A 57,437-nucleotide genomic window follows, 5' to 3' on the forward strand; every position below is an offset into this window, starting at 1 on the left:
GGCGAGGCAGCGGCCTGCAAAGCCGTATACACGGGTTCGAATCCCGTACCCACCTCGGTGAAAACCATGGTTTCCGGATTTTCGGATTCAATGGGCGATTGGCGCAGCGGTAGCGCGCTTCCCTGACACGGAAGAGGTCACTGGTTCGATCCCAGTATCGCCCACTGGCAAGGCAACTTGCCCGCAGTACCACCGGTTTACCGGTTCATCCTGCACACGCGGACGTAGCTCAGCTGGTAGAGCACCACCTTGCCAAGGTGGATGTCGCGAGTTCGAATCTCGTCGTCCGCTCTCTTACATCCCACAGCCGGTCTTCCGGTTCGGGGCGATTGGCGCAGCGGTAGCGCGCTTCCCTGACACGGAAGAGGTCACTGGTTCGATCCCAGTATCGCCCACCATCCACAGCAGCTCCCCGGAGCTGCTTTTTTCGTCTCCCCTTATCCGCTGCGGGCGAATTCCCTTGGCACACCTCCAGGCCACCGCTAGGATCGAAGGCGCGAGGAGCGACCTGGCTCCGCGATCGAAGGGAGGTGCTCGTGGGTTTGATTGACGATCTAAAGGGCAAGGCTCAGGGTCTCATCCGCGGCAACGAGCAGGCCATCAAGGACGGCATCACCAAGGCCGGCGATTTCGTCGACACCAGGACCGGCGGCAAGTACGCAGGCCACGTCGACAAGATCCAGGATGGCGCTTCCAAGCTCATTGACAAGAACGGAACCCCGGGACAGGCACCCGCCGCCGGACAGGTTCCGCCTGCAGCTCCTGAAAATCCGGTTCCGCCGGTAGACAGGGCTCCGTAAAGGATTTGGCCAGGGCCTTGCCCGGCACGTCAACGGGGCGCGGGTCCCGCCGTGAGGCGGCACCCGCGCCTTTGGCGTTTAACCAGCGTCTTGGCAGCCGCGATTGCGGGTTCCCCAAGCCCCGCCGGTAACCTGCCGGTATGCCCAAGTCACCAGCGCCCGACCAGACAACACAGGCCGGACGGACCCGGATCGATTCCAGGCCCGTGGTGGCCGGAATCGTCACCGCACTGGTTGGGTTCACTTCTTCCTTTGCCGTCGTCCTGGCCGGGCTCAAAGCAGTAGGAGCCAACCCCGCCCAGGCCGCGTCCGGGCTGCTGGCCTTGACGCTCGCCGTCGGGCTCGGCGTCCTGGTGCTCTCGTGGCGCTCCAGGGTACCGGTGACACTGGCGTGGTCCACCCCGGGTGCGGCGCTGCTGGCTGCCTCGGTGGTGCCCGACGGCGGCTGGCCGGCCGCCGTCGGCGCCTTCATTGCCGCCGGGCTGCTGCTGGCCCTGACCGGGATGGTGCCGGCGCTCGGCCGGCTGATGGCCCGCATTCCGTCGTCCCTGGCCCAGGCGATGCTGGCCGGGGTCCTGCTGCAGCTGTGCCTTGCGCCGTTCAAGGCCCTCGGCACGGTGCCCGTTTTCGTGGCACCGGTGATTATCTGCTGGCTGGCGATGATGAAGTTTGCTCCCCGGTGGTCGGTGCCCGCCGCCCTGCTCGTGGCGCTGGGGGTCATTGGCGTCGCGCTGGCTTTGGTTGGCACAGCCGTTGAGCCGGCCGCGATGGTGCCCGCTCTGTCCTGGACCACTCCCGCGTTCAGCCCGCAGGCACTGGCAGGCATTGCCATCCCGTTGTTCGTGGTGACCATGGCGTCGCAGAACGTCCCGGGAGTGGCCGTCCTCCGGTCGTTTGGCTACAGCACGCCATGGCGCCCGGCGATGCTCGTGACCGGAGCGGGAACTGTGGCGGGTGCCCCTTTCGGCGGACATGCGATCAACCTCGCGGCCCTGAGTGCGGCCTTGGCGGCAGGCGAGGAGGCAGGCAGCGACCGGGACAGGCGCTGGCTGGCCGGGTTCGTGTCGGGCCTGGCCTACCTGGTGCTGGCGGCGTTTTCCGCAGGGCTGGTGGCCGTGGTGAACCAGGCGCCGCCCGGGATGCTGGAGGCCGTGGCAGGCCTGGCCCTGCTGGGAACGCTCGCCTCGGCCGTTTCCGCTGCCCTGGCCGATCCCGAAGACAGGATTGCCCCGGCGGTCACGTTCCTGATGGCCGCCTCGGGGCTGGCCTTCGCCGGAATCGGCTCCGCCTTCTGGGCACTCCTGGCCGGGCTTGTGGTGCGGTGGGCACTGCAGCCCCGGCCCGGCGTCCGGCCCGGGAAGCCGTCCGCCTAGGAGGGTTCGTGGTTCTGGCCCTCGCGGGCCAGGGCGGTGAGGCGGGACACGGCACGGAAGTACTTCTTCATGTACCCGCCGGTCATCATTTCCTCGGTGAACAGCTGGTCGAAGGGGACGCCGCTGGCAAGGATGGGTACGTCCTTGTCGTAGAGCCTGTCCGCCAGGACCACGAAACGCAGGGCCACGGCCTGTTCCCTGATGGTTTCCACGTTGCGCCAGACCACGCCGTCGATGCCGTCGATCAGCTGCCGGTAGCGGCTGGGGTGCACGCCGGCGAGGTGGTGGATGAGGGTGGAGAACTCGTCCTGCGCCACCGTCTTGCCGTCAAACTCGGCCTTCATGTGGGCGTTGAGTTCACTGTTCCGCAGCGGGGCCGGGGCCGCCGGGAGGCCGCGGTGCCGGTAGTCCTCGCCGTCGATGCGGATGACGTCGAACTGGTCCGCCAGCACCTGGATCTCGCGCTGGAAGTCGACGGCGGCGAACCGCCCCTCCCCCAGCGACCCCGGCAGGGTGTTGGAGGTGGCGGCCAGCTTGACGCCGGCGTCGGACAGTTCGCGCATGAGCCGCGACATCAGGACCGTGTCGCCCGGGTCGTCCAGTTCGAATTCGTCAATGCACACCAGCTTGTAGCTGCTCAGGGCCTCCACCGTCTTACGGAAGGACAGGGCGCCGACCAGGTTGGTGTATTCCACGAAGGTGCCGAAGGCCTTGGGGCCCGGCGATGCGTGCCACAGGGACGCCAGCAGGTGCGTCTTGCCCACGCCGAAGCCGCCGTCCAGGTAAATGCCGGCCCGGGACTCGTCCTTCTTGCCGAACAGCTTCTTGAAGAGGCCGCCCCCGTTGCCGGAGTTCACGCCGTCGGCAAATCCCTCCAGTGCCCGCACCGCCGCGGCCTGGCTGGGCTGCCGGGGGTCCGGCCGGTAGCTCGAAAAGGAGACCTCCCCGAACCGGGGCGACGGGTAGAAGCCCTTGAGGAGCTCGTCCACCGAAACTGCCGGGGTGCGGGCGGCAAGCTGTTCGATCTGTACCAAGGTGGTCCGTTCTGCTGGTGGTTGGTCCCCAGAAAGGATACCGGCAATGCCGGCCGCGCCCGGGCTTGCCGGCTGCCACGCACCGCGCGGCGTGAGCAAGGCAACATTTCTCCCTGTTAACGGAATACGGACAACGCCACAGGCGCTGGCTAGGGTGGGAACAGGTTCCAATGCCGGTTCCACGGTTTCCCGTGCTCTTACTGAAAGGCCAAACCATGCCCTACCCGGTTGAACAGAATGAGAAGTTCGCAGCCTATGCCCACCCGGAGCGGCTCGTGTCCACCGAATGGCTCGCGGCTGCCATTGAAAACGGGGCCGCGGCAGACGGCAGGCTCGTCGTGGTCGAATCCGACGAGGACGTCCTCCTGTACGAAACGGGCCACATTCCCGGCGCCGTCAAGATCGACTGGCACACAGACCTTAACGACGAAGTGTCGCGCGACTACATCGACGGTGCGGCCTTCGCGAAGCTCGCGGCCGCCAAGGGCATTTCCCGCGACAGCACCGTGGTGATCTACGGCGACAAGTCCAACTGGTGGGCTGCGTACGCCCTGTGGGTCTTCACGCTCTTCGGCCACGAGGATGTCCGGCTGCTCGACGGCGGCCGGGACAAGTGGGTTGCCGAAGGCCGGGACCTGACCAAGGACAGGCCGTCCCCCGCTCCGGGCACCTACCCGGTGGTGGAGCGCGAGGATGCCCCGGTCCGCGCCTTCAAGGAGGACGTCCTGGCGCACCTGGGAAACGGCCCGCTCATCGATGTCCGCTCCCCGGAGGAATACACCGGACAGCGCACCCACATGCCGGCCTATCCGGAAGAAGGTGCCCTGCGCGGCGGCCATATCCCCACCGCCGCATCCATTCCCTGGGCCCGTGCCGCCGCCGCAGACGGGACCTTCAAGAGCCGCGCTGAGCTTGAGGCGATCTACCTCGGCGAGGCCGGACTGTCCGAGGGCGACGACGTGGTGGCCTACTGCCGCATCGGCGAGCGTTCCAGCCACACCTGGTTCGCCCTCAAATTCCTGCTGGGCTTCGAATCCGTGCGCAACTATGACGGATCCTGGACGGAGTGGGGCAACGCCGTGCGCGTGCCCATCGTGAAGGGCGCTGAGCGCGGCTCCGTTCCGGTCGCCGTCGGAGCCTGAGGCACACCCGCCCGCGTAGACTGGGAATGATGACTACTCAAGCTCTGCCCTCCGCCCTGGCGGCCATTGTGGACGATTTCCAGGCCGTGTCCGAACCCGAAAGGCTCCAGTTGCTGCTGGAGTTCTCCGAAGGGCTGCCGGAACTTCCCGAACGGCTCAAGGACCACCCCGAGCTCCTGGAGCAGGTGGTTGAGTGCCAGTCGCCGCTGTTCCTCACCATCGAGACAGGGAACGACGACGGCGCGGTGCACCTGTTCTTCAAGGCACCTGCCGAGGCACCCACCACGCGCGGTTTCGCCGGCGTACTCCACGAGGGCCTGGACGGCCTGTCCGCCGAGGAAATCCTGGCCGTACCGGACGACATGCCGGAACTGCTGGGGCTCACCCGTGCCATTACCCCGCTGCGCATGCGCGGCATGACCGCCATGCTGGGCAGGATCAAGCGCAAGGTGGCTGCGGCCTCCCGCACCCAGGCCTGACCGGGCTTCATGGGGCGAAAAAACAGCACGCAGGGAACCCCGGCCACAGCGGCACTGACCGCGGCCGGGGTTTCCTTTGTGCTTCACCCGTATACACACGATCCCGCGGCTGCCAGCTACGGCGCGGAGGCTGCCGAAGTCCTGGGGATCGATCCCTCCCGTGTCTTCAAGACCCTGATGGTGGAAGTGGAGGGCAGGCTGGCAGTCGGCATTGTCCCGGTCAGCGGAAGCCTCGACCTGAAGGCGATGGCCGCCGCACTCGGCGCCAAGAAAGCCGCCATGGCCGATCCCGGAGCGGCCCAGCGGCGGACCGGCTATGTCCTGGGCGGCATCTCCCCGCTCGGCCAGCGGCAGCCCTCCCCCACGGTGCTGGACTCCAGTGCGCTGGCCTTCGGCACCATACTGGTTTCGGGAGGCCGGCGCGGCCTGGACATCGAACTCGCGCCGGCGGACCTGGCCAGGCTGACGGACGCTGTCACCGCACCCATCAGCTCCCTGGCAGCCGGCTCGTCCCGGCCCGGGCAGCGACCCGTCCGGGAGCCCCCTGCTACGTGATCATGTAGCGCTGCATCATGTCGTTGTCCTCGTGCTCCAGGATGTGGCAGTGCCACACGTATTCGCCCTTGAAGGATGAGCCGATCGCCAGCGGGGCTCCGCCTGCCGCCCCCGCACCGAAGGGAACCCGGATCCGGGTGACCTCCCCCGGCAGCGCCACCACAGTGTCCTTCCACCCCTGCTCGGTATCCGGCGCCTCCTTGGGACGGCCGATCAGGAAGCGCCCGGCTTCAACGGTGCTTCCCCGCCCCGGCGTAACAAGGCCGGTGGCCGGATCAATGTAGCCGGTGGCCTCCAGGTAGGAGTCGGCGTCGAACTTCTGCCGGTTGAGCACCTGGAACTGGGTGAAGTGCAGGTGGATCGGGTGGGCGTCCACGGTGGTGTTGATGAGCTCCCACTCTTCCAGCGTGTCACTCTGCACGACCGTAACGTCCGGGCTGTCGAACATCCTGTTGTTCAGCAGGGCCATCACCGGGACGTCGTCGGCGTTGGCTACTTCCACCAGGGCCATCTGCCGGGTGCGGGCTGGTTCAGCCTCCCGAAGACTGGTGATGTCCTGTTCCCTGAGCCGGGCAGGCAGGGGCACGGTGTAGCCGGTCCGGGACTGCACGTTGAACTGCATGATCTGCGGGAGGGGCAGGCCGCCGCGCACGATGGATTCGGGCCCGTCGGGGTACGGTACGCGGGCGCTGTTGCGCAGGACCACCCGCGTTCCGGCCCGGAGCCCGGCAAAGTCCACCACCAGGTCCGCCCGTTCGCCGGGGCCGATGACCAGCCGGTTCAGCCGGACGGGGGCATTGAGGAGTCCGCCGTCGGACCCGATCTGGTGGAAGGCCAGCGCGGAGCCGCCGGCATCAAACTTAAGATCGTAGAACCTGGCGTTCGAGCCGTTGAAGACGCGGAAGCGGTACTTGCCGCGGGCGACGTCGAGGTTTGGCCAGCACTTGCCGTTGACCGTGGCGACGTCGCCGAAGAATTCGGGTGCCCAGGGCCGCGGTCCCCCGTCGGGTCCCTTGAGGTCCGGGTTCGGCGGGTAGGCAAACGAACCGTCCGGGTTGAACATGCGGTCCTGGATGATCAGGGGAACCTCGTAGGGCGGCGGGGGCAGGTGGGTGCCGTCGCCGGTGTCGATCCCGGATCCGCCGCGGCCGGGGGTGTCCCGGAGCAGGTATCCGCCGGCCAGTCCGGCGTAGACGCTCAGGCGGGTCAGCCCGAGGGCATGGTCGTGATACCAGAGTCCGGAAGCGTCCTGGTTGTTCCCGTAGTGGTAGGTGTAGGAATGGCCGGGACCGAACGCCTGGTCCGGGCCGCCGTCGGACTGCGGGCTGGTGTTGCCGCCGTGAAGGTGGACGGACGCGCGCGGCCGCCGCGCGTCATCGGTTCCGGCCGGAACCAGTTCCTTGTCAATCGCGAAGGCCAGCGGGTGCCGTTCGGCACCGTTGTGGACGGTCAGCTCAAAGGGCGTCCCCTTCCGGGCGATGATGACAGGACCGAGGTAGGTCCGGGACGACCCCGCTTCCTGGTAAGCCAGGGTGTCCGTCAGTCCCATCTGCGCGTGGAACCTGTGGCAGGCGTTGCGGACCCAGAGGGCGGTACTGCCTCCCTTCTGCATGTCCAGCACACCCAGCTCATCCAGGGTGGGAAGCTGCTCGGTGAACAGGTCCTGCTGCCGGGAGGCAGGTCCGCGTGCCGCCGCGGCCGGCGAACCGGGTGAAGCCAGCAGTCCCGCGCCGGCCACCGCACCGGCTTGTAGCAACTGTCGTCGTGTTATTCGCATGTGGGGCCCCATTTCATTGCAGGTGTCCCCCCTTGAGCAGCAAGGATAAACCCACGCGGTGGCCCGGTATAGGGGCCTGGATCCCCCTGTTGACGCAGGCTGGGACCAGCCTGGATCCCTGCCGGTCCTATCCTTCCCGGCCGGTGAAGTGGTCCATGGTGCGGTTGACGCCCAGCACGTCCATCAGCCGGTCGAAAACGCTGACGGGCAGGATCCGCAGGACCGGGAGAAGGTTCACGATGGGCGGCAGGACCACCTTGTGCCGCCCGGCTTCGACCGCGTCCAGGACGGCGCCCGCCACCTGCTCTTCCTTCAGGATGGGCAGGAGGCGGGGCCATCGGGTGCGTACGCCGTCGAACATCCCGGTGTCGATGTAGTAGGGGCAGACCACCAGGGTGTTGACGCCGCTGTGTCCGGCGCGGAGCTCCGCCCGGAGCGACTCATTGAACCCGAAGGCGGCGAACTTGCTGGCGGAATAGTCGGTCTGCCGGGCCACGCCCACCAGCCCGGCAGCGCTCGCAATTGTTACGACCGTCCCCCGGCCGCGGTCCACCATCCCGCCAAGGAAGGCGCGGGTAACCCAATACAGGGCCATGACGTTGACGTTCATGGTCCTTTCGATGTCCTGGTCCGTGGCGTCGAGGAGTTTACGGCCGCTCACCACCCCCGCATTGTTGACCAGGACGTCCACCGTTCCGGCGCCAGCGGCGGCCTCCTGGACAGCCCTGCGGTCGGTCACGTCGACCGCCTGTGCCTCGGCACGTCCGCCGGCCGCCCTGATCTCATCGCGCACTGCGATGCCGGCGCGGGCATCAAGGTCCCAGACCAGTACCCGGCCGCCGCGCCGGGCAGCTTCGAGGGCCATCCGGCGGCCCAGCCCGCTGCCACCTCCGGTGATAAGGACGGTTGCGCCGGACAGCCGGGTTCCTCTGGCCATGGGGGTTCTCCTGGTTGTCGGCGGGCGCATGGGGCCTACCGGTTGCGGGGGAAGCGGCCCATCAGGGTGATGGCCGCTTTCATGAGGCGTGCGTAGGCCCGGTTGGACATGCCCGGGGCGGGTGCCACCCGGAGCAGCCGCTGCACGGCGATGGTCTGCGGCTCGGTGTACTTCAGGATGCCTTCCCGGCCGTGCCGCCGGCCGGCGCCGGAGTCCTTCATGCCGCCGATCGGCGCGTCGTGGGATGCCCAGGTGGCGGCATATCCTTCGTTGACGTTCACGGTGCCGGTCAGGAGCCTGCGGCCCACCGATTCGCCGTGCCGGGCAGACCAGACGCTGGCATTCAGGCCGAAGTCGGAGTCGTTGGCCATGGCAACGGCGGCGTCGTCGTCCGGCGCCCGGTACACGGCGACCACCGGTCCGAACGTTTCCTCCCTGGCAAGGAGCATGTCGTCGGTGACACCGGCCAGGACCGTCGGTTCGTAGAAGAGCGGCCCGAGGTCCGGCCTCCGGCGCCCGCCCGTGAGGACGTGGGCGCCTTTGGCGATCGCGTCCTGGACGTGGCGGTCAACCCGCTCAACCTGCGCCGCGCTGGTGAGCGATCCCATGCCGATGGTCCAGTCCGGTCCCGGACCCAGGCGGATATGCTTCACCGCATCGACGAAGGCCGCCAGGAACGTGTCGTACACGTCGGCGTGCACGTAGATCCGCTCAATGCTGACGCAGAGCTGGCCGGAGTTGGAAAAGCATGCCTGCACGGCCCCGGCGGCGGCTTTGCCGATGTCGGCGTCGGCAAGCACGAGCATGGGGTTCTTGCCGCCCAGCTCGGCCGAGAAGCCGATCAGCCGTTCACCGCACTGGCGTGCCACGGCCTTGCCGGTCCTGGACGATCCGGTGAACATCAGGAAGTCGACCAGGCCGATCAGCACCGGCCCAATGACCGGCCCCGGCCCCGTGACGATCTGGAACAGGTCGCCGGGAAGGCCTGCCTGCCGGAGCAGGTCGAGCATCAGCAGGGCCGTGAAGGGTGTTTGTGCGTCTGGTTTCAGGACGACGCCGTTTCCGGCCAGCAGGGCGGGGATGGCGTCGGAGACCGCCAGGGTCAGGGGATAGTTCCACGGGCTGATGACGCCCACCACGCCCTTGGGGACGCGGTATTCGGTGGTGCGGGTCAGGAGCGGCGCGGCGCCCTTCCGGCGCCGCGGGCCCAGGTACCCTTCCGCCGTCCGCGCGTAATAGTCCGCCGTAAGGATCACGTCTGCGAGTTCCTCGAACGCACTCAGCCGTGATTTGCCGCTCTCGGCCTGCACCAGGTCGAGGATGTCCTGCTCCCGGTCCAGCAGGAGCGCGCGGAAACGCCTGATCACGGCGGACCGGTGTGCGACGGACGCACCTGCCCAGGGCCGCTGCGCCAGGCGGGCAGTGTCGACGGCGGCCTGCACGTCGGTCCCGCTGCAGACCGGAACCTCCCCCAGCAGTGAGCCGTCAAAGGGGGCGTGCGAGGCCTGCATGTGGCCGCCCGGGGCTGCCGTCACCAGGCCGGAGAGGCCCGCGGCCAGCTTCCGGCCGCGGGCCATTACCGTTCCGGGAGCGGTCCGTGCCACGTCACTCCCCTGCGGGGGACTGCCGGGTGGCCAGCCCTGGCCCCGCAGTCGAACCGGGATTGAGGCGCGGAGCGAGCTGCTGCCGCAGCCAGGCCTTCACCACCCGTTCCCAGCGCTCCGGATCGACATTCCACTCCTTGGTGTGCCGGGCGTGGTTGAACTTTTCGAAGGTCACCATTTCCGGGTTCCGTTCCGCGAGCAGGGCGGAGGGTCCGTACGGCACGTACTCGTCGTCGACGCTGTGGATGATCAGTGTGGGCGTCCGCAGTTCGACAGCGCGCGACACCCAGTCCATGACTTTCAGGTCCACCGGCGCCGACAGGCCGGTGAGCCTGCGCCCCAGGGGGTGCCCCAGCATCAGCTGCCCGTACCGGCCCACCAGCGAGGGGATCCGATTGAGCTGTGCATGGTGGGCCAGCACGGTGACCCAGTCGATCACGGGTGCGTCCAGCACCATGGCCCGGATCAGGTGCCGGTACCGCGACAGGTCGGCCGTCTGCAGGCAGATCGCTCCGCCCATCGACCAGCCAAACAGCACAATCTCCTCGGCACCGTTGGCCAGCGCGTATTCGATGGCGGCTTCGATGTCCTGCCACTCCGTTGAGCCCAGTCCGTACCGTCCGTCGTCGGCCGACGGCGCCAGTCCATCGTTGCGGTAGGACACAAGCAGGCTGGTCAGGCCAAGTTCCAGCGCCGGGCCTACCGCCCGGAGCGCTTCCTGCCGCGTGGCCCCGCGGCCATGCACCATGATGGCCCAGGTGCGGGCGGTCCCTTTTGCGCGCACCAGCCACGCGGGCGCTTCGCCGCGCTCCACCGGAATCAGCACGTCCTCCGCGGGAATTCCGACGGCGGCCGGGTCGGGATAGGTGGCCCCGCTCCACCAGCCCCAGCGGGCCGTGGAGAGATCGCCGCTGTAGACGGCCTCCACCTCCCGCAGGACGGTCCGCTCCGCGGGGGAATAGGAAACGATGCGGCCGATGCGCGCGTGGCCCTTGCCGCCGTCGAAAAAGAACCCGTAGACCCCGTCCACAGTGGTGTCGTCATTGGCAGCCAGGATCACCTGCTGCTGGTGTCCGTCCCGGATCACGGCGAGCACTTCCTTGTCGGCAGCACGCTGCCGTGCCGGCGTGATCACGCGGCGGGCGAAATAGACGGCGAGCGCCGAGGAGCCGGCTCCCAGCAGGCTTGCCACCGATCCTCCCGCGATGGCCCCCGCAAGAGCCCACTTCGCCCCCGGCGACACTCCCCCGGAATCAGTCGGGGGTGCAGTCATTGCAGGGCGCGCTCGCCGGAAAGGTGCCATGGGTCTATTCTTACCGGCGCCGCCGCAGATACCGGCATTTTCGGACCGGCCCGGCATTTTCGGACCGGCCCGGCATGCCGTTGCAGTCGTTCCCGCGGCTGTTGCGAACCCACGGTGCAGGCGTGCCGGGGCGGCGCTAGGCTAAGGCCATGAGTGATCCCATCGTCATCCTGACCGAAGAACCCCTGGGCGCGGACGACCGCGTGAACATTGAACGGCTGGTGGATGGATCGGACAGCCGCCTGCTGGTCCTGGTGCCGGCCAACACCGAGCGGCACCTGCTGGTGGACTTCCTGGAGAACCTTTCCATGCTGGACGTGGCGAAGGCGTTCCGGGACCTGGCCGACCGCAACCCGGACGCCGCCGCCGAACGCGCGCACGCTGATGAAACCCTTGCGGCGTCGCTCGCTGCCCTTGCCGGGCTGGGCGCCGGAGTCACTGGCCAGGTAGTGGAGGGCAAAGCCGTGGATGGCCTGGTTGCCGCGGTCCGGGAAACCGGCGCCGCGCAGGCGGTAGTGATCACCAGGCCGCATGCCGTGGCTGACACTTTCCATACTGACTGGGCCAACAAGGCCCAGGACCAGCTCGGCGTCCCGGTGCTCCACCTGTACGCGGGCTCGGGATTTATCGGCGACTCCTGAGCGTTGGGAAGGCTATGAGCATCTTTGGAAACAGCATCTTCGGCAACAAGGGACCAGGCGTTGCGGGCGGAACATCCCGGGACAGCCGGGAGGATACGACGGCGGCAGGCAGCGCCGGCGCGGCAGGCACCGTCCAGAAGAGCGACGCCCAGTGGCGGGAGGAACTGACCCCGGAGGAATACCGTGTCCTGCGCCAGGCGGGAACCGAACGGCCCTACACCGGTGAATACTGGGACACCCACACCGAGGGCGTGTACCAGTGCCGGGCGTGCGGCGCTGAACTCTTCACCAGCAACGAGAAGTTTGATTCGCACTGCGGCTGGCCGTCATTTTGGGCGCCGCTCGCCGAAGGCAAGGTGCGCTACATCCACGACCGGACGCTGGGGATGGACAGAATCGAAGTGCGCTGCGGCACCTGCGACTCCCATCTGGGCCATGTGTTCGAGGGCGAGGGCTACGGGACGCCCACCGACCAGCGTTACTGCATCAACTCGGTCTCCCTGCGTCTGGTTGCCAAGGACGATGCCGCAGGAAAGGCCGGGTCCTGAGGTCGCGGCTTCCCGTGCCGCGGATTCACGGGGGCTGGACCCCCAGTAACGGACGTGCCTCGGACCTGCGACTACGCCATGGAGGATAAGGCTTACTTACGATAGACCCTTCTTGGCATAAGTGCTGCTGGTTGCTTGTTACGCTCGCCAGAGAAGCAAGCAACCAGAAAGGCAGCCGACGATGACAGAGACCCTGACCACCGCCGTTACCGGTATTTCCGCCGAAAACCAGGACTGGCTCCGGCTCAAGGGCGCGGCAACCGCCCTGCAGGCCCTCCAGGTCCAGGACGGCTCCGTGCCCCACGCCGCCGACCATGCGGAAGCCAACCGGTACGCAGCGACCATCGTGAGCGCCATCCGCGCCCTGGCCCCTGCGTTTCCGCACGATGCCGCCTACCTCGATGCCGCCTGTGCCGATTTCGAGGCTTGGGCGGCCGGCGGCTTCAAGGTCCCGGACTTCCTGTCCTCGCTGCTGGCCTTCCAGCCGCAGGAGCAGCGCCATGACGGCCTGCAGCATCTGGTGGTCTTCCCCATGTACACCCAGAACGGCAGCAGCAACCGGTTGGTGGAGGCGGTGCTGATCGAGGTCATCTGGCCGGAGTTCATCGCCGGCCTGGAGGCCGGCGCCTACTCGAACAAGCTGTTCGTGCCCATCCGGTTCGTTGACTTCACGCCCGGCTACGACACCAACTCCGCCGTCCTCTTCCCGGAGACCGTAGCCGTCAGCACGACCCCCACCTTCACCTGGGGCGCCATCTTTGCCGACCGGGAAGCTGCGCGCTTCCGGCGGGTCCTGAAAGCCGCCGCGGACATCACCTCGCTGGAACTGCCCGAAGGTGCTGCGGAACTGCTCGCCGACCAGGACCTCACCGAAGCAACGTTTGTCATGTGGGACCTGATCCATGACCGGACACACATGCGCGGCGACCTGCCGTTCGACCCCTTCATGATCAAGCAGCGCATGCCATACTTCCTGTACTCGCTGGAGGAACTGCGCTGCGACCTCACCGCGTTCCGCGAATCGGTCCGGATCGAAAGGGACGAAGACGCCGATCCCGAGGCCCGGCGGCACGCAAAACTCGTGCAGTACGCCATCATCTTCGACCGCATCTTCCGCTTCGCCATCACCGGCAGCCGCGTCCGCAACTACGACGGCCTGGGCGGCCAGCTCCTGTTCGCCTGGCTGCACCAGCAGCACGTCCTGCACTGGACGGACACCAGGCTTACCATCGACTGGGACGAGGTGGCGGATGCCGTCATCGCCCTGGGAGCCAGCATCGACGACCTGTACTGGCGTTCCATTGACCGGCCGAAGACCGCGCACTGGCTCGCGGCCTACCAGCTGGTGTCGGCAACGGTCACCCCCAACCCGGCGTCCGTTTGGGCAAAGGGACCCGATGCGCTGCCGCTGGCTGGAACGCCGCGGGGCCTGACGGACCAGGTCCTGGACGACGAGTTCCCGCTGTCCATGTTCTACGAAGCACTGGAAAAGAAGATGCGCCCGGTCATCGAGTCCACCGCCGGCATCACCGGCCGCTCAGCGCTGTGAGCACGGCTGCCCGGGAACCGGGAGCCGACGGACCACTTAACGTCCTGCTGGCCGGCGGCAGCGGGGCGTCCGGTGTCGCCGTGGCGCGCGCCCTTGCCCTGGCGGGACACCGGGTGGCCACGGTGGGCTCGGACCGGACGCGGATTGCTGCGGCAGCCCGCCAGGCGGGCGACGGCGTCACGCCCTTCACGTGCGACCTCGCGGTTCTGGCGGACGTCCGGAGGCTGCGCGACGACGTCGGCGGGGCTTTGGGCAGGGTGGACGGCGTGATCCACCTGGTGGGCGGCTGGCGCGGCGCCAAGGGCATCACCGACCAGTCCGACGACGACTGGGACTTCCTGGAACGCGGCGCCGTCACTACGCTCCGCAACGCCTCACGCGTCTTCTTCGACGACGTCGCCGCTTCCCGCTCCGGCAGGTTCGCCATCGTCTCCTCCACCGCGGTGGAGAAGCCGGCCGCCGCGGTGGCCAGCTACGTGGCGGCCAAGGCCGCCGCGGAAGCGTGGACCATGGCCCTGGCTGACGGCTTCCGCCGGATCCCGGAAGCGGGCGGCGGCCAGCCCGCGGCCACGATCCTCGTGGTCAAGGCCCTGGTGGACGATGCACTGCGCCGGGCCCACCCGGAGCGGAAGTTCCCCGGGGCGACGGACGTCGCCGACCTGGCCGCCGCCGTCGTACGCCTCTTCGACGCGCCGGCCGCCGAACTCAATGGCGCCCGGCTCCGGCTGGCAGACTGACCGCGGCCGTGACTGAACCTAGACTGAAAGCGTGACCAATCCCATGACGACAACAGCAGAAACCGGTGCCGGACTGCGGCTGCACGATCCCAATGTCCGCGGCTTCGCCTCCGACAACTACTCCGGCGTCCACCCCGAAGTCCTGGCAGCACTGGCCGCCGCCAATGAAGGGCACCAGGTCTCATACGGCGAGGACGACTACACCGCGCGCCTGCAGGAGCTGATGGTCGACCACTTCGGCCCCGGCATTGAATGCTTCCCGGTGTTCAACGGCACCGGTGCCAACGTCCTGTCGCTGCAGTCCCTGCTCCCCCGGTGGGGCGCGGTGGTATGCGCGTCCACCGCGCATATCAACATGGACGAGAACGGCGCACCGGAGCGCGTCGGCGGGCTTAAGCTCCTGCACGTGCCCACCCCCGACGGCAAGCTGACGCCCGGACTGATCGACAGGGAAGCCTGGGGCTGGGGCGACGAGCACCGCGCCCAGCCGCTGGCAGTCTCCATTACCCAGACCACGGAACTGGGCACCTGCTATACGCCGGAGGAAGTGCGCGCCATTGCCGACCACGTGCACGCCAAGGGGATGAAGCTGCACATGGATGGTGCCCGGCTGGCCAACGCCGCAGCGCACCTGGGCGTGCCCCTGCGGGCGTTCACCAGGGACGCCGGCGTGGACATCCTGTCCTTCGGCGGCACCAAGAACGGGCTGCTGTTCGGCGAAGTGGTGGTGGCCCTGAACCCCGAGGCGGCCCACGGCCTGGTCTACCTGCGCAAGATGGACATGCAGCTGGCCTCCAAGATGCGGTTCCTGTCCGCCCAGTTCATCGCCCTGCTGGAAGGCGACCTGTGGCTGCGCTCGGCCGCCCGCGCCAATGCCATGGCCGCCCGCCTGCGTGCCGCCGTCGACACCATCCCCGGCGTCCGGCCCACCCAGAAAACGGAATCAAACGGAGTCTTCGCCGTCCTTCCCCCCGGCGCGGCGGACAGGCTGCGCGGCTCCTTCCGGTTCTACGACTGGGACGAGGCGGCAGGGGAAGTCCGGTGGATGTGCTCCTTCGACACCACTGAGGAGGATGTTGATGCCTTTGCCGCCGCAATCCGGCATGAATTGCGGGACTACCAGGACGGCCGGGCCGGGTGACCGGCTGCTGACGGCGAGCCTTCCCACTCCACCCCCTCCTGCCCCGTAATCTGCCAAGGTGAACGCACTTGACCAGGTTCCCCCGGATTTTCTCCACGCCTTGGGAACCCTCAGGAAAGCCCAGTGCCGCAAGGAGCTGCGCCTGGCGGAGATCCCCGCCCCCGCCCGGCTGGCGCCCTTCGCCGTCGCGCTGGGCGCCGAAGTCCTGGCGCCCGGCGCCGGCGTGCCATCCACGCCCGTGCACGGTCCCGCGGCCATGGCCTTCGCCGCCGCATCCGGCACAGCCGCTTCGGGGCCGGCCGACGAGGACGAGACGGAACTCGCCACCGGACGCTTCATCCTGCTGCATGACCCGGACGGCTCAGCGGTGTGGGACGGCGAGTTCCGGATCGTCACCTATATCCGCGCCGAGCTTGAACCCGAAATGGGCAACGACCAGCTGCTCGGCACCGTGGCGTGGACCTGGCTGGTGGAGGCACTGGAAAACCACAAGGCGGCCTACCGGGCAGCCGGGGGTACGGCCACACGGGTCCTGTCCGAAAGCTTCGGCACCCTGGCCGGGCGGCCGGGGTCCATCGACATCGAACTGCGGGCCTCCTGGACACCCGCGTCTGCCGACGTCCAGGCCCACCTCGAGGCGTGGTCGGACATGGTATGCACCTTCGCCGGGCTGCCGCCCCTGCCGGACGGCGTCACCGCCCTCCCGCCCCGCCGGCGCAGCCAGCAGAACGGTCATGGGGCAGCCCGGTAAACTGGGGGCATCATGACCCCAAACATTCCGGAAAACACCACAGCCGGCGTCCCGGCTGCTGATACCGCGCCCCACATCACGGTGGAGGGCTTTGACAGCCCCATCCCCGAAATCATCGACCTTGACTCTCCCCGGGACGGCGTTCCGCTGGTCATTGAAACCCAATCCGGCCTGGAACGCTGTGCCGCTGCCATCGCCGCCGGCACCGGCCCCGCCGGCGTGGACGCCGAACGGGCCTCGGGGTTCCGCTACGGCCAGCGCGCCTTCCTGGTCCAGATCCGCCGCGAGGGCGCCGGGACCTGGCTGATCGACCCTGAGCCGTTCGAAAACCTGGACATCATCAACGACGCACTGCGCGGCGTGGAATGGATCCTGCACGCGGCCACCCAGGACCTGCCCTGCCTGTCCGAGCTCGGCATGTGGCCGGACAAGCTCTTCGACACCGAACTCGCCGCCCGCCTGGCCGGACTCCCGCGCGTGGGCCTGGCCGCGGTGATCGAGCAGCTGCTCGGCTTCGGGCTGGCCAAGGAGCACTCCGCCGCCGACTGGTCCACCCGCCCGCTCCCGGAGCCGTGGCTGCGTTATGCCGCCCTGGACGTAGAAGTCCTCACCGAACTGCGCGAAGAACTCATCGAGCTGCTGCAGGCGGACGGAAAACTGGAGTACGCCGAGCAGGAGTTTGCCGCCATCCTCGAAGCCGGCATTGCACCTCCACGGGTGGACCCCTGGCGTAAGACCTCGGGCCTGCACCAGATCAGGGACCGGCGGCAGCTGGCCGCCGTCCGCGAACTGTGGCTGGAGCGCGATTCGCTGGCGCAAAAGCGCGACGTGGCACCCGGCCGGCTCATTCCGGATTCCGCCCTCGTTGCCGCGGCAAAGGCCATGCCGGCCACCGTCCCGCAACTGCTGGCCACCAAGGGGTTCCATGGGCGCGCAGCACAGCGCGAAGCACCGCGGTGGCTGCGCTGCATTGCCGCAGCGAGGGCCCTGGAAGAGCTGCCACCGCTGCACCTGGCCACCAACGCTCCGCCACCCCCGCGGGTCTGGGCGGACCGGGACCCGGAAGCTGCCGCCCGGCTGGCCACCGCCCGGCCGCTCCTCCAGGCCAAGGCGGAGGAACTGAAACTGCCGCTGGAGAACCTGTTGACGCCCGATTACCTGCGGCGCGTTGCCTGGCGGCCGCCGGCTGAGGTAACCGTCGAATCCGTCGCTGCTGAGCTGCGTGCACTGGGCGCCCGGGCCTGGCAGGTGGACCTCACCGCCCCGCTGATCACCGGGGCGTTCCTGAACCCGCAGCCACTGCCTGCCAAGGAACCCAAAGCAGTCGCTGCCGGGGGCGCCCAGTAACCTCGGCTCCAGCCCTTGCGGGCTAAGTTACTCACGAGTAACATCGGTGGGACCGACGCCAACTGCAGCCGTACTCCGGCATGCACCCCGGCGCTACGTCTCGATGAGGAGTTACACGTGAGCCAGCACGGAAGCGGCGCATCCCCGCGCACTGTCCGCGACGTCGTCTTTGTTGACGGCATCCGCACACCCTTCGGCAGGGCCGGTGAAAAGGGAATCTACGCCGGAACCCGGGCCGATGACCTGGTGGTGAAATGCATCCGCGGCCTGCTCCGCCGGAACCCATCGCTGCCGGCAGAGCGGATTGACGAGGTGGCCATCGCGGCGACCACCCAGACCGGCGACCAGGGCCTGACCCTTGGCCGCACCGCCGCCCTCCTCGCCGGCCTGCCGCGCACGGTCCCCGGCTTCGCCGTCGACCGCATGTGCGCAGGTGCCATGACGGCCGTCTCCACCACCGCGGGCAGCATCGGCTTCGGCGCCTACGACGTGGTGATCGCCGGCGGAGTGGAGCACATGGGACACCACCCCATGGGGTCCGGCGCCGACCCCAACCCGCGCTTCATGTCCGAGCGCCTGGTGGACCCGGCCGCGCTCAACATGGGCAACACGGCTGAGAACCTGCATGACCGCTTCCCGGCCATCACCAAACAGCGCACCGACGCCTACGCCGTGGCCTCCCAGGACAAGCTGGCCGCCGCCTACCGGAACGGGAAGATCCAGCCTGACCTGGTTCCCGTCGCCGCCCGCAAGCCCGGCGAAGGCTGGACCGTCCACAGCAAGGACGAACCACCCCGCCCCGGCACCACCCTGGCTGACCTGGCCGGCCTGCGGACACCGTTCCGCGCCCACGGCAGGGTCACCGCCGGGAACTCGGCCGGCCTGAACGACGGCGCAACCGCGGCCGTCCTGGCCTCCGCCGACGCCGCCGCCGAGCTCGGCCTGCCTGTGAAGATGCGGCTGGTCAGCTATGCCTACGCCGGCGTGGAACCGGAGGTCATGGGCATCGGGCCCGTCCCCGCCACGGAAAAGGCGCTGAAGACCGCGGGACTCAGCATCGATGACATCGGCCTGTTCGAGATCAACGAGGCCTTTGCCGTCCAGGTCTTGAGCTTCCTTGACCACTACGGCATTGCCGACGACGACCCCCGGGTCAACCGGTATGGCGGAGCCATCGCCGTGGGCCACCCCCTTGCCTCCTCCGGCGTCCGGCTGATGATCCAGCTGGCCCGCCAGTTCGAGGAAGATCCCTCCGTGCGTTACGGAATCACCACGATGTGCGTAGGTTTGGGCATGGGCGGAACCATGATCTGGGAGAACCCGCACCACCCCGATTACAGCGGAACCCCCTCCGGGAATTCCACTGCAGCCGCATCCGAAGGAGCCCTGGCATGAGCGCCGCAGACTACCGCAAGTTGGCAGACCTCTTCCCCAACGAAACCGTGACCCACTCCTACGTCCAGGACATCGCCCTGCCCGGAGTGGAAGGCAAGCCGGGCCCGGGAACCTTCGCCCTGGTGACCCTGGACAACGACCTGGACCACACCAAGCCCACCACCCTTGGCCCCAACACCCTGGTGGAGCTGGGCACGGTGCTGGAAGGGCTGCGGGAGCGCGCAGCCCGCGGCGAGATCGTGGGCGTCGGCGTGACCGGCAAGCCGCACTACCTGGTGGCAGGCGCGGACCTTTCCGCCGTGAAGTCCCTCGAAAAGCGCGAGCACGGCCTGTGGATGGCCCAGTTGGGCCACGACGTCTACGCCACCCTGGCAAACCTCGGCGTCCCCAGCTTTGCCTTCATCAACGGCGCCGCACTGGGCGGCGGCCTTGAAATCGCCCTGCAGTCCACCTACCGCACGGTGTCCAGCGGCGCGGGGGCCCTGGCACTTCCGGAAGCGTTCCTCGGCCTGGTTCCCGGCTGGGGCGGCGTCTACATCCTTCCCCGCCTGGTGGGGCCGGAGAATGCCGTCAAGGTCATGATCGAGAACCCGCTCAGCAACAACCGGACCCTGTCCGGTGGGCAGGCGTTCACGCTGGGCGTCGCTGACGCCATCTTTGAGCCGGCCGATTTCCTGGAGCAGTCCCTGGCCTGGGCCTCGGGGGTCATCTCCGGCGACATCGTCCCCGAGCGGGCCAACGCCGTCGACCCTCTTTCCCCGGACACCCAAGCCCGCTGGGCTACCGCCGTAAAGGCCGGGCGGGCGTTCGTCGAAGCCAAGACGTCCAACGCCTCCCCCGCCCCCGCCAAGGTCCTGGACATCCTCGAGGCCAACCGCACCATGACCGCCGCCGAGTCCGCCGCACTGGAATGCGAAACGCTGGCCGACCTGATGCAGACTGACGAATTCCGGTCCACTGTCTACGCGTTCCTGGACCTGGTGCAGAAGCGCGCCAAGCGCCCCGCCGGCGCCCCGGACCGGAAGCTGGCCCGGCCCGTCACCAAGGTGGGCGTCGTGGGTGCCGGGCTGATGGCCGGCCAGCTGGCGCTGGTCTTCGCCCGGCAGCTGAAGGTGCCGGTGGTGCTGACGGACATCGACCAGGCCCGGGTGGACAAGGGCGTCGGCTATGTCCACGCCGAGGTGGACAAGCTGCTGGCCAAGCAGCGCATCAGCCAGGACGCCGCCAACCGGACCAAGGCGCTGGTGACGGGATCCGTCTCCAAGGAGGTCTTCGCGGACGCCGACTTCGTCATCGAGGCCGTCTTCGAGGAACTGCACATCAAGAAGCAGGTGTTCGCGGAACTGGAAGCGATCGTGACGCCGGAGTGCATCCTGGCCACGAACACCTCCTCGCTTTCGGTGACGCACATGGCGGCAGACCTGCAGCACCCGGAACGGCTGGTGGGTTTCCACTTCTTCAATCCGGTAGCCGTCATGCCGCTGCTGGAAATCGTCCGCGCCCCGCGCACGGATGACGCCGTACTGGCCACGGCCTTCGAGCTCGCCAAGGCGCTGAAGAAGACGGGCGTGCTGGTCAAGGACGCGGCGGCCTTCGTGGTCAACCGCATCCTGCTCCGGCTCATGGGTGAGGTGACCGCAGCCTTCGACGAAGGAACCCCCGCGGACGTCGCGGACACGGCGCTGCGCCCCATGGGCCTGCCCATGACGCCCTTCACGCTGCTGGCCATGGTGGGCCTGCCCGTGGCACAGCACGTCCAGGAATCCCTGAACGCGGCCTTCGGCGACCGCTTCCCGGTCTCCACCAACCTGAAGAAACTCATCGACAACAACGTCAAGGCCCTGTGGGAAACCGCCCCGGACGGATCCCGCGCCATCCCGGACTCCACCCTCCAGGTAATGTCCTTCGGCTCCAGCCCTTCCACGGCGGAGCAGGTCCTGCGGCGGGTCCAGGATGCCCTGGCAGAAGAAATCGGCCTGATGCTGGACGAGGGCGTAGTGGCCGGACCCGAGGACATCGACCTCTGCATGATCCTGGGCGCCGGCTGGCCCATGTTCCTGGGCGGCATCACCCCGTACCTGGACCGGGTGGGCGCGTCCGAACGGATTAACGGCAGGCGTTTCCTCGCCCCTGGCATCGCCTCAAGCCCCTCGCAGGGGTAAGCGGACCTCCGGTCAGGCCGGCACCAGCCGGCCACCATCCAGCGACAGAATGCGGTGCGCCGCCGTCCGTGCATAGCCCAGGTCATGGGTGACCAGCACGACGGCGGCGCCCTCCGCTGCCGCCGAACCGACCGCGGCATCCAACAGGGCCAGCCCGACCCCGTCGAGGGCCACGGTGGGTTCGTCCAGGGCAAGGACGGCTGGCCGGCGGGCCAGGACGGTAGCCAGCGCCAGGAGGCGCTGGGCGGACGCCGAAAGTTCCGCGGGATGTTCTCCGGCGGCATCAGCCAGGCCTGTTGCCGCCAGGGCCGCGGCGGCGCGTTCCCCCGCCGTGCCGGCATCCACCAGCCGGTCCAGCCCGAAACTGACCTCCCGAAGCACGGTCCGCTCAAACAACTGGTCGCGCGGCTGCTGGAAGAGCAGGCCCACGGAAGCGGCCGTCTTTCCAACCGGGACTCCCGCGATCTCCGCGCCGTTCACCAGGACCGCACCCGAGACGGGACGCAGGAGGCCATTGAAGTGCCGCAGGAGGGTTGATTTCCCTGCACCGTTGGGGCCGGTGACAGCCACGATTTCCCCAGGATGGACAGCCAGCTGCACGTCGCGCAGCACCAGGGGCCCATCCCGGTTCGGCTCCCGCATGGGCTTCCTCCACCCCCTGCCCCGCGCCGCTGCCTGCCGGTAGGCAAAGGACACGTCCCGGAGCTGCAGTGCGGGCGGCCCGGGCTGCGCCGGGGTGTAGGGCGCCCCTGCCGGCCAGGTACCACCCGGCCCCTTTGTTTCCCTGCTTTCGGGGTCGTGGAACGCCGTGGCCGTGCGCCGGATGGCGGGCGGCACCAGTCCCGATTCGGGGCCCATTCCCGCCGGCGGGCCGCTTGCGGCCACCGTTCCGTCCGCCAGCACCACCCACGTATCCGCTTCCTGCAGCAGCGGGTGGACGGCCTGGCTGAGGACCACGACGGCGGTGCCCCGCTTCAGGAGGCCGCGCACCACAGCGGCGAGCCTCGTGGCCCCTGGCGCGTCCAGCGAGGCGAACGGTTCGTCCATGATGAGCACTGAAGGACCGGCGATGGTGGCGCAGCCGATGGCCAGGCGGCGCAGCTGTCCGCCGGAGAGCCGGGCCGGGTCACGGTCCAGCTGGTCCCGCAGTCCCAGCAGCCCGGCTGTACGCTGCACCGCCGACTCCATCGCGCCGCGCTCCATGCCGGCATTTTCCAAGCCGAACGCCAGTTCCTCGGCCACGGTGGAACGTACCGTGGACAGCACCATGGCCGGGTCCTGCGGGACGAAGCCGACGTAACGCCCCCATTGCGCCGGGTCCACCCGCGGATCCCCGGCGCCGCCGTCGAAGTCCAGCCGGGTCCCGGACAGCTCGAGGAATCCGGCCAGCACGCCGTGGCCGCCAGGCGGCAACCAGCCGGAAAGGAGGCGGCCCACCGTGGACTTGCCGCTTCCCGAGGCGCCAAGGATGGCGGTGAAGGAGCCCGGCGGAACGGAAACCGCGACGTCGTGCAGGGCCGGGGTCAGCGCGTCATGGAAAGTGAACGTGCGGATGCCGGCAGCCAGGACAGGCGTCCGGGGAACGCCGGCATGCGCAGCGCCACCGGGCAGTCCTGCGTTGTCTGCAGGGTGCGGGCCGGCGGCGGCAATGGGCTCAGCCACCGTGGACCGCCTCCGCCAGCCGGACAGCAACTGCCGTCACGGCTGCCAGTACCAGCACTGCCCGCACCACCCTTTGCAGGCTGGAATCGGGGACCGCCCGGTAGCTGGTCCGCGGCCCGGTGCTGCTCAGGCCCCTTGCCTCCAGGGCGGCAGCCCTGGTGCCGGCATCCTCGACCATTGCCAGGACCAGGGGAACCGCCTGCAGCCGGAACGCGGCGATCCTGGATAGCAGGCTGCGGGTGACTACCAGGCCGCGGGACTCCTGGGCCTGCCGGATCCGCTGTGCCCGTGCGGCGATGGCGGGCAGCAGGGTCAGGGTGGACGCCAGGACGAAGGCGAACCGTCCCTGGACCCCGCGGGCGGACAACGCAGCCACCAGGTCCGGCACGCTGACGCTGAAGGAGAAGACCAGCAGGGCCAGCACCAGGGCGCCGAGTTGCAGGATGCGTTGTACCGCGAAGTCCAGGCCTTCTGCCGTGATGCGGGCAGGTCCCCACACCGCCAGTACCGTCCTGCCTTCGGGGAAGAACAGACCGTGCAGCACGAGCAGTGACAGGCCAAACGGGACCAGGATCGCTGCGGCGGCCGGCAGCATGCGCCGGGCGGTGCCGCCCACCGTGGACAGGCCCAGGCAGCCGGCAATGACGGCGAGGGACAGCGCCCAGTTGCCGGCCGCCGTCGTGATGGCCGCCGTGGCCGCGGCAGCCGTCAACGACGTCAGGGGGTTGAGGCCCTCCCGCCTGGCCGGCGCCGCGGGCCTGCCTGCGGAAGGTGTAGCCACAGGGGTCGGTCAGCCGTTCTGCGCCGAATCGTGGGCAGTTCCCTGCGCAGTGCCTGCTGTCCGGTCCTGGGCGGGAGCGTCCGCCGGGGTGTTGCCGGCCAGGACACGGTGGCGCCGGATGAAGGGGAACTGCTGGCGGGCCCGGCGGGGCAGCGCATAGACCAAAAGGGCCACGATGGTGAACACGATGGCCTTGTCCATGGGGTCGGAGATCAGCGCCTGCTTGGTGATGGCTGCCAGGAGGGTGTCCCCCATGGCCCGGAAGGCGCTGACGATCGCCCCGGTGGCGACGCCCGAGGTTCCGCCGAAGACGAAGGCGGCCACCGGCGCGGACACCACGCCGGCGATGATGCCGGTGACGAAGCCTGCCACGGGGGCGAGGTAGAAGCGGCGGAACAGGCCGTAGCGGGCGGCAAGCCCGGCCAGGCAGCCGATCAGGGCGGCACCGGCGGCGAATGGCAGGACTGTGGGGTTGAAGAAGGACCAGACGATGCTGCTGAGGGCACCGGTGGCGGCTCCTGCGGCCGGACCTGCCAGGACGGCAATCAGCACCGTGCCGATGGCGTCGAGGTAGAACGGAACCAGGGTGCTGCCCACGAACTGGCCCAGCACGATGTTCAGGACCAGGGCCACGGGGATCAGCACCAGGGTGGACGCCGGAAGCGTGGGCAGGACGGCAACGATCAGCAGGACGGCGCCGGCGAGGAAGCCGGTGAGCGCAATCAGGGCGGAAGCGCTGCCCGGACCACCGGTGATGTCGGCCGGCTGGTTGAGCACCAGGTAGATGTAGGTGGCGGCGATGGCCAGGGCGCCCAGGATCTCCAGGATCCGGCGGCGGCCCGTGGAGCGTTCCTGGGACGGGAGCGTCAGGGAGGGCGATGACATGGAGACGTATTCCTTTGGGTGCTGGCGGGAGCCCGGCTCTGCGGGGCCGGGGTGGGGCTGCCTATGTCACCTCGGCAGCGTCCGGCGGCACATGCGCCGGTGGGTCCGTGGCCCATTCTACCGGCCATCCTCCGGTACGGTTCCCTGCAGGATGCTCCGGTCTTTCCGGGGTTCGGTTTGCCGGTTCACCCCACCCGGCGGGCAAGGCGTCCGACGGCGGACACCAGTTCGGCGAACGCCTGTTCCGGGTTGTTGCCGGTCACGATCCTGGCGTTCGGGGGTGCGCCCCAGAGGCCGCGGAAGTCGGCCACGGTGGTCCCGGCCAGGAGCGGTGAGTCTGTTTCGACGTCCACCGTGGCGGGCCGCGCGGTGTACTCCAGGGTGCCTGCGGCGACGCCCGCCGCGAAGAAGTCGTGGACATGCGCCAGGTACCCCTGGTCGTAACGCCGGTGGAACTCGAAGTAGAAGCGCAGGGCATCCGAGAGGTGCCTGATCAGGGTGTTGCCGGAGGTGCTGCGGCGGCCCTCGGGGTCTTCGGGGAGCACGAGTTCGGGGGTTCCCGCACCGGCCGCCTTAGCCAAGGCGGTGACGTGGGCCGGATGCAGCTCCATCCGTTCCGTGGTGTCCAGGGAGCAGACGATGGGAAGGCTCTCCGGCGGCCGGCCCCGGTAGGCGGCGTAAACCTCCTTGGCGGCGTGCGGGTCCACGTGCGTGTTCCACTCGGCGGTGGGGGTGGTGTTGCCCTGGTGGTAGAAGGCCCCGCCCATGATCACCACTTTGGCCAGGAGGTCGGGAAGGGCGGGTTCCTGCCGCAGCGCCAGGGCGAAGTTGGTCAGCGGGGCGGTGATGAGCGCGGTGAGCTGGCCGGGCCTGGCCCGGGCCTGCTCGATCCACAGATCCACGGCGTTCCGCTGGCTCAGCCTTCCGGCGGGCGCGGGCAGGACGGCGTAGCCGATCCCCTGTGGCCCGTGGGTTTCAGGGGTGGTGAGCAGCGGGATGGACAAGGGCTTGCGGGCCCCCACAGCCACCTCGACACCAGGCCGCCCGCAGAGTTCGAGCAGCGCGAGGGTATTGCGGGCCACCTGGTCGGCGTCGACATTGCCCGGGGTGGCCGTGACCGCCACGAACTCGGTGTCCGGGAGTGCGGCAAGGTAGGCAAGGGCCAAGGCATCGTCGATGCCGGTGTCGACGTCCAGCAGATAAGCGGGCACGGCTGCCTAGAAGAGCGCAACCTTGGGCACGGCGGGGAAGATCCCGTCCAGCTCGGCCAGGTCTTGCGGGGTCGGAATCCAGTCAGCCGCTTCCGCGTTCTGCCTGACCTGTTCAGGCCTGGTGGCGCCGGCGATCACGCTGGCCACCGATGGCTGGGCGGCGAGCCAGGAGAAGGCCACCTCGATCTCCGTCAGGCCGCGTTCCTTCGCGAACGAGCTGAACCGGCCCAGCTGGTCCCAGTCGGCGTCGTCCACCATGGTGGTGCGTGTGTGGCTCAGCCGGGACCCTTCGGGAGCGTGCCCTGGAGCGTACTTGCCGGTCAGCAGGCCGTTGGCCAGCGGGAAGTACGGCAGGACGCCCAGGCCGAACTCCTCCGCGGCCGGGGTCACCTCGAGTTCCGCGCGCCGGTCCAGCAGGTTGTAGTGGTTCTGCGTGGAGATGAAGCGTGCGGTGCCCAGTTCCCGGGCCACGTACTCCGCCTGGGCGATCTGCCAGCCGGACCTGTTGGAGTGGCCGATGTAGCGGACCTTGCCGCTGCTGACCAGTGTGTCCAGCGCCGCAAGGGTCTCGTCGATGGGGGTCAGCGGGTCCGGGGTGTGGAACTGGTAGAGGTCGATCCACTCCGTGCCGAGCCGCCGCAGCGAGGCCTCCACCGCCTGGATGATGTAGCGGCGGGATCCGCGGGCGCCGAAGTCCGGCCCGCTGGCGCCTTTCATGTCCATGCCGAACTTGGTGGCAAGCACCACGTCCCCGCGCCGGCTCCCCAGCGCTTTGCCCAGCATGGTTTCGCTCAGTCCCGGTTCGCGGCCGTAGGTGTCGGCGACGTCGAAGAGGGTGATCCCGGCGTCAACGGCGGCATGGATGACGGCGTCCGTGGCATCCTGGGATTCCGTTGCGGTGTTGGCCCGGCCCAGGTTGTTGCAGCCCAGGCCTACGGTGGAGACGGTAAGGCCTGATTTTCCAACGCGGCGGTAACTGGTCAACGAAGGTCTCCTAAAGGCTGAAGCTGCCGGCCGGCTTGGCCGGGTGCTTGAGTTTGTAGTGGCCGGGCTCGGCGTAGGGGGCGGCGCCGATGCTGAGCTTGGTGAAGTCAAGGTCCTCTCCCCGGGCGCAGACCTTGATGGCGTTGACGGCCTTGTTGACGTCCGGGCACAGGCAGAAGATGTTGAGCTTGTAGTCGGCAAATTCGGACCGCTCCACCGTGCCCAGCCCGCGCCACGCGAGGTGGCTGATGAGGGCGTCCTTGGCCTTTTGCTCAAGGCGCCGGTCACGTTCCGTGCCCTCCCGGGTCTTGAGCGCGAACTGGGCCACCACCCAGGACTGTTCCTCGGCGGGAATCTCGGCGTACCCGTCCTCGGTGCACTGCACGGCAAAGGCGTCCAGGAGGCCCTCTGCAGCGTCGGCGTCGGGGACGTCCGTTTCCTCGGTCTTGCTCTGGTGCCCCACCACGCCGAAGTTCATCACGAACTGCGAGTAGTCCTCGTCAAACCAGGCCTCCCGGAAGTGGAGGACGCCTTCGTCGTCGCGCTTGTAAACCCTGACAATGCCGCTCATATGGTGCGTCCTTTTGTAAACCATTCGACGTCGGTGCCGTCGAAAGGCGCATGCTGCGCCTTCACGGCGTGGTACAGCCCGTCCGCGGCGGACTGGATGTCCTCGATCAGCCGCTGGGGGTAATGCATGGCGATGCTGTGCTCCGCGAATTCGTCCTGGTCATCGATGAAGACGCCGCGGTCCGCGGTGCGGATGACGTCCAGGTCCATGTCGATCACATGGAACTCGGTCACGGCGGGACGGATGTGCGTCCACTCGTGCCCCACGGCCAGGTCCACGTAGACGCGCACGCCGTTGGGGTGGGCGGAGTCGTAGAACGTGGCCACCCAGTCGCCCTCGCGCGGCACCAGCAGCACGGCATCGGAGCGCGTGTAGAAGGCGGCCCCGGGGCGGGAGCAGAACTCGTTGGTGCCCTGGAAGATCCACCAGCCGTACTGGTCCTCGCCTAGGTAACGGCCGGGCACCACCCAATGCGCCTTGCCGTTCCATTTGCGGTTGCGGGAAACCACCAGCTGGCCCGGCTCCAGGCCGTTGGGTACCCGCGTGGTGGTGGTGTGCAGAACCGGTCCGGCCTCCCCGGCGGGGCCAGGGTACTTCAGTTCGTCTTCGTCCCTCACAGGATCGGAAGGCTGCCGGTGGTGGGGTGCTGCTGCCCGGGCAGGGGCCGCGCGAACGGAACTTTGGTTCCCAAAACCTGTGCGACGACGTCGTGCGTAATTTGCTGGGCGGTCAGCCCAACACGCTCCAGCACCTGGTTGCGGGTGCCGTGGTCCAGGAACTCCACGGGCAGGCCCACCTCGTTTAGGGCGGTGTCCACCCCGGCGGCGCGCATTTCCTGCCGGATGCGGGAGCCGACGCCGCCGGCCCGGACGCCGTCTTCGATGCAGACCACCAGGCGGTGGTGCGAGGCCAGCGCAACGATGGAGCGGCGCACGGGCAGGACCCAGCGGGGATCCACCACGGTGGTGCTGATGCCCTGGGCACCGAGCCGGGCGGAGACGTCGAGGGCAAGTTCTGACATGGCGCCGACGCTGACGATCAGTACGTCGTTTTCGGTGGACCCGGACGGCCGGCGGGCAAGGACGTCCACGCCGTCGCTGAGGCGTTCGATCGCTTCCACTTCGGGGCCTACGGAACCTTTGGAGAAGCGGACGACAGTGGGGGCGTCGCTGACGGCCACGGCCTCGCGCAGTTCCTCGCGGAGGCGCGAGGCGTCGCGGGGCGCAGCCAGGTGCAGGCCGGGCACGATCTGGACCATGGCCATGTCCCACATGCCGTGGTGGCTGGCGCCATCCGGTCCCGTGACGCCGGCACGGTCCAGGACGATGGTGACGCCGGCCTTGTGGAGGGCGACGTCCATGAGCAGCTGGTCGAAGGCCCGGTTCAGGAAGGTGGCGTAGACGGCAACCACCGGGTGCAGGCCGCCGAAGGCCATGCCGGCAGCTGCGGTGAGGGCGTGCTGCTCGGCGATGCCGACGTCGATGACACGCTTCGGGTGCCTGGCGGCGAACTTGTGCAGCCCCACCGGGATCAGCATGGCGCCGGTGATGCCGACGATGTCCTCGCGCTCGTCGGCGATGGCGGCGATCTCGTCAGCGAACACGGAGGTCCAGGACTGGGCGCCGCCGCTGCCCGTGGGTTCACCGGTTTCCGGATCGATGATGCCGACGGCGTGGAACTGGTCGGCCTCGTGGGCGCGGGCCGGCGCGTAGCCGTGGCCTTTTTCCGTCATCGCGTGCACGATCACGGGGCCGCCGTAGTTCCTGGCGGTGGACAGGGCGTGCTCCATGGCCTGGAGGTTGTGGCCGTCCACCGGGCCGATGTATTTCATGCCGAGGTCCTCGAACATGCCCTGCGGCGCCCACCAGTCCTTGATGCCCTTCTTCATGGCATGCAGGCTCTTGTAAGTGAATTGGCCCACGGGGCCGCCGTTCTGCAGCCGCTTCTTCCACCAGTCGAGTGCACCCTCGTAGGCGGGGGCGGCGCGGAAGGAGTCGATGGTGGGGCGCAGCGATGCGAGGTAGTCCGCGAATCCGCCCACCGTGGGGGCGTAGGAGCGGCCGTTGTCGTTGACGACAATGACCACGCGGCGCTTCTTGTCCGCGGCGATGTTGTTGATGGCTTCCCAGGCCATGCCGCCGGTGAGGGCGCCGTCGCCCACCACCGCGACGACGTGCCGGTCGCCCTCCCCGGTCAACTGCCGGGCGCGGGAGATCCCATCGGCCCAGGACAGCGAGGAGGACGCGTGGGAGCTTTCGACGATGTCATGCTCCGACTCTGCCCTGGAGGGGTAGCCGGAGAGGCCGCCTTCCTGGCGGAGGGTGCTGAAATCCTGGCGTCCGGTGAGCAGTTTGTGGACGTAGGACTGGTGTCCCGTATCGAAGACGATGCTGTCACGGGGAGATTCGAAGATGCGGTGCACGGCCAGCGTCAGTTCCACGACGCCGAGGTTGGGTCCGAGGTGGCCGCCCGTCTGCGAGACGTTCGTGATCAGGAATTCCCTGATCTCCGAGGCCAGCTGTTCCAGCTGTTCCTCGGTCAACTCGTTCAGGTCCTGCGGATTCCGGATGGTGTCCAAGATTCCCAATGACCCCTCCTTTGGGTGGTAGACGTGCCGTTTAACTCTAACGCCTCGGTTCGCAGGGCCGGACGTCGCCGAAAAGCCGAAGCCCCGGCTGGTCCGTGACCGGCCGGGGCTTCGGGGTGGCTGCTGCCTGCTGGCAGATCCCGCTAGTTGACGGAGATCTGGCGCAGCACGTACTGCAAGGTGCTTCACGAACTACTAGATATACTTAGTACATGATCAGCAGCCCCGCTCCCCGCGCCCCGCAGGCGCTCCTGTGATGATTTCGAAAAGGCCGCTCCATGTCGGTATCTACTGTCGCATCTCGCTGGATAAGAAAGGTGACGAACTCGGCGTCCAGCGGCAGCTTGACGAGGCACGGGGCATCGCGAGATCGCGAGGGTGGACGGTCGTCGCCGAGTACATCGACAACTCGAAGAGCGCGTTCGCAAAGAACGTCAGGCGGCCGAAGTACGAGGAGATGGTCTCGGCTGCCAAGAACGGCCAGATCGATGGGGTCATCGTGTGGGACCTCGATCGCCTCACTCGTCAACCTCGTCAGCTTGAGGACTGGTGCGACATGGGCGAGGTCCGTGGGTTCACTCTCGTGACGGTCGATGGTTCCCACGACTTGTCCACGGAGAACGGCAGGATGTTTGCCAGGATCAAGGCCTCGGTGGCGCGCCAGGAGTCAGAGCACAAGGCAAAGCGCCAGAAGTTCTCCAACGACCAGCGGGCCCAGATGGGACGTCCGCCGCACACCGGTCGGGCCTTTGGGTACAACATCGACGGCACAGTCCGAGAGGACGAGGCCGAGATTGTCCGCGAGATGTTCTCGCGTTTCGCGGCTGGGTCGGGTCTCCACACCATCGCGCGGTGGCTCGGCGAGCAGGGCATCCTCAACACCCGCGGCAAGGCGTGGGGTCGGGTCGGGGTGCGGGATCTTCTGAGGAACCCGAGGTACATCGCGCAGAGATGGGTCCTCCGAACTCAGCCGGACGGAAAACGCCGTCGCGAGTACGTCGGTCCAGGTGACTGGACACCTTTGGTGTCCGAAGACGTTTTTCGAGCGGTCGGTGACGTGCTCTCGGACCCTGGACGACGAACCAAGTACGCGCAAAAGGGCAATGCACGTCTCTACATCGGGGCAGGCACCTTCTTATGCGGCGTGTGTCGAGAGCCGATGCGCACTTCGTACAGTGGGGTGAAAAACGGTGGAGAGCCGTATCGCACATACATGTGTCCGAAGTGGCATGTCTCGCGGAAGGCGGAATACGTCGAGGCTGTTGTTGAAGGTGCCATTTGCCGGCGCTTGCGCGATCCGAAGGTTGTCGCAGCGATGGCCTCGGAGAAGAGCCCCTCAGGGGACGTGCGACGCCTGAGGGACGAGGCAAACGGACTGCGGGCCCGGCTTGACCAGATTACGGAGGACTACGCTGCGGGAGAGCTGACTGCGCGGCAGCTGAAGGTGGCCACGGAGGTAACCGAGAGCAAGATCGCGGACGTGGAGTCCCGTTTGGCTCGCATCGGATCGTCCAACGCACTCATGGGATTGATGAAAGCACCTGATCCAGCCGCAGCGTGGATGGCGCTTGAGGATGTAAATGCGCAGGCCACGGTCGTGAAGGCTCTGGGCGAAGTCCTCGTGCACGGCCAGCCTGTCGGTCGTCGCCGCCCTTCTGAGGCGAATCGGGAGAAGTATCGCGAATGGCTGGAAGGCGTTATTTCCTCGATCGAGATCCGCTGGCATGAGGAGCCGCAGTTGTCGCTGGCCTGAGGCCGCGCGCCGGGGTCTAGTCGAACGGGTTTCGAGAACCGGCGTGGAGACGGGTTCTGGCCCGTCGAGCAGCAAACCAATAGCGCTGACGTATGAGCCGATCCCGCCCTACGGGCATTCGGACTGGGGTACCCAATACATCTCTGAGGAGTTCCAAAAGGTGTGGTGAGAACTCAGTCGCGGCCCCAACGATTTCGGTTCAGCGCCGGAGTCGGGGTGACATTCGGTGCCAGTATGCCGCTTCTGCATTCGTCAGCATCTCGTAGATTCGGAAGGGCCGCCACACCTCAGCTCAGCGTCACGAGGTTTCACCGGCTGCTAGCCGGCGAGCTTTATCGTTCCGGTGCAGGTCGGGTACCCGGCGCAGCCGAAGAACCGGCCGTAGCGCCCTTTGCGTTCCCTCATCGTGTGTTTCTTGCATTTCGGGCAGACCACTGGGGTGATGTCGTCGCCTGTCGCGGATCGGATCTTGACGACACGATCTCCGACCAGCTCGAGGAGGAACGCTGATTCCCTACCGGCGCGCGTGACCAGGAGCGCTGAGCGCTTGGCACGGGTCAGTGCGACATAGAACAGGCGTCGTTCTTCTGCGTGTGGGTAGGAGTCGGGGGCGGCCATGGCCAGTTGCAGGAGAGCATCATCCTCGACAATGCTGGGGAATCCGTTCCTCTCGAGGCCGAGCACAACGACGTAGTCTGCCTCCTTTCCTTTCGAGGCGTGCACGGTGTTGAACTCAATGGTCAGGTTGGCGTATCTGGCTTCCAGCGCCGAGGTGACATCGTCCTTGGACCGGGAGTACCGGCCGAGCAGCAGCACACTGGCTGGCTCAGTGAGCTCTGAGTCAAGGGTTGTCAGGTGCTGCCGGACGGCCGATCCGTAGTGGCTGCGCTCCCGTACACTGACGGCGCATACGGTCTCGACAGCCTCCGGCGCTGAAGATCGGACGTTCTTGGAGATTTGATTGGGGTTTTTCATCACGAACCCACCGGCGACATCGCACAGGGACTGCGGGGACCGGAAGGTGCGGTCCAGCCAGATGGTGGACGCTGTCCCGAACCAATTATCGAAGCGGGTCATCACACTGAGGTCTGAGCCCGCGAACCTGTTGATGGACTGCCAGTCGTCGCCGACCGCGTACAGGTAGTTTCCAGGAGTCTTCATCAGCGCCCGAACCAACACCGCGCGTGCGGCGCTGGTGTCCTGCATCTCGTCGACCATGACGAGCCGGTATGGACTCAGCCACCGGCCCGACTCGACGTGATCGGTGGCGAGATTCAGCATGTCGTCGAAATCGATCTGGCCCGCGGCTCGGAGCTGACGGTCCCATTCGGCGAGGATGACGCCGTACAGGCGTGTGAAGAGCCTGGCCCGCAAGGTTCGGCCAGCCCGCTGCGTCAGCACGTCGGGCGTGAGGCGGTTGCCCTTCGCCGTGGGCCATGGCCGTCATGGAGGCCAGGATCGGGAGGGTTTCGGCCCCCGTGGCGCTCACTGAAACAAGTGACTGGTCAATTTTGAGGATGTCCACCGGCAGGTCCTGGAGGCGCCCGAGGGGGAGTATCCGGTATCGAAGTCATCGATGGCGACCCGGATGGCCTCATCACGGAGCGCACACCGCTCGATAAAGGAGTTGTTGTTGACCGGATCACCGGGAAATAAAACCCCCGTTTGTTGTGTGTTTAGGCTGCGGTGACGCTTTCGTTCTTTGCGCGTCGGCGGACCACCACGACGGACGCGGTGCCGGCTGCGAGTGCGCCGGCGCCCACCAGGACCCACAGGACCAGGCTGGAATCCACTCCCGTGCCGGCCAAGCCGGCGCCGGTATCAGCCAATGGTGCCCCGCCGGTGTTGGCCAAGGCCGCGGGTGCGGTGACAACCACTGTCGCGGAGACGGTGTGGCCGGAGGTTGCGCCCACGGCGGTCAGCACGTACGTCCCGGGCGTGTTCAACGTGATGGTGACCGAGAACGCACCGGAGGCATCTGCCACGGTCGACAGAGTCAGCGGCGCCAGCGGAAGCACCCCGGGAACAGCCATGGTCACTGCCCCGCCCCTGCCGGGAGCCGCGGCGCCCTGCGCTGTAGCGGTCTGGGTGACGGTGATATTAATCGTTTCCCCGGGCAGGAACCCGGTTCCGGAGAATACGACGGAGCCGCCCGCGGAAATGGTGCCACTGGAAACAGATCCCTGCGGGGGCGGGGCAGGATAGGTGGTGGCCAACGCCGGCGCGGAAGCCCCCAACACGATACTGCCAACGAACGCGAGCACGACAAGTAGTTTCTTCAATTTTTTCCCCTGAGACCTTGGTGCCTGGTTGAGACCTGATAGACACAATTCATGGGCGAGGAGACCCCGCCCCCACCCGTGACCGAGATCTGACACCCCTGGACTCAAAAAGTCTTACATCGTAAGTATGCTTATTTCAAGATAAATCCAAAATCTTTAACAACTACTGTTGCACTATCCTGCCGATAACTGCCTATTATCTCAGCCGCGACAAACGAGGCCCGATCGGTGACTGCCGCCGTATCGAAACGCGAGGCATAATCGATCAGTTTCGGCACGGGTGGGACTGCTGAAGGTTTGATTGACACTTTGCCTGTGAGGATTTGATCCTTGCCGGTGGAAGGATGTTCATCATGCCCAAAGCCTTTCCCGAAGAGTTCCGCCGCGATGTCGTCGCGGTTGCCCGCAAGGGCGAAGCGCCCATCGTCCAGATCGCCAAGGACTTCGGGGTCTCACCGGCTGCTCTGCACCGCTGGATGAAGATCGCCGACAAGGAAGACGGCGTAGCGTCCGGGGCGGTGTCCGATGACGCCGCGAAGTTGCGGGAAGCCAACAAACGCATCCGGCTCCTGGAACAGGAAGCCGAAGTCATGCGCCGTGCCGTGGCCTACCTGTCTCGGGACATCAATCCAAAAAAATGATGTACCCGCTGGTCCGCGAGCTGGCTGCCAGGGATGCCCCGATCCGGGTTCCCGTGGCAGTGTCCTGCCGGGTACTGAATTTTTCCAGACAGGCCTACTACCAGTGGGCCGCCAGTCCCGTCCCCGCCCGGGACTGGGAAGAAGCCCACCTGATCAACTCGGCCATCGACCACCACCGCGACGATCCTGCCTTCGGATACCGGTTCATCGCCGATGAGATCAACGCCGGTCCCGGCACTGGGGCCAGTGAACGCCGGATCTGGCGGCTGTGCTCCGAGAACGGGATCCTCTCGGTGATCCACCGGCGGCGCCGGTCAGGGCTCAAGGCCGGCCCTCCGGTCCACGATGACCTCATCGAACGGGACTTCAGCGCCACGGCACCGAACCGCAAATGGCTCACGGACATCACCGAGCACCACACCGGGGAGGGCAAGCTGTACCTGTGCGCGATTAAGGACCTGCATTCGAACCGGATCGTCGGCTACTCGATGGACGGTCGGATGAAAGCGTCCCTCGCCGTTGCCGCACTGGACCATGCCGTGGCCCTGAGGAAACCGGCCGGCACGGTGGTCCACTCGGACAGAGGATCCCAATTCAGGTCCAGAAAGTTCGTCCTGGCACTGAACACCTACGGTTTGCACGGATCGATGGGTCGGGTAGGGGCCTGCGGTGACAACGCCGCGATGGAATCGTTCTTCTCCCTGCTGCAAAAGAACGTCCTGAACCGGAAACGGTGGGAGACCCGCGCGGAGCTCCGGCTGGCTATCACGACCTGGATCGAACGCAGCTACCACCGCAAACGCCGCCAGCGCGCCCTCGGACGGCTGACACCCATCGAGTTTGAGACAATAAAAAACGCGGCCTGAGCCGCGCAACAATTTATCAACCCCAGCTGTCAACTAAACCTTCAGCAGTCCCGGTTCCTCCGATATGTCGCATACCCAAGGATGAATACATAGGGGTTCAACCAGAAGGTTAAAAGCGACATATGACGAGAATCACCGGCTGGTATTCAGCTTGCGCTGTTTGTGCAGTTTCAGAAATGGGTTGCTGTCAGACGTCGTCTGCACGCGGCTACGGCGGGACCAGGGTTCGCCAAGGTGGCTCGCCCGAGCCGCTGCCAGTAACTCTTGCCTTGGCGTCGCTTCGGGGCGGCGGGTCAGGGCGCCGAGGTGGCGAGGACCAGCAACTTCCGCCCCCGCGGCCGCCACAACGACCGACAGCGCGGGGTGGCCAAATCAGTGCGCTGAGCAATTTTCTCGTGTGCCGACACCAGCAGCAGCGACAGTGTTCATTAGGGACCGTCGGATCTTGCGGGGCTGCGACATGGCCAAGGCACTGGCTAAGGCCAACGCGACGACGGCATGCTCGCCGAAGGCAGCTACCGCCGCGTCGGCAGCTGAGGCGGGAGATAGTCCTCTGGTGTGGCTTGGCGGAATCCAGTATCTCTTCAGGAACTTCTTCGACAGTACTTGCCTTGGCGTATGGGGCCCTGCAGTAGTTTGGGGAGTTCGGACAAGTACGCAATGTACGATTTGTCGTCCCCGGGTGACTTCAGTCCTTTCTCTCGAGCAGGGTGCTTAACGTGTCGGAGAACTTGGACCAGGCGACCCGCTCGGTTATGAGGCTTTGGCGTCCTGCGGTCGTCAGTTCGTAGACGCGGCGGCGGCGTCCCCCGACGTCCTGCCACTCGCTACGGATGAACCCGGCCCGCTCGAGTCTGTGCAGTGCAGGGTACATGGTGCCGGTAGGCAGGTCGAAGGTCCCTTCGCTGCCATCACGTACGCTTTCGATGATGGCGTAACCGTGCCGCGGCCCCTGCTCGAGGACCGATAGGAGGAGCGCGTCCACGTGCCCCCTGAGTGTCTCTGGCCTGATCGGGAGCATTCGGGTCCTCTCCTGAAAGAAATCCGGCCGCTGAAGGGCTGCAGGTAGCCCTAAAATAGCACCGCTACAGATAGGCCGCTACGCAGTGAAGGTTCACGGGAGTATGGAAAAGGTGAGGAAAACCACCCACCCACCGATTCCGCACGAGGACAAAGAATCACCGTAGACGGCGGTGTCGGGACAGTCATGCCGGCCCAGACTGATAACTGATTTTCACCGGCGACCCCTGGGGCCAGCACAGTCAGCGGAACCGGAATCTCGGTAGGGTTCTCGATAAAGTGGTTTCCGGGAGAGGACGTCGATTCGATAATCCCCCAGGTCGATCGCGCATCGAAGACATCGCCCCTTCCTGCCGCGGAAATCGGCTCGATGATGCAGGGGCGGCAGACCGCGCCTGTCATTTTCCCACATCCTGCACTGGATCTCAGGGGTGTCTGGATTACGGACGTGGGTTTCATTGGGCCGTTCAACGCTGAGCGTCTCCGGTGTTGCCCGCAATGGACGGGTCAGGGTTCGGTGAGCCACGTTATGGCTGCCTGCTCGGAGGTGAAGTATTGGGTGGGGCGCTGGGGGCGGTGTACGCCGATGAAGAAGTTGGCGATGATTCGGTCCACCGGGGATTCGCCGAGCAGGGCGATCTTTGATGCCGCGTGCGGGACCCCGAAGACGTCCCTGGCGGCAGCGGAGGTATTGGAGGCGGCTTTCATATCGACGAGCAGTGGCCTGTCCCGGTCCGGGCTGATCCGGTTGATCGCTGTGACCGCGGAGATCGCATCCTCTTTCTGAATGTCGGCGCCGGCCGTCCAGATGAGGTGAAGCAATCCGTCCGGGCGGAGAGCGAGGACGCCTTTTCCTCCGGCCACTGTCAGTTCCTCGGTCAATTGCCGGATCCCCCTATCCGTCGTGGTGGCAGTTGTACCTGAACCACCGCAGGACACGGTCAGGGCGTATCAGTGCCCGCGGTTGTTAGCGTAGCGGTTCGGACGCATCCCGGTCCTTGAGGCTGGCGGCGAGTCCGGTGAGTTCGGGGATGGTGGCTGGTGGGGAGTAGAGGTATCCCTGGGCGTGGGTGCAGCCGAGCCGGTGCAGGTGATCGCGTTGGGCGGTGTTTTCGACGCCTTCGGCGGTGGTGGCCAGTCCGAGCGCGTGGGCGAGCCCGACGACGGCGGTGATGATGGCGGTGTCTTCTGTGTCGGTACCGAGGCCGGCGACGAAGGATTTGTCGATTTTGACGACGTCCACGGGGAACCGTTTGAGATTCGTGAGCGAGGAGTAGCCGGTGCCGAAGTCATCCAGGGCGATTCGGATGCCCATCGCCCGCAGTTGCCGGACGGTGCTGATGTTGGCGCTGTTGGCGTCCAAGAGAGAGGACTCGGTGAGCTCCACCCATAGGGCCTGGGCCCGGAGCCCGGCGTCGTGGAGGGCCTGGGCAATGACATCCACTGTGCCGGGGGCGGCCAGTTCCACAGCGCTGAGATTGACAGAGACGTGGGCAGGAGCCGTGTCGGGGTCGTTGCGTTGCCATGCCGCGATCTCGCGGCAGGCTTCCGCGATCATCCAGCGGCCCAGGGGGATGATCAGCCCGGTTGTTTCGGCGACATCCAGGAACTCGGCAGGGGTGAGCAGGCCGCGGTCGGGGTGGGCCCAGCGCACGAGCGCTTCGACGCAGGCCATGGTCCCGGAGGCAAGGTTGATGACGGGCTGGCAAAGGATGCGCAGCTGGCCGTTGTCAATGCCGTGCCGCAGTTCCTTTTCGGTGCGGAGTCGGTGGTCCCGGCTGGCGCGCAGGTTCTTATCGTAGACCCTGTACTGGCCCCGGCCTGCTTCCTTGGCCCTGTACATGGCGAGGTCAGCGTTTTCGAGCAGCCCGGCCGCGGTGCTGCCGGCACCGGATAAGGCGATACCGAGACTGGCACTGGTGCGGTAGACCTCCCGGCCGATCTGGTAGGGCCTCTCAAGCCCGGTGAGCAGGCGGCGGGCGATGTCTTCGGCTGCGGCCCGGTGCGGGACGTCTTCGCAGAGGACCACGAATTCGTCCCCTGCCAGGCGGGCGACGGTGTCGTCGTCGCGCCCGATGGCGGTGAGCCGGTGGCCGACTTCGATCAGGAGCAGGTCTCCTGCGGCGTGGCCGAGGGTGTCGTTGACGGTTTTGAAGCTGTCCACGTCCACGAAAAGCACGGCCACGCCGGTGCTGCGCCGGTGGGCCCGGGACAGTGCGTGGCTGATGCGGTCCATCAGCAGCACCCGGTTGGGCAGACCGGTCAGCCCGTCGTGCATCGCCTGCCGGGTCAGGAGCTGTTCAGCCTCGCGGCGGGCGGTGATGTCTTCGAACTGGGCGACCAGATACAAGGGTGACCCGTGGTCATCGGCAACCACGGCACTGGTCATCGATGTCCACACGACCTGCCCGTCGGCATGCAGGAACCGCCGGGAATCGGCATACGCGGTGACTTCCCCGGCGAGCATCTGGCGCAGACGGCGCCGGGCCGCGGGCAGGTCTTCGGGCACCGTAAAATCCAGGATGTTGCATGCCGCCAGCTCAGTGGGAGGCCGTCCCAGCAGGGTGTAGAACGCGGAATTGGCCCGCAGAACCCTCCCCGGGCTCTTCTGGTTCAGGCTGATCAGCGCGATCCCGATCGGGGCGTGTTCGAAGGCCAGCCGGAAGCGTTTCTCGCTCCGGGCAAGCTCCACCGCCGCCTGCCGGCGCACATCACTCAGCTTCGCCGCGGCCTCGAACTTGGCCAGGCGCTGCCGCTCGAGCAAGTCCTCGAACATGACCGGGCCGGCCACCATCGACGCGTACTCCCGTCGCAGCGTCCAGTAATACACCCCGATGCCCGCCGTCAGCACATCCCACACCACGTCATGCCAGGAAAATTCCTCCCTGGCCGCGAAACCCTCGGCCGCATCCACCCCCACCAGGGGCAGCAGCGGATGAACCGCGTGCAAGCCGTGCCCGACCGCGCAGCTAAAGAAAATCGCCGCCGTCGCCGTCCCCAACCGGTTCCGCCGCACCTGCCCGGACCGGGCCAACGGCACAAGAATCGCCGCCGAGATGGCAAAATACGCTGCCGCGACCACCGCGTTAGCCGCCGATACCAGCCACCACCACTCCAAACACGTCTCCTTTGCCACCCTCGACGAAACCCGGACCGTGCACGTTCAACCGATCACCTGATACGGCCTGCCGGGCCGCTCCCCCAACCATATCCAGCGCCCGGACCCTCGAGGGGGGGCAACCCGCGGGACAAGTTGTTCGGCCGCGGCCGGGAAGGGGGTGTAACTTTTGGGGTTCCGTGACGATTACATCGCCAAGGGGGTTGGTTCCCTGCACCGGCTGCACGGTGCTCATTTTCTTGGCCTTGGAGGATTTCATGTCATTCTTTACCGCGCTGGTCTCCAGCAAAATCGCCGCCGGCGCACTGGCCGCCGGAACCCTCGCCGTCGGGGGAACCGCTGCCGCCGCATACACGGGAACCCTGCCCGCGCCCCTGCAGGAAAACGCCCACACCCTGATTGGCGCCCCCGCGCCGGCCGCGTCCACCGCCCTGGCCACCCAGGCAACCACCACGACCACCACCGCCGAAACAACGGCTTCGGCGACGGCGGACGCGACCGAGACCGCGACAGCGTCCGAGACCCCGTCAGCGACCCCAACGGCAGTGGACGCCACAGGGCCGGCAGCTTACGGGCTTTGCCAGGCCTTCACGAACGGCGGACTGGACACCTCATCGATTGCTTACAAGTCCCTGACCGTGGCCGCTTCCGGCGCATCGAACATCGCCACGTACTGCGCCGCCGTGGCGTCCCCGGGAGAGTCCGCGAGCAACATTCCGGCCGAAACCGGCGCGGACGCGGCCATCGCCCACATCCCCGCGCAGGCCGTGGCCCCGGCAGCACCGCAATTGCCGGCGCAGGCTGTGGCCCCGGCCGCCCCGGAACTGCCGACCCAGGCTGTGGTCCCTGCCGCGCCGCAGCAGGCAGCCACCGGCACCGCGCACCAGCCCTCCACGGCCGGCCGGCCATAGGAAGCTGACAGCCGGTGCTTCTGGTCCGGGACGGGCATGGGGGGTCCCGGACCAGCAAGCAGGTAAAACGCGGGCAAGGGAACGGCTGGTCCGGGCCGTCCTGCATGGTCGGATAGGGTGACTGCCTGGGGGTGATTCGTGAAGACGTCGGTGACAGAGCAGGCGGGTGTGGCACGAACAGACCCGGATGCTGTGTTTGTTGATGCCTACCGGCAGTACTCGCCCGGGGTTTGCGGCTATCTGCGTTCCCGCGGGGTCGAGGATCCCGAGGCCGTGACTCAGGACGTGTTCCTCGCCCTCTACCCGCGCCTCGGGGAACTGCGGGGCGGACCGGCCGGGCTCAGGACGCTGATCTTCAGCATTGCCCACGCCCGGGCGGTGGATTCCCACCGCCGCCGGTCCCGGACACCGGTCTCCATTGAATATGACCCCGCCAGGGATTCCCGGCTCACGGACTCGGCTGAAGACCAGGCGATCGAGGCGATGGCCCTGGGGCACGCGCTGCTGGACAGCCTGCCCGTGGATTACCGGGAAGTCCTCGCCCTGCGGATCATCGCCGAACTGTCCCTGGAGTCCACCGCCAGAATCATGAATAAAACACCCGGGGCCATCAAGCAACTCCAGCGCCGCGCGCTGGCCCGCCTCAAGGAAACCGAGCAGGAAAGAAAGGCCAGGGCAGATCGTGAGTACCAATGATTTCCGCAGCGCCGAGGACCTGCACGACCAGCGCGTCATCGAGGACCTGCTGCGCGAAACCGGGATGGACCACTCGGGCGACGCCGGAGAGCTGACACCGGCCCTGATGCACGTCCGCAGCATCACCCACGGACCGCAACCAACACCATGTGGTGAACTCGCGGCCCTGCTCGCACGCCTGAACACCGAACCAAGCCCGGGCGCGGGAACGGGCACCATCGCCAGTCTCGAGGACCGCCGCCGGACACGACACACCCGCATGGTCATCGCCGCGACCGCGCTCTCCCTGGTCCTGGGAGCCGGCGCCGCCGCCGCTGCCGTGAACCAGGACATCCGCGACGCCGTCCAGAAGACCGTCACCACCGTCGTCACTACCCTCACCGCAGGACTGCACGACCGGTCCCCGGACACGCCGGAACCTCCCTCCACACCGGTGCCCGCAGCCTCGCCGGCGCAGCCGGAGACCCCAAGTTCTTCCGCATCAGGCGAACCCGCAACGCCCAGCATCCCCGCTGCCCCGGCATCTGCCGCGATTCGCCCGGACCCCGGTGCCCCAGTCACCGGCCATCCGGCACCGGTGCCGGCCGAGCCGACCGTCGGCGCCCCTCCCGTTCCGGGACCGTACTCTTCGGTGGCACCTGTGGCACCACCGGAGAGTACGCCGCAAACCTTGCCGGCCACGGGAAGTCATACCACCCAGCACCCGGGCCGGCCGTAGCCACCCTGGCCTGAACCGTGCATGCACCCCCTCATCGGCAACTGCCCTTGAAGGAGTGATGCCGGATGCAATGGCGCAGCGAGTCCGCTTAGCCGTTCCACCCGATCCTGTCAGGGAGTTTCGATGTTCTTGCTCTTAAGTGTCCTGGTCATCGTCGCAGCAATGGCCCATCTGGGGGCCGTCGCGGCCCTGGCATTCCCCGCCGGCAGTGGAGGGCCGGCCGGCCCGGCCATCACAGTCCTGGCTGGCGCAACCGCCGGAACGGCCCTGGCAGGAGCTCTCCTCGCCCCCGGCCTGCTCCCAGGTGCCTGGGCTGCGGCGGCGGCGGTGACGGTCCTGTGCGCGGCCTACTCCCGGGTCCAGCGCAACCTCACCGTCCCCGGGGCCCTGGTGTGGTCCACCTGGTGTTCCCTGACCGCCGTCAGCGCGGCCTGGGCGCTGTTCTTTTTGTTGGGTCTGCAGGTCAGTGCGCTGACGGGGTGGCTGGTATGGGTGAGCGCGGTCCTGGCAGCGGTGACCTCGCCAAGCTCCATCATTCAGGCCAGGGAAGGCTGGGAGGCCCTATTCCGCCGCTCCTGGCTCCGGCCCCGGCTCGCGCTGCAGGACCTGCCCGTGGCGTACCCGCGGGTGTCGATCCATGTTCCTACCCACGCCGAACCTCCTGCGATGGTTATTTCCACCCTCGATGCGCTGGCCGCACTGGACTACCCGGATTTCGAGGTGCTTGTCATCGATAACAACACCGCCGACCCCGCGCTCTGGAAACCCCTCCGCCAGCATTGCCTCAGGCTCGGGCCCCGGTTCCGCTTCCTGCACGTCGAGGGAATCTCCGGCGCGAAAGCCGGTGCGCTGAACTGGGCCGCCCCCTACACGGACCCGGCCGCGGAACTGATCGGGGTGGTCGACGCGGACTACCACGTCAGCCCGGACTGGCTGACGAAAACCGTCGGGCACTTCGCTGAAGCCCGCGTCGGGTTCGTCCAGGCACCCCACGCCTACCGGGACCACGAAGCCAGCCGGTTCCGCCGCTGGGCCAACTGGGAATACACCGTGTTTTTCACCACCGGGATGGTGGCCCTGAACGAGCACAACGCGGGTCTGACCGTGGGCACCATGTCCCTGATCAGACGCGAAGCCCTGGAGGAGGCCGGCGGGTGGGCGCAGTGGTGCCTGACCGAAGACAGCGAACTGGCCATCCGGATCCACGCCCTCGGCTACGACGGTATCTACCTGCGCGAGCCCCTCGGATGGGGACTGATCCCGGAAACCTTCGCCGCGTACCGGAAACAACGGTTCCGCTGGACCTACGGACCCGTCCAGGAAATGCGCAGACACTGGAAACTGTTCCTCCCGGCTGCCCTGGGCGGGGAACGCACGGCATTGACATGGCGGCAACGGATCCACCACGGAAACCACGGACTGGACGTGGCCTGCATCGGATTGCGCGCCCTCACCCTTCCCCTGGGCGCGCTGACCGCACTGTCCATGGCCATCCAGCACGAGAACGTTCCGATGCCCTTCGCCCTGTACCTCGGATCCACGGCGGTCCTGATCAGCAGCACCGTCCTGCGCGTACTGATCTACACCCGCCCGGTCGGCGCGACCCTCACCCAGGCCCTCGGCGGCACCCTGGCCTTCGCCGCCCTGAACCACATCATCACCCTGGCAAGCCTCAAAGCCCTCTTCGGCCGCCCCGCCACCTGGGAACGGACCAACAAATTCCCCGCCACACGCCGGCATCTGGGCGCACTGCACGACACCGGTACCGAAAGCCTCATCGCCACGACAGGACTGGCCATCTCCGCCTCACTGATACTCCTTGGGCCCGGCGGCCTCATCACCATGTTCGCCCTCGCACTCGGCGCCCAATCCCTGCTCTACCTGGCCAGCCCCGCACTCGCCCTCATCGCCGACCACGAACTCACCCACACCCAACACCGCGAGAGCCGGAACCCGCTCCCCGCAGCGGCCCCGTAAGCAGACAACAAAAAACCTGCACAGCGCCGTACACAATGCTCCCGGCGTGGCCCACCAGCTCGACACCCGCTCCGTGATCGCCGCCCACGCCACCCTGAATGATATGGGTCAAATAAAGCGGGTCTTTGGCCCCTTATAAGAAACCTTTCGACACTGGCATGCTTTCGTCCATGCCGTTCTTCCTCGAATACGCAACCGACGAGGGCGCCGGCCGTTTCGTGGTTGAAGCCGTGGATTTCAGTGACGCACTGGTTAAAAGCAAGGCCTCTGTACGAGGTTTGGGTTGCATCAATGCGGCCCTGCGACTTACCCCGGACCCGAATCCCGCCTTCGGCGAAGGTTCAATCCTCGCCCTATATAGGCGCGGCCAAGGCTGGAAGATCCAGGGAGCGCGGCAGGCGTAGTCTCCGCAGCGCTGTCCACGGGGCCAGGGCCGCCGTGGCCGGGCCAGGCAAGAGTAACCCGGCCCTGCCAGTCAGACGATTTTCGGTGCGCTGGCAACGATGTAACCGGTCGCCGCCGGTCCTTTCATGTCGAGATGAGCCATGCTGCCGAAAATATCTCAGGCAGACACCAAGGGGCAGGAGCGCCCGGTCCCTTGGCTCCCGGTCAGAATGCCTCCGCCACCCACGGCCGGACAATTCCCTGGAGCTCCCCTGCCGTATCACCCGCTACCGATGCACTGTCCACATTGCTCAGGCGAGTGCACAATGTTCCCGGGAGCGCCTTTCCACTCGGGAGCCCTGCTAACTATGGAAGATATGAGGGTTGGCCACCCATGCCGCGTTTAGGAACAGCAGGCGCCAGCGCTCCGTGGCGCAGCTCCGCCGCGCCCTGTCAGGCCCGGCACCGGTCATGGTGCCGGGCGCACGACGATGGCGGAGCCGCACTGGTTGATGGTCGTTCCCGAGCTTGAGGCTGCGGTGGCGGTCTTCGTGCCGGTGGCGGTCGTATCGGTCAGCGGCAGGGAGTTGACTTCGATGGCCGCGTTCGACTTGGACGCGATGTTCGACGTTGCGTCGGCCAGCTCAGTTGTCCCTGACGGTGGCGTGAACGTTGTGGTTGCGGAGTTGGTGCCGTTCCTCACCCCGTGGGCTGACAGCAACAACGCACCTGGTGTTACGGGTGTGATGGACGGGGCCCGGACATCCGGATAGGCCACCCCGGAGTTGGTGTCGGTGGTCGGCGTGACGTCCAGCGGTGTCGTCCGGCTGGCGCCCTGCACAGCGACGGTCGACCAGGCATACCGGGCTGCGGGTTCCGGTACACTCGGGGCCGTGTCGCCGGACTGCATCACCCGATACCACACTGCCTGGTGTGCCGAGGTGGATCCGGCGCTGGTGAAGTCAGCTATCGCCCGTGTCCAGCCCGGAGGAGCGGTCGTGTTGGCCGACCCGGAGACGGTCACCTGAGAGAACAGGAACACAGTATCACCGGGCGGCCGGGCGGCGGTGTACGAACCCGTGGCCGTCAGTTCGCCGGATCCGGTCGCCGACGACCGGACCGAGACCCCTGTGGCCGTCGCCGTCGCCGTGGCTGTGGCCGTCGGCATAGCTGTTGCGGTCGAGGTAGCGGTTGCTGTCGGTGTCGGGCTTGGCGAAGGTGCCCAGGCGTACCGCGAAGTCACGCGTGGGACCTTCGTATGGCGGCACCGGCCCTGACCTGCCGAGTCTATGCAGGCCTTTCAGGGTTGGCGGGCTTGCCTTCGCAGGAGGATCTGCAAGCCGCGATGCGCTCACGGTCTTAGCTGGCCGCGGCGGCTGGAACACCGGCTCGCAACGCATCCCGTTGCCGGGGTCACCAGAGGCCGTCGTCACGGTTCATCCCCTGGTTTCCGCCTTAGGCCGCCGTGCCGGATTCGACCGGCAGGCCGCCGAGGCGCCATTCCAGCATTCCTTCATTGAGCCGGGCGGCCTTGCGGCCGGCGGCGTGCAACAGGTCCACGGCCTCGTAGGCCAGGACGCAGTAGGCGCCGCGGCAGTAGGCCACGATCTCGCGGTCCCCGGGCAGCTCGGAGAGCCTGTCGCGGAGTTGTTCGAGCGGGATGGACAGGGCCCCGGGAATGTGCGCGGCCTCGTACTCCTCGCCGGGACGGACATCGAGCACCGTCACCGTGCCGGCGCCGGCACGGGCCAGGAGGTCCTCGCGGGTGACTTCCTCGTCCCCGGCGCGGGCGCCCTCCAGCCCCAGGTACGCGACACGCTTCGGTTCGACGCCGGCCACGTGTTCCTGCGCCACCGAGCGGAGCAGGCTGTAGAGCCGCAGGACGTCCGGCCCCGCAAGGTCGTAGTGGATCCTCGTGCCCTCGCGCCGCGCGCTGACGAGGCCGGCCTGCCGGAGGGTCTGCAGGTGCGCCGAGACCGTACTCAATCCCAGTCCGGCAGCGGATGCGAGGGATTCCACGCTCCGCTCGCCCTGGCTGAGCAGGTCCAGCAGCTCCAGCCGCTTACCGTTGGCCAGGGCCTTGCCGACCTGGGCGAACTCCTCGAAGAGTTCCGATTTCCTGGCCTTGTCTCCCACTTGCTCCTCCAAAGATCCGTGTAATACTGATTTGAATACTATTCCATGGATGTTTGGAATACCAAGGATCTGTGCCGGGTGTTTCCCGGCATGGGAAGGAAGGGAAGTCATGGGCTCCTTGAATCTGATCCCCGTTGTGGACGAGGGTCTGGGCAACTCGACGTACCTGCTGGACCTCGGGGACGGCCGCGCCCTCGTGATGGACCCGGAACGGGACCTGCGGCAGGTACGCGCCGAGGCCTCCCGGCGGGAGCTCGCGATCGCCTACGCCGTGGAAACCCACCTGCACGCAGACTTCATCTCCGGTGTCGCCGAACTCGCCGAGATCGAGGGCGCCACCGTACTGGCTCCCGAGGTCGGGGCCCGGGGTTTCGCCCACACCGGGCTCACGGACGGGCAAAGCGTTGAACTGGGCCGGTTCACCCTGGAAGCCCTGCACACCCCCGGGCACTCCCCCGAGCACCTGTCCTACCTGCTGCGGGAGGGCGGCGATCTGGCCGGGATCTTCACCGGCGGCTCCCTGATGGTCGGCACCGCCGGACGGACCGACCTGGTCAGCCCGGAGATGACCGTGCCGCTGGCCCGGGCACAGTACCGGTCCCTGCAGCGGCTGATGGAATTCCCCGACGCCACCCCGGTGTGGCCCACCCACGGCGCCGGGTCCTTCTGCTCCGCCGGCGGCAGCGGTGAACGGGTCACCACCATCGGCGCCGAACGGGCCACCAACCCGCTGCTGCAGCTCGACGGTGAGGAGGCCTTCGTCGAAGCACTCCTGGGCACCGTGGGGACCTTCCCCGACTATTTCCTCCGCCTGGGCGAGATCAATAAGCGCGGCCCGGCTGTGCTGCCCGGCGAGCCCCGGCTGACCCCGCTGTCCGCGGTGTCCGTCGAAGCACTCCTCACCGACGGGGCGCAGGTGATCGATACCCGCCAGGCGGCCGACTTCGCGGCCGGGCACGTCCCGGGCTCGATCTCGATCCCGTTCCGTCCGGTCTTCGCGACCTGGCTCGGCTGGCTGGCCACCCCGGAAGCCCCGGTGGTCATCGTCCGCGGCCCGGATCAGGATCCCGTGGACATCGCCACGGCAGCGGCGAAGGTCGGATTCGACACCCTCGCCGGTGAACTGGACGGGGGTTACCAGGTGTGGGGCAAGGACCATGCCGGGACCGAGGGCGTTGCCCTGATCGGGCCGGAGCAAATGATTGACCGGTTGCAGGCGGGCGCTTCCGTGCTCGACATCCGCCAGGGCGGTGAGTACGCGGCAGGCCACGTCCCCGGCGCGGTGAACGTTGAACTCGGCTACCTCCCCGACTCCCTCGATGCCGTTCCGGCCGGACCGGTCATTGTCATGTGCGGGCACGGTGAACGCGCCATGGGCGGGGCGAGCATCCTCGCCGCGTCCGGCCGAACGGGCGTCTCTGTCTTCAACGGCGGCCCGGGCGACTGGGCAGCGGCCGCCGGCCAGCAGCTGGAAGCCGGTACCCCCCTGGCGGCAAGCCGGTGAGCAACCCCCACACTGCGACCGGGCCCCACGGCACCCGCGCCCGGCCCGCGCTCATCCTGGGCCTGCGGCAGAACCTGGCCCAGTTCATGCTCCTGGTGGCCGTCAACGCCCTCGTTGGCGGCACCCTCGGGCAGGAACGCACCATCCTGCCGCTGCTGGCCGACCAGGTCTTCCACCTGGACCTCTACACCTCCGCGCTGACCTACATCCTCGCTTTCGGGGTGGCCAAGGCCGGTACCAACTACTTCGCCGGCACCCTCTCGGACCGGTACGGCCGCAAACCGGTCCTGATCGCCGGTTGGCTGATCGCGGTCCCGGTGCCGCTGCTGCTGATCTTCGGGCCCTCCTGGGGCTGGATCGTGACCGCGAACGTCATCCTCGGCATCAGCCAGGGCCTGACCTGGTCCACGACCGTGGTGATGAAGATGGACCTCGTCGGCCCGTCCCGCCGGGGCCTGGCCATGGGCCTGAACGAGGCCGCCGGTTACCTCGGCGTCGCCGGGACCGCGCTGGCCACCGGCTACATCGCCGCCACCTACGGACTCCGCCCCGGACCCTTCCTGCTCGGCGCCGCCTACATCGCCCTGGGCCTGGGCCTGTCCATCTTCGCAGTGAAGGAAACACGGGACCACGCCAGGCTCGAAGCGTCCAGCCACACAGCAGCCCACTCCGACGCCCACGGGGAGCTGAGCAACAGGGAAATCTTCACCCTGACCAGCTTCCGGGACAAATCCTTGTCCTCGGTCAGCCAGGCAGGCATGGTGAACAACCTCAATGACGGCCTCGCCTGGGGACTGTTCCCGCTCCTTTTCGCCGGCGCAGGGCTCACCGTCGAAAAAATCGGGATCCTCGCCGCCGTCAACCCCGCAGTCTGGGGTGCCGCGCAACTGGTCACCGGCGCCATGTCGGACAGGTACGGCCGTAAATGGCTGATCGTCGCCGGCATGCTGATCCAGGCCACCGCACTGGGCATGGTCGCAGCCGGAACCAGCTTCGGGACCTGGCTGGCCGCCGCGATCCTCCTCGGCCTCGGAACCGCCCTGGTCTACCCCACCCTCTTGGCCGCCATCGGCGACGTCGCACACCCCGCATGGCGGGCCCGCTCCGTAGGCATCTACCGGCTCTGGCGCGACGGCGGATTCGCCGTCGGCGCCCTCCTCGCCGGTATCCTTGCCGACGCCTTCGGCATCCCCGCAGCAGTCGCCGCCGTCGCCGCCCTCACCGCACTCTCCGGCATCCTCGTCGCACTCCGGATGCGCGGATCAGACTACAACCGGACGTCCAATAATCATCAGGACAGCGCGACGCCCCCGGGCCAGCTAGAACCGTCCACGGGCACCTAAGCTGCCCACACGAGAGCCAAGGCTTCCACCGCGTGACCGGGGCTTGTTGCCCCGTATACCCCCGCGCTGCCATGCTCTCCGAGAGCTGGGCCGGCGCGTCCAGAAGCTCACCAGCCAGATCAACGACCTGGATAGAGACCTGCTCCATCTGGTCAGCGCAGTCGCGCCCAGCACCCTCGTCCTGCTGCAGGTGGGCCCGGTCAGTGTCGCCCAACTAAAGCAGATCCCGCCGCTGCGTCCGGGCGTGGGAGCTGGCCGGCCCGGCATAGGGGGCTCGGTGACTTTCGGTGTCGGGCATCATCGGCAGCTGGTGAGGAGGGTCAGGCGAACGCTACCGTCTTGGCTCCGGCAAGGATCTCCTCAACGATCTTGGCGGCTCCTACGATGGTGGAGCCCTTTTCGAGTTGCTCCTCGGTGATGCCTCGGGGTTTGGCGCAGGCGCCGCACAGCCACACCTGGCCGCCGTTATCGATGAACTCGGTGTACAGGTTGCCGAGCTCGGGCAGCCCGGGCTGGGCCACTCCGTCGGTTCCACCCGTGGTCCCCAGCCACACGGCTTCGATAGTGCACAGCACGATCGCATCCTGGCCTGCTGTCGCCGCGACATTCGCGGCGACAAACGGGAGCGTGGCGCGCTCGGGTTCTTCCTTTCCATAAGTGCAGTTGAAGATCAGCTTCTCACTCATCTCATCGTCCCCTTTCCACATTCACCAGCAGACGTCCGTCTCCCAGTACTTTGATCGAATGAACAACATGGCCCATCAGGCGGGCCAGGGAAGGCAGATCCTCTTTGGCAGCCGGATCGCGGGCGCTTACCACGAGCACGTCACCGATCGGGATGTGCTGGATCTGTTCGCGGAAGGCTTGGGCGAGACCGTCGGCGCACCCTAGGTCTCCCGCGTCATAGGGGTGCACGTGAAGCGACTCGTCAACTGTGGCCGGGCGGAAACCGGAGCACAGCAGATCAATCGCTTCTATGCGACCGTCGGTGCCGACGTCGAGCATCAGGTGCTGCTCGAGCAGCAGCCACCCCCTCACATCGTGGAGCCGGAAGCGGTACGTCACCACCGCACGGCCTTCGATCTCCTGGGCGTTGGAGGCCTCCACCTGGAACTGGTCGGCCCCGCCGAACCAACTCGCGAACCGGCGGATGGCCGCGTGCGCGCCCTGATCGGTCATGAGCCTGCCCGGGACCAGCATCCTGAACTGGATGTCCTGGGCCAGCAGCAACTGGGCTTTCGTGAACTCGCGGGCGGACAGGGCATTTAGAAAAGCGGCCGCGACACCGCCCGGTCCAGCCGCAGCGGGGACGCCCGGCAAGCTGTTGTGCATATCTTCGGAGAGCATGGCCCCTCCTCCGCTGGGTTCGTTCTCGCTTCTTGCCACTCACGCTACAGAGGACGCCGTTCCGCGAACGTTCCGCTGCGAACGCTGTCTGGAGCCGGGGCCCGTCGGTTAGTATCCCAGTAGTGAACGAAGTGGAATTCCAACTCCTCGGACGGTTTGCCCTCGCAGTCGATGGCAGTCTGATGCCCGATGATGCTTGGGGAAGTCGTCGGGCAGCAGACGTTCTCAAGCTGCTCGCGCTCTCCCATGGCTTCCGCCTTCACAGGTCGCAGGTCATGGAGGCGCTCTGGCCCGAGAGTGGTCCCCAAGCCGCCGGTACAAACCTCCGCAAAGCCCTGCATTTCGCCCGCCGCGCCACCGCAGACGAGCAGACCGTCGTGAGTCACCAGGGGGTTCTCCTTCTTTGGCCCGCTGCGCAGGTCCACACTGACGTTGAGCGCTTCGAGGGTGCAGCGCGCCGAGCGCTGGCTGCGAGCGATCCTGCGGCGTGCCGATCCGCCGTGAATCTTTACCACGGCGAACTCCTTCCCGACGACCGCTACGAGTCCTGGCTGGCGGAGCCACGCGGGCGTCTGCGCCAGCTGTATCTGGAGCTTCTGCGCGTGGGGGAGTTATGGCAGGGGCTCTCCGACGAAGATCCCACAGACGAGCAGGCAGCCCGCGCGCTCATGCGGGCCCATCTGGACGCTGGCGAACGCCGAGAGGCGATCCGCCGGTTCGAGCGGCTGCGGGAGGCACTCCGTGACCACCTGGGAGTCGGGCCGGACCGGGCCACTGTCGCCCTCTATGAAGAGGTCCTGACCGGCGAAGGAGCGCTCCAGCCCACCCAGGCCGAACGTGCCCACGCCCTGCTCGCCTGGGCTCTGGTGCATCTGAACCGCAATGACCTCAAGGAGGCGGAGCGTGCAGCGGAGGAGGCACGCTCCATCGCCTTGGACTCCAGGTTGGGCCGAGAGCTTGGAGAAGCCGCTGTCATCCTCGCCAAGGTCGCCATGGCCCAAGGGCGCTGGCGCGAGCGGTTCGCCTCAGAGCTCGCTCAGTCCATGCGCTTGCGTGCCAACATGGAGCCCATCGTCTACGACGCGCACCTCTGCCTCGCCGAGTACCACCTCACAGGGCCTGGGGGCTACGCCGTCGCTGCCGACTTCGCACGCCAGATGATGGGGATCGCCGAGGAGGCCGGCTCGGGGAGCGGCGCCGCGCTGGCCCAACTCATGCTTGGCGAGGCCGAGCTACTTGCGGGGCATCTCACCGAGGCTCAGAAGAACCTCGCGCAGGCGGCGGAGACAAATGACCGTGAAGGCTGTCTTTCCGGATCCGCCCTTTCGCGGCAGAGGCTGGCAGAAGTCGCGCTGATCGGCGGCCGGAAGTTCGACGCGAACCGACTGCTCAAGCGGGCACGCCCATTAGCCGTCCGCTCCGAACTTGCCACCCACCTGTTGGTGCGTGTCTTCGGCACCATGATCCAGGCTGCTGCCGATCCGGAAAAGGCCCTCGCCGTCGTGCGGGTCGCCGAGCGGGAGCTGAGCGGGATGCGCTCCTGCGAGCCCTGCTCGATGGGCTACCTGACCAGTGCCGCGGCGGCCTGCGCCCGAGCCGGCGAGCTTGATCGGTCACGCTACTTCGTCAGCAGAGCCGAAGGAATCGCGGGCATGTGGCAGGGAGGCCTGTGGAGCGGCGCCGTGTGGGAAGCCCGTGGCGTCCTCCGTCAGGCCGAAGGCGCAGATGAACAGTCGCGGGCAATGTTCCGAGAAGCAGCCCAGGAATACGCACGCGCCGGCTTTCAGTCCGATGCCCAGCGCTGCCTCGAAGCCGCGGCAAGCCCGCTGAGCAACCGACCTTGAACGCGTGTTCTTTGACCTGGTGCTGAAGCAGGCTCGGCTCTGCAAAGCGCCGCCGACCGCAGCGCCGCAGGCCACTGGCCGGCCATCACCGCCGCCCTGAATCCCCTGGCTGCCAAACCGGATCTTGTCCCTGCCGGCTTTGGGCAAGAACGTGGGGAAAGAGCCAGGTTTGTCTACCGCTCGACGCCCCGTCCATGGCTTGTTCGCCCAAGGTGAAATAGACTGTGGTTGGGTCGAGTTCTTATGTTTCGGCCGCGGTGCAAGACTCCGCGGTCCTTTGAATATCTTGGCCGTGCTTATTGTTCCGGGGGTATATCAATGTCCTGGTTTCGTCGCATCGCACCCCTTCTCACACTCGCTCTCTTCACCGCAACAGCCGGTGTGACCGCGGCGGTGGCGAACCCCCCAGCCCCACACGAGCATTACGCCAACCACCCCATCCGCGTCCGACCGGGGGCCACGGCGGCACCCGCCGGCGTCGCCCCGGCAACCTTGCAGGTAGCCTACAACTTCCCCACCGGGATCACCGCAGGTTATGGTACGACCATCGCCATTGTCGATGCCTACAACGACCCGAGCGCCGAATCCGACCTGGGCGTCTTCAGCACCCAGTTCAAATTGCCGACCTGCACGACCGCGAACGGCTGCTTCACCAAAGTCAATCAAAACGGCGGCACGAAGTACCCGAGGCCCGATTCCGGGTGGGCGCTGGAAATCTCCCTGGACATCCAGTGGGCCCACGCCATCGCACCAGGCGCGAAGATCCTGCTCGTTGAAGCAGCGAGCAACAGCTTCACGAACCTGATGGCGGCCGAAGATTACGCCTCCACGCACGCCCAGTACGTCTCCAACAGTTGGGGCAGCTCAGAATTCAGCGGCGAATCGGCCTATGACACCCACTTCAACCGCGGCGGGGTCAGTTACTTCGTGTCCTCAGGGGATAACGGCGCCCCCGCAGGCTACCCCTCGGCTTCCCCGAACGTCATCTCCGTCGGCGGCACCACCCTGCACTTCGACAGCAGCGGCGCCCTGACCAGTGAAACCGGGTGGAGCAGCTCTGGGGCGGATGCAGCGCCTACGAAACCGCCAACCCCACCCAGGCAAACTTCAGCCAATACACCCAGGTGAACTGCAGAGGCAAGCGTGCCACCCCCGACGTCTCCCTGGAGGCCGACCCCGCATCAGGAGTCTCGGTCTACGACTCCACCCCCTACTACGGACAGACCGGCTGGTTCACCGTCGGCGGCACCAGCGTCTCCTCACCAATATGGGCTGCACGATCCGCTGACGCAGCCGCCGTAGTCAACGCCGCCTATGTGTATGGAAGCTCCATCACCTTCCGGGACATCGCGACCGGGAATAACGGCAACCCGTGCCTGACCGGACTCGACCTGGTCACCGGACGGGGAAGCTGGACCGGCTAAGCCGTTACCTCATCACGCCTGCCTGGACAGCAGGCAATTCGAAGCGGGGGTGGTTGGGCCCCCGCTTGAACGACACCGCTTGACCGATTTCGATCTGTCCCTCAGGTCAAAGTGTCAATCAAACCTTCAGCAGTCCCCACTGTCCGAGTGGAGTCTGAGAACATCATGAGCCATTGTCAATTAACCGGGCTGTCGCCGCTATTCTGACGCAAACGTTGAGCGCCGCATCTGATAGCACGTGCCGGATGAGGAGAGCCCTCCGGCCGCCCGAAAACAGCCCGCGCTGCTCCACTCTCAGTAGCAACACCGGCTTCTGGTTCGCGGCGTTGTGCTAGCCGACCCGGCTACCGCCGATACCGCCACAAGGGAGTGCATGGGTAGTCTCGTTGAGTTGGACAGCTATTACTTGGTTTCATTTGGATGGCTCGTATGGACCTGTTCCAAGTAAACAGTCTGGCCCACGACGTAGAACCAGATGCGTGCATCACCTTTCAGGGTGGGCTTGTGCTGCCACCTGTCGTGAGTAACACCGTCTCGTGTTAGGCGGCCCAGCTCACCACGCAGTCGGTAGTTGGTCGGTGTCGTCAGTTGCGGCGTCCGCGTCAGGAAGTCCCACGAATCCACCAAGGCGTTCCTGCTCGTGGCTTTCAGATCCGTCCACCCGCGTTTAGCCTGCACAGAAGCGAACCGAAGCTCATATTCGCTCTTCTTAGTCGGCCTCTCGACCTTTTCGTTCTTCGCCATTCCTCAGGGACGCTCGACAGTTTCGGCGTCATCAAGCCATTCGATGGCTTCCTTGCCGAGCCCGGCGGCGATGGCAATTGCCGTCTCACGCCAGGCACTGAGTTCCGCGACGGCCAGATGGGGCTGGTTGGTGGCAAAAGAGGCCCGCGCCGCAGCCACGATGTCCGCGGAGCAGGCATCGCGGTCTGCCTCGCTCAAGGCAAGCATCCAAGGAAACCGATCACTCATCCGGGTCGCAAGACTTCCCTCGGTACTGGTGGTAACGGCTATCAGCTGCGCAGCCAGTTCAAGCAGAGAAGCCCGCGCCCGGTCAGCGCTCTCAGACATCAGCACCAAAGACTCACCGTCGCGGCGAGTGATCTGAATCGGGTGATCGGATGCAGCAGCAAAGGCCTCAGCCGAAGCGCGGCTCAGCTCGGAAGACTGAAATGTCGTTCGGGAAGTGGCTACGGCGCTCATGACTCAACTCTACTTCAGATCATGTTCTGAAGTCCATCAAGGAAGGACAGGCCACGTGGTTGACGAAATCATTACTATCGGCTCTTAATACTTGGCGGGGGAGTGCCTGTAAAGGGGCTCTTTCTGTTGTGGCTTGCCAGTCTTGCTGGCGAATTGCCAAACGATTTGGCGAATCCTTCCAACGAGTTGGCGGAGCGCTGGTGAGATCGCGCGAACACTTGCACATAGTCAGCTCTGGATCGGGTCGTCGCTTGGCATCGGCGCCGGAGACCAAGCCCCGAACGACCCTGAAGCCGAGCCTTTCGCCAACTCCGATGGCTACGCGAGCTGGCGGCGCCTCTGTTCGTACGGGGGCATACTTCGGTCCGCTCGCCTGCAACGTTGCCAGCAAGGGACAGCGCGATTTCCCCGCTAGGCCCAGCTCCTCAGCTCGCCAACTGACTGGCAATTTCGCCATCTATCTTGACAAGCCACACTTTCCCCGGCACCGGTAGTGACGTTTTCCCCTGACCCCGGAACTCAGATAAAGGGCGCCAGGACGGCCCTTGCCGTCATGATAATAGCTGCGGCAGCAATAAATGCCGGAATTATCAGGCGGGGTGACAGCGACCGCGGAATGGGACTGGAATTACGCGAGGCGGCCGGCGATAAGCATGAAACAAGTATTCTCTGGACGTCTTCCTCTCGGGCGCATTCTGATCTCTCATTGCTCGGGGAGTGAATGGAATGGGCAGCTTGCTTCGCTTTTGCCGCACGTCTGTTCGCGGCCTTCTGGTCCCCGCCCTGATTGCACTTTGGCCATATACGGAGCAACAGCCGATCTGATGACCTCGTCGGGCACGCAGTTGAACATCACCGCTGAGGGAACGACGCCCCTTGCGCTGACCGCTAATTGTGCTCGACACGGATGGCGTAGCCAAGGAATCGCGCCGCACCCGTAAGGGCGTAGCGCGAGCCGACAGCTATCGCCCGAGTTCCAGTGGAAAAGGGGCCACAACTGCCGGCCACGCCGAGGGGGTCAGTGGCTCAATGCGCCGTCATTCGCGGCAACGCCGTTCGGCTCGAGGTTGATCATTGGCGTGCTTTTCTCGAGGGCCCAGAATGTCACCAGGCCCAGTGCGCAGCCAAGGAACCAGCTGTAGTTGCCAATCCAGGTGGCGTTGTCGGTCGTTGCGCCTGAATCGAGCAGCATCTTGGGGATCAGGACTGAGGCGATCGAGATGACGCCGCTCACGGCCACGGCTTTGATCGCGTTGGGGTTGTAGCCGTTGCGGAACCAGTACTTGCCGCCCGGCTTCATGGTATACATGTCCTCGACCCATACCTTCTGCTTGCCCACGAGGTAGTACCCGGCGATCAGGATGCCGAAGAGCGGGCCGATCAAGGCACCCAGCACCCCGAGTGTGTAGTGGATGGCGTCATTGTTTGAGTACCAGTTCCACGGGGTCAGGATGACGGATCCGACGGCGGCGATCATGCCGCCCATGCGCCAGCTGATCTTCTGCGGGCTCACGTTGGAGAAATCGAATGCCGGTGAGATGAAGTTGGCCACGATGTTGATGCCGACAGTTGCGATGACAAATGTCAGGCCGCCCAGCAGCACCGCGAAGACAGAATCGATTTCCTGCACAGTCTTGACCGGGTCGGTGATGAGGTGCCCGAATACAGGGATCGTGGCCGACGCCGTGATGACGGTCAGCAGCGAGAAGAACAGGAAGTTGACGGGCAGACCCAGGAGATTGCCCTTCTTGACCGCCTTGAAGCTCTTGGCGTAGCGGGCGAAATCGCCGAAGTTGAGCATGGGGCCCGAGAAGTAGGACACAACGAGCGCAATCGCGGAGATCATGACCGGGATGGATGCCGCGAAGTCGAGCGGCTCACCGGCGGACAGGTTGAGGCTGATGTTGCCGATGCCGGCTTTGGAAACCAGATAGATCGCCAGGACCAGCATGACGACGTAAACGGCGGGGCCGGCGAAATCGATGAACTTGCGGATGCTTTCCATGCCGTTCCAGAACAGCGCGGCCTGGGCCACCCATAGGATGCCGTAGCAAATCCACCCCAATGCCGAGAGGCCCAGGAAACCGTATTGCCGGATGTCGTAGAGCGGTGCCATGGCCGGGAAGAATTTGAGGAACACGATCACGAGGGCTTCTGATGCCAGGAAGGTCTGCACCCCATACCAGGCGACGGCGATCAGGCCGCGGATGATGGCGGGGATATTGGCGCCTTTGACGCCGAAGACCGCCCGGTTGATCACCGGGTAGGGAACGCCGGTTTTCTGGCTGGGTTTGGCCACCAGGTTGCAGAAAAT

The 57,437-nt window shown here is 66.7% G+C and carries 54 protein-coding genes and 4 tRNA genes (2 of these 58 only partly in view); 31 read left to right on the forward strand and 27 right to left on the reverse strand.

Annotated elements, in window-relative coordinates; genetic code table 11:
- The 6 genes from PUN71_RS07245 to PUN71_RS07270 form a co-directional block, all read left to right on the forward strand.
- Positions 1–55, forward strand: a tRNA-Cys gene (locus PUN71_RS07245); it begins 16 nt to the left of the window's first position.
- Between the two features lie 37 nt (positions 56–92).
- Positions 93–164: transfer RNA gene (locus PUN71_RS07250), tRNA-Val, on the forward strand.
- A gap of 54 nt (positions 165–218) precedes the next feature.
- A tRNA-Gly gene (locus tag PUN71_RS07255) sits at positions 219–291 on the forward strand.
- 32 nt (positions 292–323) lie between these two features.
- Positions 324–398: transfer RNA gene (locus tag PUN71_RS07260), tRNA-Val, on the forward strand.
- Positions 399–536: 138 nt separating this feature from the next.
- The gene (locus PUN71_RS07265; protein ID WP_043449520.1) at positions 537–800 is read left to right on the forward strand and encodes an antitoxin; all 264 of its coding nucleotides are present in this window, start codon (positions 537–539) and stop codon (positions 798–800) included.
- Between the two features lie 140 nt (positions 801–940).
- Complete coding sequence (locus tag PUN71_RS07270) at positions 941–2,173, forward strand: benzoate/H(+) symporter BenE family transporter (RefSeq protein WP_277797866.1); 1,233 nt, start codon at positions 941–943, stop codon at positions 2,171–2,173.
- Here PUN71_RS07270 and zapE read toward each other — a convergent pair.
- Positions 2,170–3,207, reverse strand: coding sequence for a cell division protein ZapE (zapE, locus tag PUN71_RS07275; RefSeq protein ID WP_277797867.1), 1,038 nt, complete (start codon positions 3,205–3,207; stop codon positions 2,170–2,172). The two genes, PUN71_RS07270 and zapE, sit on opposite strands and share 4 nt — an antisense overlap.
- A 215-nt stretch (positions 3,208–3,422) precedes the next feature.
- Between zapE and PUN71_RS07280 the strand changes: the two genes are divergently transcribed.
- Genes PUN71_RS07280 through ybaK form a run of 3 tightly spaced genes read left to right on the forward strand, consistent with a single transcriptional unit; the run spans position 3,423 to position 5,383 of the window.
- Positions 3,423–4,349: a sulfurtransferase gene (locus tag PUN71_RS07280; RefSeq protein ID WP_277797868.1), complete on the forward strand. Its 927-nt coding sequence runs from the start codon at positions 3,423–3,425 to the stop codon at positions 4,347–4,349.
- Between the two features lie 29 nt (positions 4,350–4,378).
- Positions 4,379–4,828, forward strand: a complete 450-nt coding sequence (locus PUN71_RS07285) for a SufE family protein (protein ID WP_043449701.1) — start codon at positions 4,379–4,381, stop codon at positions 4,826–4,828.
- A 9-nt stretch (positions 4,829–4,837) separates the two neighbouring features.
- Entirely contained in the window at positions 4,838–5,383 is a 546-nt protein-coding gene (ybaK, locus tag PUN71_RS07290) for a Cys-tRNA(Pro) deacylase (protein ID WP_277797869.1), read from the forward strand.
- Here ybaK and PUN71_RS07295 read toward each other — a convergent pair.
- The 4 genes from PUN71_RS07295 to PUN71_RS07310 form a co-directional block, all read right to left on the reverse strand.
- Positions 5,376–7,160, reverse strand: a complete 1,785-nt coding sequence (locus tag PUN71_RS07295) for a multicopper oxidase family protein (RefSeq protein ID WP_277797870.1) — start codon at positions 7,158–7,160, stop codon at positions 5,376–5,378. The two genes, ybaK and PUN71_RS07295, sit on opposite strands and share 8 nt — an antisense overlap.
- Before the next feature lie 127 nt (positions 7,161–7,287).
- Complete coding sequence (locus PUN71_RS07300) at positions 7,288–8,097, reverse strand: SDR family oxidoreductase (protein WP_277797871.1); 810 nt, start codon at positions 8,095–8,097, stop codon at positions 7,288–7,290.
- A 35-nt stretch (positions 8,098–8,132) separates the two neighbouring features.
- Positions 8,133–9,701, reverse strand: a complete 1,569-nt coding sequence (locus PUN71_RS07305; RefSeq protein WP_277797872.1) for a succinic semialdehyde dehydrogenase — start codon at positions 9,699–9,701, stop codon at positions 8,133–8,135.
- A 1-nt stretch (position 9,702) separates the two neighbouring features.
- On the reverse strand, positions 9,703–10,974 hold the full coding sequence (locus tag PUN71_RS07310; protein ID WP_277797873.1) for an alpha/beta hydrolase family protein: 1,272 nt from the start codon (positions 10,972–10,974) through the stop codon (positions 9,703–9,705).
- Positions 10,975–11,153: 179 nt separating this feature from the next.
- Here PUN71_RS07310 and PUN71_RS07315 point away from each other — a divergent pair, with 179 nt between their 5' ends.
- The 9 genes from PUN71_RS07315 (at position 11,154) to PUN71_RS07355 (ending at position 21,275) form a co-directional block, all read left to right on the forward strand.
- Positions 11,154–11,645 (forward strand): hypothetical protein, encoded by a 492-nt coding sequence (locus tag PUN71_RS07315; RefSeq protein ID WP_043449505.1) that lies wholly within the window; start codon positions 11,154–11,156, stop codon positions 11,643–11,645.
- Between the two features lie 14 nt (positions 11,646–11,659).
- On the forward strand, positions 11,660–12,193 hold the full coding sequence (gene msrB / locus PUN71_RS07320; RefSeq protein ID WP_043449503.1) for a peptide-methionine (R)-S-oxide reductase MsrB: 534 nt from the start codon (positions 11,660–11,662) through the stop codon (positions 12,191–12,193).
- A 181-nt stretch (positions 12,194–12,374) separates the two neighbouring features.
- A complete protein-coding gene (locus PUN71_RS07325) occupies positions 12,375–13,742 on the forward strand; it encodes a DUF6421 family protein (protein ID WP_277797874.1) in 1,368 nt (455 codons plus the stop codon).
- The gene (locus PUN71_RS07330; protein ID WP_277797875.1) at positions 13,739–14,479 is read left to right on the forward strand and encodes an SDR family NAD(P)-dependent oxidoreductase; all 741 of its coding nucleotides are present in this window, start codon (positions 13,739–13,741) and stop codon (positions 14,477–14,479) included. The genes PUN71_RS07325 and PUN71_RS07330 overlap by 4 nt, the downstream gene beginning before the upstream one ends.
- A gap of 43 nt (positions 14,480–14,522) precedes the next feature.
- Positions 14,523–15,620, forward strand: a complete 1,098-nt coding sequence (locus PUN71_RS07335) for a threonine aldolase family protein (protein WP_277797930.1) — start codon at positions 14,523–14,525, stop codon at positions 15,618–15,620.
- A gap of 58 nt (positions 15,621–15,678) precedes the next feature.
- Positions 15,679–16,371, forward strand: coding sequence for a DUF3000 domain-containing protein (locus PUN71_RS07340; protein WP_043449500.1), 693 nt, complete (start codon positions 15,679–15,681; stop codon positions 16,369–16,371).
- Positions 16,372–16,383: 12 nt separating this feature from the next.
- Positions 16,384–17,718 carry an HRDC domain-containing protein gene (locus PUN71_RS07345; protein WP_277797876.1) on the forward strand — a complete coding sequence of 445 codons (1,335 nt, stop codon included), beginning with the start codon at positions 16,384–16,386 and terminating at the stop codon, positions 17,716–17,718.
- Positions 17,719–17,835: 117 nt separating this feature from the next.
- Complete coding sequence (locus PUN71_RS07350) at positions 17,836–19,113, forward strand: thiolase family protein (RefSeq protein WP_277797877.1); 1,278 nt, start codon at positions 17,836–17,838, stop codon at positions 19,111–19,113.
- Complete coding sequence (locus tag PUN71_RS07355; protein ID WP_277797878.1) at positions 19,110–21,275, forward strand: 3-hydroxyacyl-CoA dehydrogenase NAD-binding domain-containing protein; 2,166 nt, start codon at positions 19,110–19,112, stop codon at positions 21,273–21,275. The genes PUN71_RS07350 and PUN71_RS07355 overlap by 4 nt, the downstream gene beginning before the upstream one ends.
- Before the next feature lie 12 nt (positions 21,276–21,287).
- On the opposite strand, the gene PUN71_RS07360 is transcribed toward PUN71_RS07355, so the two are convergent.
- From PUN71_RS07360 to dxs, 8 genes are all read right to left on the reverse strand, one after another.
- Positions 21,288–22,937: an ABC transporter ATP-binding protein gene (locus PUN71_RS07360; protein ID WP_277797879.1), complete on the reverse strand. Its 1,650-nt coding sequence runs from the start codon at positions 22,935–22,937 to the stop codon at positions 21,288–21,290.
- Positions 22,930–23,718: an energy-coupling factor transporter transmembrane component T gene (locus tag PUN71_RS07365; RefSeq protein WP_277797880.1), complete on the reverse strand. Its 789-nt coding sequence runs from the start codon at positions 23,716–23,718 to the stop codon at positions 22,930–22,932. The genes PUN71_RS07360 and PUN71_RS07365 overlap by 8 nt, the downstream gene beginning before the upstream one ends.
- Before the next feature lie 9 nt (positions 23,719–23,727).
- Positions 23,728–24,603, reverse strand: coding sequence for a hypothetical protein (locus tag PUN71_RS07370; RefSeq protein ID WP_043449492.1), 876 nt, complete (start codon positions 24,601–24,603; stop codon positions 23,728–23,730).
- A gap of 185 nt (positions 24,604–24,788) precedes the next feature.
- Entirely contained in the window at positions 24,789–25,814 is a 1,026-nt protein-coding gene (locus PUN71_RS07375; RefSeq protein ID WP_277797881.1) for a nucleoside hydrolase, read from the reverse strand.
- A gap of 6 nt (positions 25,815–25,820) precedes the next feature.
- Entirely contained in the window at positions 25,821–26,798 is a 978-nt protein-coding gene (locus tag PUN71_RS07380; RefSeq protein ID WP_277797882.1) for an aldo/keto reductase, read from the reverse strand.
- A 10-nt stretch (positions 26,799–26,808) separates the two neighbouring features.
- Positions 26,809–27,369: a hypothetical protein gene (locus PUN71_RS07385; protein ID WP_277797883.1), complete on the reverse strand. Its 561-nt coding sequence runs from the start codon at positions 27,367–27,369 to the stop codon at positions 26,809–26,811.
- The gene (locus tag PUN71_RS07390) at positions 27,366–27,986 is read right to left on the reverse strand and encodes a DUF402 domain-containing protein (protein WP_156133813.1); all 621 of its coding nucleotides are present in this window, start codon (positions 27,984–27,986) and stop codon (positions 27,366–27,368) included. Before PUN71_RS07390 ends, PUN71_RS07385 begins: the two co-directional genes overlap by 4 nt.
- Entirely contained in the window at positions 27,983–29,956 is a 1,974-nt protein-coding gene (gene dxs / locus PUN71_RS07395) for a 1-deoxy-D-xylulose-5-phosphate synthase (protein WP_277797884.1), read from the reverse strand. Before dxs ends, PUN71_RS07390 begins: the two co-directional genes overlap by 4 nt.
- A gap of 256 nt (positions 29,957–30,212) precedes the next feature.
- Here dxs and PUN71_RS07400 point away from each other — a divergent pair, with 256 nt between their 5' ends.
- Positions 30,213–31,709 (forward strand): recombinase family protein, encoded by a 1,497-nt coding sequence (locus PUN71_RS07400; RefSeq protein WP_277797931.1) that lies wholly within the window; start codon positions 30,213–30,215, stop codon positions 31,707–31,709.
- Positions 31,710–32,027: 318 nt separating this feature from the next.
- On the opposite strand, the gene PUN71_RS07405 is transcribed toward PUN71_RS07400, so the two are convergent.
- Positions 32,028–33,110 (reverse strand): UvrD-helicase domain-containing protein, encoded by a 1,083-nt coding sequence (locus PUN71_RS07405; protein ID WP_277797885.1) that lies wholly within the window; start codon positions 33,108–33,110, stop codon positions 32,028–32,030.
- 275 nt (positions 33,111–33,385) lie between these two features.
- A complete protein-coding gene (locus PUN71_RS07415; RefSeq protein WP_277797886.1) occupies positions 33,386–33,991 on the reverse strand; it encodes an LPXTG cell wall anchor domain-containing protein in 606 nt (201 codons plus the stop codon).
- A 353-nt stretch (positions 33,992–34,344) separates the two neighbouring features.
- Between PUN71_RS07415 and PUN71_RS07420 the strand changes: the two genes are divergently transcribed.
- A protein-coding gene (locus PUN71_RS07420; protein WP_277797888.1) for an IS3 family transposase occupies positions 34,345–35,498 on the forward strand; the annotation gives its coding sequence in 2 pieces (ribosomal slippage) (positions 34,345–34,623 and positions 34,626–35,498; 1,152 coding nt in all).
- A gap of 688 nt (positions 35,499–36,186) precedes the next feature.
- On the opposite strand, the gene PUN71_RS07425 is transcribed toward PUN71_RS07420, so the two are convergent.
- From PUN71_RS07425 to PUN71_RS07435, 3 genes are all read right to left on the reverse strand, one after another.
- Positions 36,187–36,483, reverse strand: a complete 297-nt coding sequence (locus PUN71_RS07425; RefSeq protein ID WP_277797889.1) for a PadR family transcriptional regulator — start codon at positions 36,481–36,483, stop codon at positions 36,187–36,189.
- A gap of 542 nt (positions 36,484–37,025) precedes the next feature.
- Positions 37,026–37,400 (reverse strand): DUF7793 family protein, encoded by a 375-nt coding sequence (locus tag PUN71_RS07430; RefSeq protein ID WP_277797890.1) that lies wholly within the window; start codon positions 37,398–37,400, stop codon positions 37,026–37,028.
- 85 nt (positions 37,401–37,485) lie between these two features.
- Positions 37,486–39,468, reverse strand: a complete 1,983-nt coding sequence (locus PUN71_RS07435; RefSeq protein ID WP_277797891.1) for a putative bifunctional diguanylate cyclase/phosphodiesterase — start codon at positions 39,466–39,468, stop codon at positions 37,486–37,488.
- Between the two features lie 106 nt (positions 39,469–39,574).
- Here PUN71_RS07435 and PUN71_RS07440 point away from each other — a divergent pair, with 106 nt between their 5' ends.
- The 6 genes from PUN71_RS07440 (at position 39,575) to PUN71_RS07465 (ending at position 44,342) form a co-directional block, all read left to right on the forward strand.
- On the forward strand, positions 39,575–39,697 hold the full coding sequence (locus PUN71_RS07440) for a hypothetical protein (RefSeq protein WP_277797892.1): 123 nt from the start codon (positions 39,575–39,577) through the stop codon (positions 39,695–39,697).
- A 196-nt stretch (positions 39,698–39,893) separates the two neighbouring features.
- Positions 39,894–40,547 (forward strand): protein tyrosine phosphatase, encoded by a 654-nt coding sequence (locus PUN71_RS07445; protein ID WP_277797893.1) that lies wholly within the window; start codon positions 39,894–39,896, stop codon positions 40,545–40,547.
- A gap of 168 nt (positions 40,548–40,715) precedes the next feature.
- Positions 40,716–41,243 carry an RNA polymerase sigma factor gene (locus tag PUN71_RS07450; protein ID WP_277797894.1) on the forward strand — a complete coding sequence of 176 codons (528 nt, stop codon included), beginning with the start codon at positions 40,716–40,718 and terminating at the stop codon, positions 41,241–41,243.
- Positions 41,230–41,961, forward strand: coding sequence for a hypothetical protein (locus tag PUN71_RS07455; RefSeq protein WP_277797895.1), 732 nt, complete (start codon positions 41,230–41,232; stop codon positions 41,959–41,961). The genes PUN71_RS07450 and PUN71_RS07455 overlap by 14 nt, the downstream gene beginning before the upstream one ends.
- Positions 41,962–42,084: 123 nt before the next feature.
- The gene (locus tag PUN71_RS07460; protein ID WP_277797896.1) at positions 42,085–43,938 is read left to right on the forward strand and encodes a glycosyltransferase family 2 protein; all 1,854 of its coding nucleotides are present in this window, start codon (positions 42,085–42,087) and stop codon (positions 43,936–43,938) included.
- Positions 43,939–44,108: 170 nt separating this feature from the next.
- Positions 44,109–44,342 carry a hypothetical protein gene (locus PUN71_RS07465; protein ID WP_277797897.1) on the forward strand — a complete coding sequence of 78 codons (234 nt, stop codon included), beginning with the start codon at positions 44,109–44,111 and terminating at the stop codon, positions 44,340–44,342.
- Between the two features lie 449 nt (positions 44,343–44,791).
- Here PUN71_RS07465 and PUN71_RS07470 read toward each other — a convergent pair whose 3' ends face one another.
- The 3 genes from PUN71_RS07470 to PUN71_RS07480 all read right to left on the reverse strand — a co-directional run bounded on the left by PUN71_RS07470 (position 44,792) and on the right by PUN71_RS07480 (position 46,458).
- Positions 44,792–45,364 (reverse strand): hypothetical protein, encoded by a 573-nt coding sequence (locus PUN71_RS07470; RefSeq protein ID WP_277797898.1) that lies wholly within the window; start codon positions 45,362–45,364, stop codon positions 44,792–44,794.
- A gap of 4 nt (positions 45,365–45,368) precedes the next feature.
- Complete coding sequence (locus PUN71_RS07475; RefSeq protein WP_277797899.1) at positions 45,369–45,590, reverse strand: hypothetical protein; 222 nt, start codon at positions 45,588–45,590, stop codon at positions 45,369–45,371.
- Positions 45,591–45,777: 187 nt separating this feature from the next.
- A complete protein-coding gene (locus tag PUN71_RS07480) occupies positions 45,778–46,458 on the reverse strand; it encodes an ArsR/SmtB family transcription factor (RefSeq protein ID WP_277797900.1) in 681 nt (226 codons plus the stop codon).
- A 109-nt stretch (positions 46,459–46,567) separates the two neighbouring features.
- Here PUN71_RS07480 and PUN71_RS07485 point away from each other — a divergent pair, with 109 nt between their 5' ends.
- Positions 46,568–47,962, forward strand: a complete 1,395-nt coding sequence (locus tag PUN71_RS07485; RefSeq protein ID WP_277797901.1) for an MBL fold metallo-hydrolase — start codon at positions 46,568–46,570, stop codon at positions 47,960–47,962.
- 86 nt (positions 47,963–48,048) lie between these two features.
- Positions 48,049–49,305 carry an MFS transporter gene (locus PUN71_RS07490; protein ID WP_277797932.1) on the forward strand — a complete coding sequence of 419 codons (1,257 nt, stop codon included), beginning with the start codon at positions 48,049–48,051 and terminating at the stop codon, positions 49,303–49,305.
- Between the two features lie 320 nt (positions 49,306–49,625).
- Here the strand turns inward: PUN71_RS07490 and PUN71_RS07495 are convergent, their stop codons facing one another.
- Genes PUN71_RS07495 through PUN71_RS07505 form a run of 3 tightly spaced genes read right to left on the reverse strand, consistent with a single transcriptional unit; the run spans position 49,626 to position 51,167 of the window.
- Positions 49,626–49,991: a DsrE family protein gene (locus tag PUN71_RS07495; protein ID WP_277797902.1), complete on the reverse strand. Its 366-nt coding sequence runs from the start codon at positions 49,989–49,991 to the stop codon at positions 49,626–49,628.
- Position 49,992: 1 nt separating this feature from the next.
- Positions 49,993–50,652, reverse strand: coding sequence for a sulfurtransferase TusA family protein (locus tag PUN71_RS07500; protein WP_277797903.1), 660 nt, complete (start codon positions 50,650–50,652; stop codon positions 49,993–49,995).
- 44 nt (positions 50,653–50,696) lie between these two features.
- Positions 50,697–51,167 (reverse strand): hypothetical protein, encoded by a 471-nt coding sequence (locus tag PUN71_RS07505; RefSeq protein ID WP_277797934.1) that lies wholly within the window; start codon positions 51,165–51,167, stop codon positions 50,697–50,699.
- Between PUN71_RS07505 and PUN71_RS07510 the strand changes: the two genes are divergently transcribed.
- The 3 genes from PUN71_RS07510 to PUN71_RS07520 all read left to right on the forward strand — a co-directional run bounded on the left by PUN71_RS07510 (position 51,117) and on the right by PUN71_RS07520 (position 53,920).
- Entirely contained in the window at positions 51,117–52,496 is a 1,380-nt protein-coding gene (locus PUN71_RS07510) for an AfsR/SARP family transcriptional regulator (protein ID WP_277797933.1), read from the forward strand. The genes PUN71_RS07505 and PUN71_RS07510 overlap by 51 nt on opposite strands.
- Positions 52,497–52,889: 393 nt before the next feature.
- Positions 52,890–53,624, forward strand: a complete 735-nt coding sequence (locus PUN71_RS07515; RefSeq protein WP_283532396.1) for a S8 family serine peptidase — start codon at positions 52,890–52,892, stop codon at positions 53,622–53,624.
- Positions 53,621–53,920: a hypothetical protein gene (locus tag PUN71_RS07520; protein WP_277797905.1), complete on the forward strand. Its 300-nt coding sequence runs from the start codon at positions 53,621–53,623 to the stop codon at positions 53,918–53,920. The genes PUN71_RS07515 and PUN71_RS07520 overlap by 4 nt, the downstream gene beginning before the upstream one ends.
- A 402-nt stretch (positions 53,921–54,322) precedes the next feature.
- Here PUN71_RS07520 and PUN71_RS07525 read toward each other — a convergent pair whose 3' ends face one another.
- The 3 genes from PUN71_RS07525 to PUN71_RS07535 form a co-directional block, all read right to left on the reverse strand.
- Complete coding sequence (locus PUN71_RS07525) at positions 54,323–54,664, reverse strand: hypothetical protein (protein WP_277797906.1); 342 nt, start codon at positions 54,662–54,664, stop codon at positions 54,323–54,325.
- Positions 54,665–54,667: 3 nt separating this feature from the next.
- Complete coding sequence (locus tag PUN71_RS07530; RefSeq protein WP_277797907.1) at positions 54,668–55,123, reverse strand: prevent-host-death protein; 456 nt, start codon at positions 55,121–55,123, stop codon at positions 54,668–54,670.
- 1,018 nt (positions 55,124–56,141) lie between these two features.
- Positions 56,142–57,437 carry the 3' portion of an NCS1 family nucleobase:cation symporter-1 gene (locus PUN71_RS07535; protein ID WP_277797908.1) on the reverse strand. Its footprint extends 261 nt past the window's final position, so the window shows 1,296 of its 1,557 coding nt (coding positions 262–1,557); its start codon lies off the right edge, out of view; the stop codon is at positions 56,142–56,144.

The sequence above is a fragment of the Arthrobacter sp. NQ7 genome (genome assembly GCF_029581595.2).
Classification (GTDB): domain Bacteria; phylum Actinomycetota; class Actinomycetes; order Actinomycetales; family Micrococcaceae; genus Arthrobacter; species Arthrobacter phenanthrenivorans_B.

Bases quoted from the DNA above. Each gene is read 5' to 3' on its own strand.
- PUN71_RS07270 (WP_277797866.1), top strand. From the start codon at position 941: ATGCCCAAGTCACCAGCGCCCGACCAGACAACACAGGCCGGACGGACC.
- PUN71_RS07280 (WP_277797868.1), top strand. From the start codon at position 3,423: ATGCCCTACCCGGTTGAACAGAATGAGAAGTTCGCAGCCTATGCCCAC.
- PUN71_RS07285 (WP_043449701.1), top strand. From the start codon at position 4,379: ATGACTACTCAAGCTCTGCCCTCCGCCCTGGCGGCCATTGTGGACGAT.
- ybaK (WP_277797869.1), top strand. From the start codon at position 4,838: ATGGGGCGAAAAAACAGCACGCAGGGAACCCCGGCCACAGCGGCACTG.
- PUN71_RS07295 (WP_277797870.1), bottom strand. From the start codon at position 7,160: ATGCGAATAACACGACGACAGTTGCTACAAGCCGGTGCGGTGGCCGGC.
- PUN71_RS07300 (WP_277797871.1), bottom strand. From the start codon at position 8,097: ATGGCCAGAGGAACCCGGCTGTCCGGCGCAACCGTCCTTATCACCGGA.
- PUN71_RS07310 (WP_277797873.1), bottom strand. From the start codon at position 10,974: ATGACTGCACCCCCGACTGATTCCGGGGGAGTGTCGCCGGGGGCGAAG.
- PUN71_RS07315 (WP_043449505.1), top strand. From the start codon at position 11,154: ATGAGTGATCCCATCGTCATCCTGACCGAAGAACCCCTGGGCGCGGAC.
- msrB (WP_043449503.1), top strand. From the start codon at position 11,660: ATGAGCATCTTTGGAAACAGCATCTTCGGCAACAAGGGACCAGGCGTT.
- PUN71_RS07325 (WP_277797874.1), top strand. From the start codon at position 12,375: ATGACAGAGACCCTGACCACCGCCGTTACCGGTATTTCCGCCGAAAAC.
- PUN71_RS07335 (WP_277797930.1), top strand. From the start codon at position 14,523: ATGACGACAACAGCAGAAACCGGTGCCGGACTGCGGCTGCACGATCCC.
- PUN71_RS07345 (WP_277797876.1), top strand. From the start codon at position 16,384: ATGACCCCAAACATTCCGGAAAACACCACAGCCGGCGTCCCGGCTGCT.
- PUN71_RS07355 (WP_277797878.1), top strand. From the start codon at position 19,110: ATGAGCGCCGCAGACTACCGCAAGTTGGCAGACCTCTTCCCCAACGAA.
- PUN71_RS07370 (WP_043449492.1), bottom strand. From the start codon at position 24,603: ATGTCATCGCCCTCCCTGACGCTCCCGTCCCAGGAACGCTCCACGGGC.
- PUN71_RS07385 (WP_277797883.1), bottom strand. From the start codon at position 27,369: ATGAGCGGCATTGTCAGGGTTTACAAGCGCGACGACGAAGGCGTCCTC.
- PUN71_RS07400 (WP_277797931.1), top strand. From the start codon at position 30,213: ATGATTTCGAAAAGGCCGCTCCATGTCGGTATCTACTGTCGCATCTCG.
- PUN71_RS07440 (WP_277797892.1), top strand. From the start codon at position 39,575: ATGGCAAAATACGCTGCCGCGACCACCGCGTTAGCCGCCGATACCAGC.
- PUN71_RS07445 (WP_277797893.1), top strand. From the start codon at position 39,894: ATGTCATTCTTTACCGCGCTGGTCTCCAGCAAAATCGCCGCCGGCGCA.
- PUN71_RS07460 (WP_277797896.1), top strand. From the start codon at position 42,085: ATGTTCTTGCTCTTAAGTGTCCTGGTCATCGTCGCAGCAATGGCCCAT.
- PUN71_RS07465 (WP_277797897.1), top strand. From the start codon at position 44,109: ATGCCGTTCTTCCTCGAATACGCAACCGACGAGGGCGCCGGCCGTTTC.
- PUN71_RS07485 (WP_277797901.1), top strand. From the start codon at position 46,568: ATGGGCTCCTTGAATCTGATCCCCGTTGTGGACGAGGGTCTGGGCAAC.
- PUN71_RS07490 (WP_277797932.1), top strand. From the start codon at position 48,049: ATGCTCCTGGTGGCCGTCAACGCCCTCGTTGGCGGCACCCTCGGGCAG.
- PUN71_RS07495 (WP_277797902.1), bottom strand. From the start codon at position 49,991: ATGAGTGAGAAGCTGATCTTCAACTGCACTTATGGAAAGGAAGAACCC.
- PUN71_RS07500 (WP_277797903.1), bottom strand. From the start codon at position 50,652: ATGCTCTCCGAAGATATGCACAACAGCTTGCCGGGCGTCCCCGCTGCG.
- PUN71_RS07525 (WP_277797906.1), bottom strand. From the start codon at position 54,664: ATGGCGAAGAACGAAAAGGTCGAGAGGCCGACTAAGAAGAGCGAATAT.
- PUN71_RS07530 (WP_277797907.1), bottom strand. From the start codon at position 55,123: ATGAGCGCCGTAGCCACTTCCCGAACGACATTTCAGTCTTCCGAGCTG.